The organism is Pedobacter sp. AC464 (assembly GCF_979253075.1).
On sequence record NZ_CEEDBV010000001.1, the window covers coordinates 576,716 to 634,386 of the forward strand.

The following is a 57,671-nucleotide window of genomic DNA, read 5'->3' on the forward strand; positions in this document are numbered from 1 at the left end:
CTACACAAAAGGATGTTGTTAACGCCGTAAGAGCAGAATCTGTAGTGGCGAAGGTTGCAGCTGTTAAGCCCAGCATAAAAATAATAGCAGGCACGGCACCTAAATTATTTAGGGCAATTTCAGGAAAAAGTAAATCTGTTCTCGGTTTACCTGTTATGTGATCCAATGGAATATCGATGCCGTTTTTTGCAGCGAAAATGTATAGCAAAGCGCCAACACTTAAAAAGAAAACGTTTAAAATTACAAACACACCAGTAAAAGTAAACATGTTTTTTTGCGCCTCTTTTATGGTGCCCATGCTTAAATTCTTCTGCATTAAATCCTGGTCTAAACCCGTCATGGCAATGGTTACAAAAATACCACCAATAAACTGCTTGCTGAAATACCATTTGTTCGTTAAGAAATCATCCCAAAAGAATATTTTTGAATAGCTGCTGTCTTTGATGGTTTCAAAAGCCTGCGGAATACTAAAATTTAGACTGCTACAGATAAAATAGATGGTTAAGAAAACCGATAAAACCAGAAAAAACGTTTGCAGCGTATCAGTAATAATGATGGTTTTTAAGCCGCCTTTAAAGGTGTAAGACCAAATTAAAGCCAAAGATATTAATACGGTTAGCCAGAAGGGAATGCCATAATTATCGAAGATAAAACGCTGTAGAACAATTACTACCAAATAAAGCCTGGTTGCCGAGCCAAGTGTGCGACTTAATAGAAATATTGATGCTGCGGTTTTGTAACTGTAATGGCCCAAACGCTGTTCAATATAACTATAAATGGATGTTAGATTCATCCTGTAATACAGAGGCAGCAGCACTGTGCAAATAATTAGAAAACCAACGGCATTACCTAAAACAAATTGAAAATACTGAAACTGGTTTCCTGCCGGGGCACCAACTTCGCCGGGAACGGAAATAAATGTTACACCTGAAAGTGCTGTTCCAATCATTCCAAAGGCCACTAAGTACCATTTCGAATTCCTGTTGGCAACGAAAAAAGAGTTGTTATCAGAAGAGTTTTTTGACGTTACAAATGAGATAATTATCAGTACCAGGAAGTAACCGATTAAAAAGCACAAGAGAATGGTTGGCGACATAGTTTTGTTTTAAGGTGCTAAATGTAAGAAATTACGATTTAAAGTCAAGGGTTTAGAGAATTGTAAAATTGCTCGATAGATAAATAGCCAGTTTAATATATGCTCGGCAACGTAGTTAATTAGTCTTTTCCATTGAGAAATGCAGTCGTTTAGCAATATCATAATATAACAATCAAACAATTTTTCGAATCAAACTTTTAGTATATTTTTGCATATATGAATTTTTCATCCAAACTGCTGGAAGATGCGGTAAACGAATTTTCGAAATTACCGGGTGTTGGGCAGAAAACAGCTTTACGACTGGTTTTACATCTTTTAAATAAGGAACAGGAAGAGGTGAATCAGTTCGGCAATACGTTAATTAAGCTTAAGCAGCAAATAAAAAACTGCAGCATTTGCTATAACATTTCCGATCACACCATTTGTGAAATCTGTACTTCGCACAAGCGAGATAGAGAGACGATTTGTGTGGTTGAAGATACCCGCGATGTTATGGCGATTGAAAATACAGGTCAATATTTTGGTGTTTACCATGTTCTTGGGGGCTTAATCTCGCCTATGGATGGTGTCGGTCCTGCAGATTTATACATCGATGGCTTAGTTCAACGCGTTTCTGCAGGCGATGTTAAAGAAGTGATATTGGCGCTTAGTCCTAATATGGAGGGCGATACCACACTGTTTTACCTTTATAAAAGATTAAAAGAGTTTAACATTCCGATTACAACAATTGCCAGGGGAATTGCTTTTGGTGGCGAACTGGAATACACAGATGAGATAACGCTTGGCCGTTCTATTATTACCCGCGTACCGTACGAAAACGCGATGATGAAATAATAATTTATAGAGCCGGTTTGTTAAATAGCCAGAGCTCGCCTTTGGTGCCAGTCTTTAACCAAAAACCGCTGAAAATTCTGTAAATGGCATCCAATCACATACTCAACACAGCTACCTAGATATTTGCGAATAAAATGAATTTAAAAGATAAAGTTATCATCATTACAGGTGCATCAAGCGGAATTGGAAAAGCCTGCGCCGAAGAATTTGCTAAACGGGGCGCCAATTTGATTTTGGCGGCAAGGCAATATGTTACCCTTTGCGAGATAACAGCCGATTTAGAACGTAGGTACGCGATTCGGGCAGTTGCTGTTCAAGCGGATGTGAGTAAAGAAGCCGATTGCGAATTGATCATAAAACAAACTTTAGTTTCTTTCCAGAAAATTGATATTCTCGTAAACAATGCGGGTTTATCAATGCGGGCACTTTTTAACGATTTAGATTTATCGGTGTTGAAAAATTTGATGGACGTAAACTTCTGGGGAACAGTTTACTGCACAAAATATGCCCTGCCAGAAATTTTGAAAACCAATGGCACTGTCGTTGGAATTTCTTCAATTGCTGGCTTTCGTGGTTTACCTGGACGAACAGGCTACTCGGCCTCTAAATTTGCCATGAATGGCTTTATGGAATCTTTGCGCACCGAATTGCTAAAAACCGGTGTTAACGTTCTGTTGGCTTGTCCGGGTTTTACGGCATCAAACATTCGGGTAACTGCTCTTTCCAAAGACGGTGCTGCGCATGGGGAAACCAGCATGGATGAGGGTAAAATGATGACATCGGAAGAAGTTGCGACAATTATTGCAGACGGTATCGAACAGCGAAAAAGAACGTTGATTATGACCGGACAGGGGAAATTGGCTGTTTGGATGAATAAACTCTTTCCCTCATTTGTTGATAAGAAAGTTTTCGATCTCTTTGCGAAAGAGAAAAACCCATTGATTAAAGGGTAAGTCGTCATTAGGCTCTTACGCTTCTGATTCTTGGTGTTAGGTTTGTTATTGCTCCTGGCACTTCACCTTATTTTTTTCGTAAATGATTTGCCTGGCATATTGGATTTAATGGTTAGTATTTTTAATAAGCCTGAAGTGTTTGTCAATCAAGCTCTAATAAAATCCACTTTGCCAACAATTTCGTTTGTTTACTGTTGAATGGAAAAGCCATTTTAAATATGATAAAATACTTCTTTTTAGTGATGCTCTTGTTTCAAACCATTATATCATCCGCTCAGGTAAAAGCAGCAAAAAACTTAAATTACGCAGGCAACACAGACGAAAAAAACACGCTCAATATTTTCTATAAAAAAGATAGCATAAAAAATAAGCCTGTTTTGATTTTTATTCATGGCGGCTCCTGGAGCAGTGGTAAAAAAGAAACTTATTGGTGGCTGGGTAGAAACTTTGCCAGAAAAGGAATTGTAACAGTTATTCTTAATTATCCGCTGGCGCCTGAGGCACAATTTGAAAGAATGGCCGCCGATTGTGCTTTGGCTGTGAAATGGGTACAACAAAACATATCCGACTACACCGCAAGTCCGGATAAAATTTTTGTAATGGGGCATTCGGCAGGTGCGCATCTGGGCGAATTGATTAATGCAGATCCAAAATATTTTAAGCAAGCCGGTCTCAAAAACCCAATCAAAGGGATGATTTTGAACGACCCTTTCGGACTGGATATTTATCAATATTTAACTGAAGCTGAAAAGGATGACTACTATTACGATTTTCTAAGAACTTTTAGTAAAAAACCTGAGGTTTGGAAACTCGCCTCACCTCTGGATTACGTAAACAACATTAAAAATCCGCATTTGCTTTTTTATGGAAGCAAAACCTATCCTGCCATCAAAATACAAACCCCAAAATTATACGAAAAGCTAAAAGCCAATAACGTAGTTGCAGAAATGAAGGAAGTGAAAGGGAAAAGCCATGTTCCGATGATTACACAAATGATATTCGGTGGAAATGACTTGTATGATGATATTGTTAACTTTGTGCTCCGGGTATCATCAGCCGGAGATAAAAAATAATATTGATTTTTATCATCTATCCTCGCGGCAGACGTTTATGAGAAAAGGAAATTAGCAGTTGTGGTTTAATTAGCGCTTCGCTGGCGTTTTCTGTTCTTCAAACGCCAAAAGGCGAAACGGGAGAGATGCTACAAATCAGGCTATTGCAATTTTTTCGGTGTGTTCAAAAAGACTAAAATCCATTACTGTTTTGCCTGCGTCGTCATTGTAGTGCATAATTTTAAATTTAGCGTTCCACTCGATGTCTTCATCCTGGTAACTCGTTCTGGTATGGATGGTTTGCGCAAAAGTATCGTCGAACGCCCTCAGAATTACAAAAATTTCAACTTCCGCTACTTTCAATTCGTCGAGATTTTTTTCAAACATCGGACTGTCTTCCGTTATCGGATGGACCAGCGTCCAGTTTAAAGAAAGCAAACTAATTTTATTGCGCTCTAGTTGTAACGGATAAAAGCTACGTTTTAGTTTTCCATCAACTGTTTCATTAAAAGTCATAAACATTTGAGCTTCAACATCGATTAGCGAGTTTTTTCTCAAATTGGCGAGGCGACACATCAGTCCTGTCTGGTTTTGATAAGGCGCAACAACCATTTTCTTGGTAAAGGTTACTTTTGAAGTTGGGCGGCTGAAACGGCCATATAGCAAACCTGTTGCCAATGCGAAGGCAAGTAAACCCAGCATACTTTCAAAAGCGGCCAAAATACTGGTTATAAAACCTTGCGGAGAAATGTGCCCGTAGCCCACAGTTGATATCGTTTGTGCGGAGAAAAAGAAGGCATCGAAAAACTGATCTCTTAGCGTAACGCCCTTTGCACCATCCAGATTTTCTATGCCAACAATATTGTATGCAAGCGCAAAAAGCGTATTTACAATGAGGTAAGCAATAAGAATCACAAGAAAAAACCGCGACCAGCTCATGGTAACCAGTCGGGTGTAGGTATCGTCAAATTTAAACCAGGGTAAGCCTGTGCGCTCTACATTTGGTGTCCCGTCCGTATTTAAAACCCGCTGATTTTTGATGACCGGAGCCGAGCCGAAACCCAAATCATCATTAAACTGTACTTTTCTCTTGAAAAAAGCCATATATTTTTACAAAGATTTTGGAATTATAAAAAACTATATCAATATTTGTTCGGTACAAACATGATAATTAAAAACTTAAATAACAATTGGTGGTGGCATAACGAAATTCGTTAGGCAAATTCTGTTGTTATATATTTTAAAATATTTTATTAACGATAAAAAGGATTGCCCAAAAAGCAATCCTTTTTTTATGGCATTTTTTAAGCAACGCTAGAGCGTTGTGAACAATTAACCGCAGATAGTAAGTATGAACCCAGTGAAAAATTTTGTTGCAAAATGTCTGTGTTCATCTGTGGATGAAAAAAATTAAAGATGAAAAGAATATTAAATCATTTATTTGAAAATAAAAGTTTCAGTAGGGAAGAGGCGAAGAATATCCTGATATCGATTACACAAGGCGAGTTCAATTCTTCACAAATTGCGGCGTTTATTACGGCTTATGCCATGCGTAATATTACCGTTGATGAGTTACAGGGTTTCCGTGATGCCATGCTCGATTTAGGTGTTAAAGCAGATTTTTCCGGCTTCGAGTTAATCGATCTTTGTGGTACAGGTGGCGATGGAAAGGATACATTTAACATTTCAACACTTTCATCATTTGTGGTGGCCGGAGCTGGGCATAAAGTTGCGAAACACGGTAATTACGGCGTTTCTTCGGGTTGCGGTTCATCAAATGTAATGGAATATCTGGGTTATAATTTTACAAACAACCAGGACGTTTTAAAACGTAACCTGGATTCGGCAGGCATTTGCTTTTTACATGCACCGCTTTTTAATCCGGCCATGAAAATTGTAGCGCCAATTCGTAAAGATTTAGGTATAAAAACCTTCTTTAATATGTTAGGCCCTATGGTTAATCCATCTCAGCCGAAATACCAGATGGTTGGCGTATTTAGCCTGGAACTAGCTCGCTTGTACAATTATCTGTATCAGGATACCACAAAAAGTTATACCATTGTGCATGCGCTTGAGGGTTACGACGAAATTTCGCTAACCTGCGACGTAAAAACCTTTAATAACAAAGGAGAAAGCATTTTAACCTTAAATGATATGGGCTTTGATAAGGTTTCCCCCATGGATATTAAAGGTGGCGACAGCGTAGAATCATCAGCCAAAATATTTATGGAAGTGTTAAATGGAGAAGCTACAGATGTTCAAACAAATGTTGTTTTGTGCAATTCGGCACTTGCAATTAAAACCATAAAACCGTCAGCGAGCTTTGCAGATTGTTATTACGAAGCCGAAGAATCGTTAAACAGTAAAAAAGCTCTTGAAAGTTTTAAAAAGCTCGTAGCCTGATGGAAGGATTGAAGGTAAAAGTTTGCGGAATGAAGTTCGCGGCAAATATTGCGGCCGTTGCAGCATTACAGCCCGATTATTTAGGCTTTATTTTCTATGAGAAATCGCCAAGATTTATCAGCGATGTTTCGGCAGAATTAATTAAGTATATCCCAGCTGAAATTAAAACAGTCGGCGTTTTTGTTGACGAGGATCTGGAAATTGTTAAGAAAAAAATAAATCTTTACCAGTTGAAAGCTGTTCAGTTACATGGAAGCGAGTCGGCTGATTATTGCCAACTGCTCAAAAACGCTTTTAACAACCTCGAAGTTATTAAGGCTTTTGGTGTTGATGAAGATTTCGATTTTGCCGTTTTGGATGCTTACGAGAGCTGTGTAGATTACTTTTTGTTCGACACAAAAACCAAAGCCCATGGCGGATCCGGAAAAACTTTTGACTGGCGCATTTTGTCTGGCTATGAATTGAATAAGCCATACTTTTTAAGTGGTGGAGTAACGCTAGAGCACGCGGAAGCGCTATTAAAAATTGAAGATAGCCGCTTATACGCTGTAGATATTAACAGTAAATTTGAGGTTGAGCCTGGACTTAAAGAAGCGGAGCGGATTAAGGCGTTTAAAAGTATTTTGACTCAGCAAGGCAGGCCTCTTTTTTTTTGATGTTAGAACCGATGGATTGATAAAAAATATTATGAAATATAAAGTAAACGAAAAAGGATATTACGGAGATTTTGGTGGAGCATACATCCCGGAGATGCTTTATCCAAACGTAGAAGAGTTACGTCAAAATTATTTAAAGATTATTGATGATGCCGGTTTCCAAAAAGAATTTCATCAATTATTAAAAGATTATGTAGGCCGGCCTTCACCGTTGTATTTGGCGAAACGGTTGTCGGAAAGGTATGGCGCAAATATTTTTTTAAAGCGGGAAGACCTAAACCATACAGGTGCACATAAAATTAACAACACAATCGGGCAGATTTTGCTTGCCGAAAAGCTTGGTAAAAAAAGGATCATCGCCGAAACAGGCGCAGGTCAGCACGGTGTTGCAACAGCAACGGTGTGTGCATTACGTAATCTGGAATGTGTAATTTACATGGGCGAAGTCGACATTGAACGCCAGGCACCAAACGTTGCCCGCATGAAAATGTTAGGCGCTAAAGTAGTTCCTGCAAGTTCGGGTAGCAAAACACTGAAAGATGCAACAAACGAAGCGATGCGAGATTGGATAAACAATCCTGTTGATACACACTACATCATTGGTTCTGTGGTTGGGCCGCATCCTTATCCGGATATGGTTGCGATTTTCCAATCCATAATTTCTGAAGAGACTAAAAAGCAGCTTTTAGAGCAAACCGGTAGCGATCAGCCTGATTACGTTTTAGCCTGTGTTGGCGGAGGGAGCAACGCCATGGGCATGTTTTATCATTTTATGGATGATGAAAATGTTAAACTCATAGCCGTTGAAGCTGCGGGTAGGGGCGTTTCAAGCGGGTTTTCTGCAGCGACTACCTACCTCGGCAAGGAAGGCGTTTTACACGGCAGCAGAAGTATTTTAATGCAAACTAACGACGGGCAGGTGGTAGAGCCGCATTCGGTTTCGGCGGGTTTGGATTATCCGGGAATTGGGCCTCAACATGCGCATTTGTTTAAAACCGGTCGAGGACAGTACGTTTCAATAACCGATGAAGAAAGCTTAGATGCAGGCTTGTTACTAACCCAGCTGGAAGGCATTATTCCGGCGATTGAAAGTGCTCATGCTTTAGCTCATCTGGAAAAAATGCAATTCAAAGGTGGCGAAAATGTAGTAGTTTGCCTATCTGGGCGGGGCGATAAGGACTTAGATACGTACATTAAATATTTCAAATTATAATAGCGTCGACATTGCAGGGTGTAAACAATTTTCCGGTGAGCAATTAAGATTCCCTGGGCCTTAACATGGCGAAAAATTAAAATCATGAATAGAATTAAAGAGCTCTTCGAGAAGAAGAAAAATATATTATCAATTTATTACACAGCGGGTTATCCAAATATTAGTGATACCATCCAAATTGCAGAGTTGTTGGAAAAACATGGCGCTGACATGCTCGAAATTGGATTTCCTTACTCAGATCCTGTTGCTGATGGACCAGTTATTCAAGCCAGTAGTAAAAAATCTTTAGACCAGGGCATGACTTTGAAAGTGCTTTTTGAGCAGCTTAAAGACTTGCGCAAGCACGTAACAATCCCGGTGTTGTTGATGGGTTATGTAAACCCGGTTTTGCAATTTGGTGTAGAAAATTTTTGCAAAGCCTGCGCTGAAGTTGGCATTGACGGTTGCATTGTTCCTGATTTACCGATGGTTGAATATGAGCAATTTTATAAAGGTTGTTTTGAAAAACAAAATTTAAGCAACGTTTTCTTAATTACGCCTCAAACGGCTGATGAACGAATCCACAAAATTGATGGTTTGACCAATGGATTTATTTACCTCCTTTCATCGTCGGCAACAACCGGAAAAAATCTCGAAGTTGGAGATACCACAGCACAATACTTCGGGAGAATTAAAGCTATGAACCTTAAAAACCCAACCATGATTGGTTTTGGTATTAGCGACAGGAAAACGTTCGATAAAGCCTGTTCTTATGCTAACGGAGCCATTATTGGTACTGCTTTCGTTAAAGCAATAGAAAATGGCAATTTGGAGGAAAGTGTAAGTAACTTTATGAAGGAATTTAAAGCATAAGAATTAGTAAAATGATTGTGTGGCAAGCTTAGTTTCTTCGTTAGTTTCCTGCAATCTCCTTTCTTTTTAAACCCGACCGAAATGTAAATACTTTTTCCGTTACCATCGTCAAATTTTACTATGCCCTTAGAAATTAAAGACAAACTTGCATTATAGTACAACAGAGGTTGAAAAAGATTGTAATAAAGGGCGGGAGCGCTGTTACAAAAAAGCGACAGACATTGCTTTGCAAGAACAAAAAATCTCCAAAAAAATTAATTATTAAATGGCAGTAGAAATATCTGATGGTTTTAAGTTCCACAGAATACGGCTTTAAAGCATTTTAAACACACATTTTTTAAAGGCCAATTTGATTTTACAATTCGATGATTCTAGATTTCTGAAATGGTTTTACATTTGCTTAACGGTGTTAGATTATTTACACCTAATAATTCCAGTCATGGGAAGTAAAGAAAGAATTCTACGTTTAAAAGAAGAAACCAGAACAAGCATTCTGGATGCCGCCTTGAATATTGTTCAAACAGAGGGTTGGCAGGCTTTGAGTATGCGTAAAATTGCAGACCAGATTGAGTACACTGCGCCAATTATTTACGAATATTTTTCTAACAAAGAAGGAATTTTGCTGGAACTCACCAGAAGAGGTTATCAAATGTTGGGCAAAGACATTCGTGAGGCACGCGACAAGCATGAAAATCCTGAAGATAAAATGGAGGCCATGTGGGTTGCGTATTGGAACTTTGCATTTGCCCACAAAGAGTTTTACCAATTGATGTACGGCGTAGATATGGTGTGTTGCAATGTGAAAAGCACCATGCCTGAGGCTGAAACGGTTAGTTCTATGCTGGGTGATGTTATTGAATCGCTGTTTGAAAAAAAACCAGTTTCTGATAACGATATCTGCATGAAATATTACACTTACTGGTCTATTATCCATGGCTTGATATCCATTAACCTTGTGCGGCCTAACGGCAGAACAACAGACGAATTAAACCAACAAATTTTAAAGGATGCTATAAAAGGCATTACCTTATCTATAAACAGCTAATTTTTTTTACACTGTAATTTAACACTGTTAGATTATTTATACATCATAAATCCACAATAAATTATATTCATATGAATGCTATCCACCGTTTGTTTATTTTACTTAACAGTGTTAAACGATTTAATAATGTTAAGTTAACGTTAATTTTTTTATCATTTTCTATTTTTCTAGCAAGTTGTAAATCGGCTCCAGACCAATCTGCAGCTGCGCCACCGCCACCGGTTTTGCCTGTAAGGACGGTAAATGCAAGTGCTGAAACCACATATATTGAGTATCCTGCATCAATTCAAGGGGCTGTAGATATTGATGTTCGCCCTCAGGTGGGCGGCTACCTGCAAAGTGTTTTGGTAAATGAAGGCGCTTTTGTTTCTGCCGGTCAAACGCTTTTCAAGATAAATGATAACCCATATCGTGAGGCCTTGAACAATGCGAAAGCAAGCTTACATGCTGCCGAAGCTGCGATTTTAAATGCCCAGTTGGAGGTTGATAAGTTAACTCCACTTGTTCAAAACAAGGTAGTTTCCGAGTTTCAGTTAAAAACAGCTAAAACTGCTTATAAGATTGCGCAGGCAAACGCCGAGCAGGCAAAGGCAAGTGTTGCCTCGGCCCAGATTAACCTGGGTTATACCAATGTAAAGGCAACCGTTAGCGGGTATATTGGCCGTATTCCCAAAAAACAGGGAAGTTTAGTTTCGCCAAGTGACCAGCTTGCTTTAACTCAGTTGTCAGACATCCACGAAGTGCATGTTTATTTTGCACTGGCGGAAAACGATTTCAACAGTTTTAACACTAACTACCCTGGCAAAACGCCTGCAGACCGAATTAAACATTTGCCTGCCGTAGAGCTCGTTTTAGCCGATAATTCTGTTTATCCAATAAAAGGAAAAATTGATATGATTGATGGCCAGTTTGATAAAAATACTGGTGCAATTACTTTGAGAGCAAGTTTTCCTAATGCCAGTGGTACTTTACGTTCAGGCAATACCGGCAAACTTCGCTTAGGTTTAAAGCATGATGACGCAATCTTAATTCCACAATCAGCTACTGTAGAAATGCAGGATAAAGTTTTCGTTTTTGCGCTAAATAAAGGCAATAAGGTTAACAAAATGCCCATCACCGTTATTGGTAAAAGTGGCGATAATTATCTGATAAAAGACGGCGTAAAATCTGGCGACCAGATTGTACTCAGCGGTTTAGATCGTTTGCAGGAAGGTCAGGTGATTACCCCTGAAAAGGCTACAGACAAAGCTGCAAGCTTAAAAACTAAAAGCTAAACATTAAAGTAAAAGCTTAAAGTACATTTCAAGAACAAAAATAAAACTTAAAACAATGTTCAAAATATTTATACAAAGGCCAGTACTGGCAACCGTTATCTCCATTTTGTTGGTGATTTTAGGTGTACTCGGCCTTACTAAGTTGCCCTTGCAACAATTCCCTGATATTGCGCCACCCTCGGTTTTAGTTACTGCAGTTTATCCGGGTGCGAATGCCGAAACGGTTTTGCGTTCTGTAGCGCCATCGCTCGAAGAATCGATTAATGGTGTAGAAAACATGACTTACATGAGCTCTACGGCCAGTAATGATGGTTCATTAGCCATTACAGTATTCTTTAAATTAGGTACTAATGCAGATCAGGCAGCTGTAAATGTGCAAAATCGTGTAGCGCAGGCTACCAGTCAGCTCCCGGCAGAGGTAGTGCAGCAGGGCGTAACTACTGCTAAACAGCAGAACAGTTTTATTATGGCTATTGGTTTATACACCGATGACGAGAAAAAATACGACCAGACTTTTGTGGCCAATTACGCACAAATTAATATCATTCCTGAAATTAAACGTATACCAGGTGTAGGCTCGGCTGCAATTTTTGGCGGTGTAAAAGACTATTCGATGCGTGTGTGGTTAAACCCAACACAGATGGCCACTTATCAGGTTACGCCAAACGAAATTATGAAAGCGATCCAGGACAAGAGTTTGGAGGCTGCTCCTGGTAAATTTGGCGAGAAAAGTAAAGAAGTTTTTGAATACGTAATTAAATATAAAGGCAAATTAACCAAACCCGAAGAGTATGAAAATATAGCTATACGTGCCAATGCCGATGGTTCGATTCTACACTTGAAAGATGTGGCAAGAGTTGAACTTGGGGCTTATTCTTATAACAGCATTACCCGTTTAAATGGTAAAAAAGGTATTGTAATTGGAATTATTCAGTTGGCTGGTTCAAACTCCAACGATATCCAGGTTGCGATTAATAAGCTGATGGCTAAACAGGAAAAAACTTTTCCGGCAGGTATTAAGAAGAATATTTTTTACAGCACCAAAGTTTCATTAGATCAATCGATTGAACAGGTGGAGCATACCTTGGTAGAAGCGTTTATTCTGGTTTTCATTGTTGTATTTTTATTCCTGCAGGATTTCCGCTCAACTCTTATTCCGGCCATTGCAGTTCCGGTTGCTATTTTAGGAACCTTCTTTTTTATGCAGTTGTTTGGTTTTTCCATCAACTTATTAACGTTGTTTGCGTTAATTCTGGCCATTGGTATCGTGGTAGATGATGCGATTGTGGTAGTGGAAGCGGTGCATGCCAAAATGGAGCATAAGCATTTGGGCCCGAAAGCGGCCACACACGAGGCGATGCACGAAATCACCGGTGCCATCATTTCCATTACCCTTGTTATGGCGGCGGTATTTTTACCTGTCGGATTTATGGAAGGCTCTACCGGAGTTTTCTATCGCCAGTTTGCTTTTACCATGGCCATAGCGATTGTAATTTCCGCGGTGAACGCACTAACTTTAAGTCCGGCGCTTGCGGCCTTGTTCTTAAAAGACAATCATAAACCGGAGAGCGAAAACCCAGAGGTTAAACCAAATTTTAAACAAAGGTTTTTTAATGGCTTTAACCATAGTTTCAATTCCCTAACTAACCGCTATGTTGGCGGACTGAAATTTTTGGTTCGACATAAATGGTTAAGTATGGGCGGTTTGGCTCTAATTACATTGGCCACAGTTTTTATGGTTAAGACCACACCGGCCGGCTTTATTCCGACAGAAGACCAAGGATTTATCGCCATTGCCGTAAACACGCCGTCAGGAACATCGTTGGATGGAACTCAAAAAGTGATGACAGAGGCTGAAACGCTGTTAAGTAAACTCGATGCCTCAAGGGATGTAACTGCGATTTCGGGTTTCAACCTGCTTACCAATTCTACAAGTCCTTCTTCTGCAGTGGTTTTCGTACTGTTGAAGCCGAATGAGGAACGCGGAGCGGTGAAGAACATTGAGGAAATTATGAATCAGGTTCGTGGGAAATTAAGTGCAATTTCTGGCGGAAGCTTCTTCGTATTTAGCTTTCCAACCGTTCCGGGATTTAGTAACGTGGAAGCGTTGGATATGGTACTTCAAGACAAAACAGGTGGTAAACTGGATAAATTCAGTGGTATTTCTCAGCAGTTTATCGGCGAGTTAATGAAACGCCCGGAAATTGCCGTCGCATTTACCAGTTTTAAGGCCGATTATCCGCAGTTGCAACTGGACATTAATGATGAAAAAGCCGACCAACTGGGCGTAAATGTTAAAGATATTTTGCAGACAATGCAGACCTACTTTGGTAGCGCCCAGGCATCAGATTTTAACCGTTTTGGTAAATATTATCGTGTAGTTGTGCAGGCCGATGTTCAGGATAGGGCAGACCCATCCAGCATTGACAGGGTATTTGTAAAAAGTAACCGCGGCGAAATGGTTCCGATTAATACTTTGGTGAAACTTAGTCGTATTTATGGTTCGGAAACAGCATCTAGGTACAATTTGTTCAATTCGATTTCCATCAATGCCATTCCAAAACCGGGCTTCAGTTCCGGACAGGCGATTAAAGCGATTGAAGAAGTTGCTGAAAAACACTTGCCTGCGGGTTATAGCTACGAATTCTCAGGCCAAACAAGAGAGGAAATTTCTTCGGGTGGGCAATCTACTGTGATATTTCTATTGTGTCTGGTATTTATTTACTTCTTACTATCGGCACAATACGAAAGTTATATTTTACCACTTGCCGTAATTTTATCCATCCCGGCTGGAATATTTGGTGTGTTCGTCGCCATCGGTTTAACAGGAATTCAAAATAATATTTATGTCCAGGTAGCACTGATAATGCTTATTGGTTTGCTCGCAAAAAATGCAATTTTAATTGTGGAGTTTGCGGTACAGCGTAGACGTGCCGGCCAACCACTGGTTTCATCTGCTTTAGAAGCGGCAAAATCACGGTTACGCCCAATTATTATGACTTCCCTTGCCTTCATTGTAGGCTTAATTCCAATGATGGGTGCTACTGGTCCGTCGGCTCAGGGTAACCATTCAATTAGTATCGGCGCAGCCGGAGGAATGATTTCAGGAGTAATTTTAGGTTTGTTCATCATTCCTGTACTCTTCGTGTTATTCCAGGCTGTTCAGGAAAAATTTTCAAAAAAATCACAAGAGGAGGTTCGTTCATATCACGAGGAACCGACTATAAATCACGAATTATATGAAACGGTTTAATATTTTTACCATCCTGCTCCTTGCGTTAATCTGGAGTGGATGTTCGGTTTCTAAAGATCTGGCTTTGCCAGAAAGTTTGGCGCCTAAAATGTTTAGAAACATGGCACCAAAAGATTCTTCAAGCATTGGCGATTTGCCTCTGAAGAATTTCATAAACGACCTTACCGTACAGAATTTAATTGATACGGCTTTGGTTAAGAACTACGATATGCAGATCGCGTTGAAGAACATTGATGCGGCCGAAGTGTTATTTAAACAATCTAAACTGGGTTATTTACCGGAGCTGAAATTGCAGGTTACAGCGAGTTCTAGTCGCCCATCTGATAACAGTTTAAACGGTTTAAGCCTTAATCAGTTTACTGGTTCTACCCATATTGAAGATTATAATGCAAACCTTGGTGTATTTTGGGAGGCTGACATCTGGGGCAAAATCCGCAACCAAAAAGCGGGTGCCTTAGCAAGTTTTTTGCAAACGGAAGAGGCTCGTAAAGCCGTTCAAACCCGTTTGGTTGCAAACGTTGCGCAAGGGTATTATAATCTGCTGATGTTGGATGCACAATTGGAAATCGCGAGGAAAAATTTAAAACTGAACGACAGCACTCTAAGAATTATTAACCTGCAGTTTGATGCTGGTCAGGTAACTTCGCTGGCCATTCAGCAGGCAGAGGCGCAACAGCTAAATGCGGCGCAACTGATTCCCCGCCTGGAGCAAAATGTAGCGTTACAGGAAAATGCCCTAAGCGTTTTAATTGGTACTTTACCGAAATCGATTAACCGTACAAATCGCTTAGATAAAATGGCAATACCTCAGGATTTAAATGCAGGGTTTCCATCAGCATTGCTTAGTCGCAGGCCCGACATTAAATCTGCAGAACTTGCTTTGAATGTTGCGAATGCTAAAGTTGGCGTTGCAACAGCAAGTCTGTACCCATCTCTGGTCATCAGTGCAAGCGGAGGCATTAATTCTTTTAAAGCAAGCAACTGGTTTAGTATGCCGGCCTCGTTATTTGGGTTGGTTTCTGGTGGCATTACACAGCCGATCTTTCAACGAGGTCAGCTTAAATCCAACTTGGAGCTTGCCAAAATTGACAGAGAAAAAACTGTTATTCAGTTTCGCCAATCAGTAATCAATGCAGTAGGCGAAGTTTCTGACGAGTTAACGAAAGTAGAAAAACTGAAAACCCAATACAGCATTGCTGAAAAAAGAGCTCAAACATTACAACAGGCATCAAAAAATGCGAGTTTATTATTTAAAAGCGGCATGGCTAATTATCTTGAAGTAATTACTGCCCAGGGAAATTTGTTGCAAAGCGAGTTGGAACTAACCACGATCAAAACCGAGCAGCTGAACGCGGTTGTTGGCTTGTATAGGTCCTTAGGCGGCGGTTGGAACTAATTCAGCATTCGTTACGAGTTAAATTGTTAAATATTCAAAATACGTAATACCATATAAGGCGTTAGAGGCATTAAACAAATGTGTTTACAGCTGCTGATGTCTTATATGGTTGCTCTAATCTGTGCTTAGCGGCAACTTAAGCAGCCTCACAACATTTTTAAAGAAGCTTATCTGGTGTTATTGGTAACGATCTTATTCGCTTGCCGGTTGCATTAAAAACAGCGTTGGCTACAGCAGCAGCTACACCAACAATACCAACTTCGCCAATACCTTTTACACCCATTTTATTCGGGATAATATCTTGCTCGTTAACAAACATTGCATCCAGGTTACCGATATCGAGATTGCTTGGCACGTGATAGTCTGCAAAAGATCGCGTTGCAAAATTGCCAAATCTAGGGTCGATTACGGATTCTTCCGTTAAAGCCATTCCAATTCCCCACACGTTGCCACCAATTATCTGGGACCTTGCTGTTTTAGGATTCAAAATTTTGCCTGCGCCTGTAACGGCCAGAAACCGGGTTACTTTAACCATTCCAGTTATACCGTTTACCCTAACCTCAGCAAAGTTTGCATTGAAACTATGAGACGAAAATTTTTCGGCGTCGGCTGGTGCTTTTGAATTTGAACGCGTTTCGAATTCAGCGGTATTTTCTGAAATCATCAATTGTGCCGCTGTTGGGCGGACAAAAAATTGCTTTCCGGATTTGGCCAGCAATTCATCTGTTATTTTGGTACAGGCATCATTAACGGCGTTGGCAAAACTCGACGCACCAACAGAACCAACAGAGCCTGCTGCGGGAGGTAAATCCGAGTCGCCAAGTTTAACGCTAATCTGCTCCACATGTAGGCCCAAACCATCTGCGGCGGTTTGCGCCAGTATTGTATGTGTTCCTGTGCCTAAATCAGAAGCAGCAATTTCAACGGTCGCATATACTTTTCTGTCTTTTAACTTAAGTTTGATTATCGCCGAACTTTCTCTTTGCCTTGCAGGGTAGGTACCGCAGGCAACACCATAACCAATAAAATCATCGCCAATTTTGTTGGTTCCCGGCGCTGGTTTCCTCAGATTCCATCCAAACGCTTTGGCACCTTCCTGCAAACACTTAACGGTTGTTCTAGATGACCAGGGCTTTCCGTTTGAAGGGTCTTTTTCTGGTTCATTTTTTATCCGTAACGCTATCGGATCCATGTTAAGTTTATAAGCCAGTTCGTCCATCGCTGATTCCAGCGCAAAGCTCCCAGTCGATTTTCCCGGGCCGCGGGTGTAGGTTGGTAAGATTAAATTCATCGGAACAACCCGATAACTTATCAGACTATTTGGAACAGCATACATTATCTTGGTGCAATCGCCGCAAGGCTCAATATACTCGCTGTCTACAGCCGTGTGTGAAATGATCTCATGGGCCAAGGTTAGCAATTTACCTTCTTTTGTTGCACCAATGCTCAGCTTTTGAATGTTACGTTGCCTCAAGCCCACCGAATTAAACATCTGCTGCCTGGTAAGTGCTAATTTAACAGGTCTGCCAACCATTTTTGCGGCCACAGCGGCTAACACCAGGTTTGCCCACTGTCCGCCTTTTGAACCAAAGCCGCCACCAATAAAAGGTGAAACAATTCGAACTTGTTCCGATTTTAAATTCAGGGTTGCGGCTGCTGCGCTCTGAGCGCCGTTTATAATTTGTGAACCATTGTAAAGCGTTAACTTTTCACCTTCCCAAACTGCCATTGTGGAATGGGGCTCCATAGGATGGTGATGTTCTATTGGAGTTTCATAGGTTTCTTCTACTTTAACTTCTGCAGTATCGATGGCCGATTTTCCGGCACCGCGAACGAAATCAGCCAACTCTTTCCCTTTGGGCATCTCCGGCGTTTGTGCCAGTTTTTCGAAATCAATTTTTTCGGATTTCTTGGTGTATTCCACTTTAACTAAATGTGCTGCAGCGGTTGCCTGTTCAAAAGTTTCGGCTACAACCATACCAATGTGCTGGCCATGAAAAGTAATTTGAGGGCTTTGCAGCAAAGCGCCGCCCCTTAAACCACCTTCGGGGTTTAGTTTCGGTGCATTCTCATGCGTAATCACTTTTAAAACGCCAGGATAACGTTCAGCTTCACTGGTATCGATTTTTTTAATTTCCCCGGCGGCGATGGTACTTTTAAACAATACCGCGTAGGCCATGTTTTTCGCAGGATAATCGGTAGCGTAGTTTGCTTTACCGGTAATTTTCAAAATCCCGTCAATGCGATCGATACCTTTACCGATAGATTTTTTGCTGTCTTCCATGCTAAATTTTTATCTAACCTTTAAGCGCCATTTCTAGCGCATTAATCAGCGTTCTTTTGCCCATTTCTATTTTAAACTTGTTGTGCGAAAGTGCCTTTGCTCCGGCCATTTCTATTTCTGCGGCCTCGGTAAAGTTTGCTGTCGTCGCCACTTTGCCCTTAAGAAATTCTTCTGCTTTCAGTGCTCTCCATGGCTTATGTGCAACGCCGCCCATCGCAATACCAGCAGATTGTATAATGTTCCCGCTCAGGTGTAGGCCCGCGGCAACTGAAATCAAGGCAAACGCGTACGAATTTCTATCCCGAACTTTAACGTACGCAGAATGCGCCGCAAAATTGTTCTTTGCTATCTCGATGGATGTGATTAGTTCACCATGCGTTAAACTATTATCTCTCTCCGGATGATTGCCCGGGAGCAAATGAAAGTCGCTGAATGCTATAATACGTTCTGCTTTGCTGTTTTGAACTTTAACAGTTGCATTTAAAGCAGCAAGTGCAACGGCCATATCAGAAGGATAAACGGCGACGCAATGTTCAGACCAGCCGAAAATTGCATGCATTCGATTGAACCCTTCAAGTGCTGCGCAACCGCTTCCGGGCACCCTTTTATTGCAGGGCATGGAAATATCGTAAAAATAACTACAACGTGTACGCTGAAGTAGATTGCCACCATTTGTTGCCATGTTTCTTATCTGAGCGGAGGCTCCGGCCAATATTGACTTACTTAACATTGGCAAGTTTGAACGCACCAATGGGTGATTTGCAGTATCGGTGTTTTTAGCAAGGGCTCCTAAAGAATACCCGCCTGTTGTTGCCTTAATTTCTTTTAGCTTGAGGTTTCCAATGTCGATAAGCTCATTAGGAAGCGCAACATGCTCCTTCATTAAATCAAGAAGGTTTGTTCCACCTCCCAAATATGCGGCTTCGGCATTTTTACTGAGCATGGTAAACGCTTGCTGCTGACTAGTAGCCGAAATAAACTTGAATGGTTTCATAGTTGCTTATTATTAATCCGTAAAAAGCCAGGTTTGAGGAACGTCTTTACCGGTTTGGGCTTCTTTAATTGCCGCAACAATGTTGGGGTATGCACCACAGCGACAAATATTTCCCGACATACGCTCTGAGATTTCTTCATCGGATAACATAAGAGGTTTTGCTTCAGCACTTATGTTTTTAGTTACAAAACTCGCATGGCCTTCCTTTGCTTCTTTCATCAACGCTACAGCAGAACAGATTTGTCCAGGTGTACAGAAGCCACACTGAAAGCCGTCGTGTTTAAGAAATGTAGTTTGCATGGGATGGAGCTCGTTACCTTTTGCCAGCCCTTCTATCGTGAGAACTGATTTACCCTGACAGGTAGCCGCTAAGGTGAGGCACGATAGAACGCGTTCACCATTTACGATAACAGTGCAAGCGCCACACTGGCCATGGTCGCAACCTTTTTTTGTTCCTGTTAAGCCAATTCTTTCGCGAAGCGTATCCAAAAGGGTCATTCTTGAATCAACCAACACACTTCTAGTACCTGAATTCACTTTAAACGTTACATTAACGCCATTTTCGATGGCTTCGGGTAGGAGATCAGGAATTTCATCTGGCGCCACCGGGCGAGCAAATAATTGTGTTGCGCCAAGTGTGTAACTAGCCAGTAAACCGGCGGTAGCTAAACCCATAAGCTTAACGAAATGACGTCGGTTAAAACCAGATTGGATGACTTCTTCCAGCTCTTCTGGCATTAAATCGCCGAATAGCTTTAATTCATCAGGGGTAAGTTGCGTTTTGTTTTGTTTCATGCGCCTGGCTTTTTGGAAATTTAAGCAGTTGGTATAGCGATTCTTCGATACACAAGATTGTAAACAGCTATGCTTGATTATGGTTTTTAGCTTCTTGTAAAAATCTTGTGCAACAATTGACTGGCACAGAACTTTTTAGCCCTAATATGATTCCTGCAGTTCGTTCACCAATAGAAACTCACCAAAGAACCGGCGTTTTAATAATGTTTGACAAACTCATTTTATTCTAAAAAGATGTGGGAATCGGAGTAAATAATATTCAACATCGCCTTATTTTCCGGCTTTAAGAATTATCTTTTTACATGGTTTTTTAATCAAAAATTCATATTTTTCCACCATCCTATTGTTATGCCCCATGATTACGTTAACCTAAATTTAAAACCATGGGAAAATTTGTAATCAAAAAAAGAACAAACGGCGAGTTCCAATTTAATCTTCATGCCGGTAACGGACAGCCAATTCTAGCAAGCGAGGGCTATGCATCAAAAGCTGGATGTGAAAGCGGTATTGATTCGGTAAGAGTTAATTCGCAGGATGACACGAAGTTCGATCGTAAAACAGCGGTTAGTGGTAAAGCCTATTTCAATCTTAAAGCGGGCAATGGACAAATAATTGGAACCAGCGAAATGTATGAAACATCAGCAGGCTGTGAAAATGGAATCAAATCGGTGGCAACAAACGCACCAGATGCGCCAGTTGAAGATACCACAATATAACCTAATTAAAAGACACACCTAATGATTAAAGGCGCCCCGTTTGGGGGCGCTTTTTTTTCGATTTTTTTAAATTTCAATTATGCTTACAATGGGTTACCATTGCCTGTATTGTTGAAGCTAGCCTAAAACTGCCGACTAATCCTCGAAGCTTACTAGGACCAAAAGGGGAGGTACCTGGCATGTTTCCATGGTCCATTCAGGTAATACCATAAGTCTAATCCTTGAATTACAATCTTAAATGGTTCAAACGAAGAAGCAATTTCCTGAAGCAACTGCTTTGCATCTTCCGGTTTAACCTTATTTTGAATGGTAATATGTGGCCTGTAGCCTTGCTGATCTTGTAAGGAAAGCTGTGCTTGAAATTTATGCTTTAGTGAAGAACGAATTTGTAACAGTTCTGGCGAGGAAAGAAAATAGGCGACACCACGGCCGATACTTTTTATTTCACTAATGGTTGCTTCGAAAGGCTTTTCGAGCACTTGCTCCAAAATTTCGTAGGTTTCAGGGGCATCAGGCAATTTATGGAATAATGTCAGGTGTGCATTCAAAAGATTGATTTCCTTAGGAAAATGCTGTTGACGCATCTTATCAAAAAACACCTGATTTTCAGAATCTATTCTTGCTGTTAATATTAAGGAACTCATTTCAGTTAGCTTGATAAGTTATGTTTTTTGTTAGGGAAATAAGGAGATTTACGCTATTAATTTAATGTACTCAAAATATTTGATTTTGATTTACTAAAGCAAATCACCAAGTAATTATGTTTTAGAATTAATGATTATTATCTAAAGTTTCTCGCCTCTGGTATGGCTTTTTCTGATGCATCTTCCCTTACAAGCGTCCGTTTATTTTGCGCAGCAGGAAATGGTGCTCTTTCATCAGACCTTGAAAGGGTGAGTAAAGGCAGTTCTTCTTTTTCACCTTTGGTTAAGGAACGAAGCATTTTAGTAAGGTCGAAACAGCGTTGAACGATAATATGTACTACCTCACCCTCGCGTTGCAGTTTTCCTTCTACCATGAGGAGCCTGGCGCCAAGTATTTCTTTTCGGTATTTTTCGAACAGATGTTGAAAAACCACAAGATTGGCTACCCCGGTTTCATCTTCTATGGTGATGAAACATACGCCTCCTGCAGTCCCAGGGCGTTGCCTTACCAGCACCAATCCGGCAACTTTTATCAGTCGTCCATCCCAGCTTTCAGCGGTTTCCTTTGTTGATAGAATTTTTAAAAGCTGCAGTTTTTCGCGTACAAAACTTACGGGATGTGCCTTTAAGGATAGTGATGTAGTTGCATAATCCTGTACAACATGTTCAGAAACACTCATCAACGGTAATTCTATCTGTGTTTCTTTTTCAGTTTCTGAAGGTTGACCTTGAAAAAGGGCTATCGGTTTATCTGCAAGCGCAGAAACTTCCCACAAAGCCTGACGGCGGTCGAGGCCAATAGAACGAAAGGCATCTGCATCAGCCAAGCGCTCCAATGTAGCTTGCGAAATGCCTTTGTCCATAAGTTCAGGGATGGTTCGGTAGTGCTGACTTCGGTTTTGGCTAAGCTTTTGCATTTCCTCTTCACGGATGCCTTTAATCTGGCGAAAACCTAAACGAATTTTGTGGTATTTATCGTTTTTGCCTTCCAGTAAGTTATCCCATTCTGAAAAATTAATATCTACAGGCAATACTTCGACGCCATGGTTTTTGGCATCAATTACAATTTGCGCCGGCTGATAAAAACCCATTGGCATACTGTTTAACAAAGCTGTGGCAAATACATCAGGATAATAACATTTAAGCCAGCAGGAAACATAAACCAGAAGTGCGAAACTTGCAGCATGGCTTTCAGGGAAACCATAACTGCCAAAGCCTTCCAGCTGGCGGAATATCCTTTTCGCAAATTCCTCTGTGTAGCCTTTTGCCAGCATGCCATCGATAAGTTTCCGCTCAAATTGATTAACAAGTCCTTTGAATTTGAAAGTTGCCATACTCCGGCGTAATTCGTCGGCTTCTGTAGGCGTAAAGCCTGCAGCAACAATGGCTATTTTCATTGCCTGTTCCTGAAAAAGAGGAACACCTAAAGTACGTTTCAGTATTTCTTCCAGTTCTTCTGATGGGTATTCTACATTTTCCTCGTTATTTCTACGACGTAAGTAAGGATGCACCATGTCGCCCTGAATTGGTCCAGGGCGGACGATTGCCACCTCAATTACCAAATCATAAAAACATTTAGGCTTAAGGCGGGGCAACATAGATTGCTGCGCACGACTTTCGATTTGAAAAACACCAATTGTATCTGCATGACTAATCATTTCATACACTTTTGGATCGTCTTTTTCATTGATTTTTGCCAGACTAAGGTCGAGGTTATAATGCTGTTTAGCCAAGGTGAAAGCTTTACTGATGCAGGTTAGCATACCCAACGCCAGCACATCGATTTTCAAAAAACCGAGTGCATCAATATCGTGTTTATTCCACTCAATATTGGTACGGTCGGCCATTCGGGCATTAAGAATGGGGCAAAGATCCGTAAGTTTTCCCTGGGTAATTACAAAACCTCCAGTGTGCTGACCTAATTGTCTGGGAAAGCCCATCATTTGGCCGGTTAACTGCAATACTTTTTTAAGGTGGGGGTCTTTAGGATTTAAACCTGCTTCTATTATGCGCTCTGGCTCGAACCATTCATCGGTAAATTCCCAAATGGCAGAGGAAAGCTTATTTACTGTATCAACAGATAAACCCATTGCCTTACCAACATCTCTAATGGCACCTTTTTGGTGCTGCTGCGTTACAGTAGCCACAATAGCAGCCCGGTCTCTTCCATATTTTTGATAGATGTATTGAATTACTTCCTCACGCCGTTCATGTTCAAAATCAACGTCAATATCAGGAGGTTCATTCCGTGCAGAAGAAATGAAGCGTTCGAAAAGCAGATCGAATTTAGTTGGATTTACAGAAGTGATGCCAAGGCAATAACAAACTGTAGAATTGGCAGCAGAACCCCGACCCTGGCAAAGAATACCCTTCGAGCGTGCGAATTTTACAATATCATAAACAGTGAGGAAATAAGAAGCATAATTCATTTCTTCCATAAATGCGAGTTCGTAACGGATATTATGCGCTATTTTATCAGGGATATTTTCGCCAAACATTTCGCTGGCACCAAGCCAGGTAAGGTGAATCAATTCTTGAAGTGGTGTCCGCCCTTCAGTGGTGATTTCTTCTGGATATACATAATTGAGACTATCAAGCGAAAAGGTGCAAGCTTGAGCAATGTTGTTTGAGTTTTCAATCGCATGGGGATATTGCAGGAACAACCGCTGCATTTCTTCCACCGGCTTCAGGTGTCGTTCGGCATTTTGATGAAGCAAAAATCCTGCAGTGTGTATGGTGCATTTTTCTCGAACACAGATTAAAATGTCTTGCAGTTCCCTTCTTTCATGGTTATGGTAATGTACATCATTAGTGGCCGCAAGCGGAATTTGCAACGTTTTCGAGAGTTGCGCAAGGCGAAATATTCTTTTTTGGTCATCTCCCAGATAACTTTTTGAAACCGCAAGGTAAAGCTTATCACCCAACTCTTTTCGGTATTCTGCCAGTTGCATTTTAAAATTATCTTCAAAATCGAAAAGGGTATTTAGCTTATCCGGCGGGATGGCAATAAATATGATGTCTTTAGCATGATCATAAACATCGGCTTTGTTAATATGGCATTTTCCCTTTTCCGCCCTGCTGTTACCAAGGCTGAGCAATGCAGATAGACGTCCGTATGCTTTAATATTTTTAGGATAGGCAAGCAATGAAGGCCCATCCAATAGGTCGAGCCGGCAGGCTGGGATAAAATCTATACCAGCTTTTTTTGCTGCAACATGCGCCCGTACAATCCCTGCAAGCGTATTTCTGTCGGTTACTGCTATTTTTTTATAACCATAAAAAGCTGCCTGTTCAACCAATTCTTCCGGATGCGAGGCGCCCCGTAAGAAACTGAAATTGCTTGTTACCTGTAGTTCACTGTATTGCATAATTTTTAAGCAAAAAAGCCATGAATAAACCAACCAGAAGGTTTCTCGTCATTGTAATGGCCAGAACGGAACAGCCAATAGCGTTTCCCCGATTCATCTTCAACGGTGTAATAATCACGATGCTGACCTTCATCCAGCCACCATTCGCGTTCTATTCTTTCAGGTCCATCGGCTTTTTTTATTTTATGGGTTTGTTCTTTATAACGAAATAGCATTGGTGGGTAATCCGGAATTGGAGCAGTCACTTCAATTGCTTCAGGCTTGTTTAGCAGCTGAACCGGCCGTGGTCTGTCGTTCATCCATCCAATTTCAAGTTTCTCACTAAAAGAATTCACAGCTTTTATAGATCGCTCTGGCCAATATCTGGCCTGTGGCAGGTAGCGATGAATAACAGAATTTCCTAATTTGCCTGCGAGCCGGTCTAATAATTCTGCCAAACACATTTCATTTAAGCCGCCTTCTTTTTGCCATAAAATTTCCTGCACAGGATTAAGTTCTTCTACTTTTGTGGCTTCCATAATGAATAGTTCTATACCCAAAGCAGGGGCAATGGAAGCAATGTTAAGTTCGAAAAGTTTAAATAAATGGCTCGGGTTGCTGTTAGGCATATTAGTGCCGATATTTACGCTAATAATTTTTCCATCAACACGGTAACATTTTAAAGAGGCAGCCCTTAAGCCCATACCATCATTGCTTAATTGTTTACAAAGTAATTCGAGCAAGTTTTTAATGGCAATTTCAATCCCTGTTGCAGTTCTAATGGGTTCTATACTCGGCAAGCGCTGCTCATAAGGTTGTGGTACCTGGATAGGCTTTATGTGTTCTTCTTCATCACCTAAAGCTCTGGCAATCTGCTGCAACATATTTTCGCCAAAACGCCTGCGCAACACAGACCGTGGCATGGAAATAAAGCTGTTTATGGTGTTTAAACCTAACTTATTTAATTTCTGTAAGGTTATATTTTCTAACTGTAGTGCCGCGGGTGGTAAGGGTAATAAAGCTTCGTGTTGTTTTTTGCTTTTTACAATAGGGCTAATGTTTCCGTAATGTGCTACGGCACGTGCAGCACCGATTGTGTCGGCAATTGCACCACGAACATCGTAACCAAGATTGCGCAGCCGGTTAATAATTTCTTTATAATATCCTGCTTCACCACCCCATAAATGTGTGCAACCGCTAATATCAAATATCAATCCGCAAGGCAAATCTACAGCTACAATTGGTGTGTAACGAATACACCATTTACCCAGGGCTTTTAAAAGCCGCTCATTTTGTTTAGGGATTTCCTGAAAAACTTCTAAATCCGGTAGGATAGCCATAGCATCTGCTAGCGGCATTCCGATGAAAATGCCTTGCTTTTGTGCATTATTATTACATGCGGAGACCACTACGCGATTCGCTACAGTCGATTTAAAAACAAAGGATTTATCCTTAAGCTCAGGTTTGCGTAAAGTCATCCGGTTTGCCAGTAAATACCTGAACCATATCGTCATATATCTTTTTTCCATGCTAAACTGCTTTAGAAAAGTTTATAGTCTCAACAACTGGTTGTGTACTTAAAATCTTGAAATTATCTGCAAACCATTGAACAGTCCATTTTCCGGGTTTTCCATTTTTTACTTTCAACAGTTCTACACTCCAGGTTGGAAAACCCAAGCCCGGAAGTTCATCTTCAGCAGCTGTGGGCAATGGCGATACTTTCCAGCGTGCCGCACAAGGGCTTGCTGTCATTCTTTCCTCATTCTTTCTGAGGATAAAACCAGTTACCTTACTTTGCTCTACAGCAAGTTGCAGCCTGCGAGATTGCGTGAAACTCAGGTCGCTTATTTCGGCAATTACCGCTGCAAGGCCATTACATTTTAGGGCTTCCTCCGTTGCCCAAAGTACATCCGTTTCTTTATTTACATCAATGAAGATAATCCTGTCTGGCTCGATGCCAAAACTTTTTAATGCCGGGGGAAATAAATTTCGATTGGTAGAAACCCATATCATCGGACTACCTTTTGCAGAAAGTGTTTTTAATAATCCGCTTATAAAGCCGGCACTGGCAGCATGATCTTCATTAGCCATGCAAAGAAATTCATGTATTGCGCCAGTCGGGAATACCGAATTTGGAAACGAATCCTCAATCTTTTGCAAACCAAAATTAATACCGCCCGATTTACCTGCTACGCTAAAGCCCTGCATGCGGAAAATTTCTTTCCGAAGATGTTCAATCAGGTGTTTTTTAGTAGGCATCATATGCTATCATTATTATAAACCACAAAATGGTTTTCTTTTAAGGAAATAACAAATATAATGCTAAAAATATTAGTAATTCAAAAAAAGTTTTGCACTTTTGTTTTATGGAACAGTTAAGTTTTTTTGCCGAAAGCGGACAAACGAAAGGCTTGCCAAATGATGTACTTGAGTACCATGAAGGATTTATTGATGCCTTAGGAAGCGATATGTTATTATCTCATTTACTGGAGGATACGCCATGGAAACAAAAGATTTTGCGTTATTATGATAAGGAAGTTATAACGCCAAGATTAAGTGCATGGTACGGTGATGGCGAAGAAATTGATTATGCAGCCTTGGGTAAATCGAATCCTGTAAACTGGACTCCGGCACTTCTAAAACTAAAAAAATTAGTTGAAGCGGTTGCAGGTATTTCATTTAATAGTGTCCTCTTAAATTATTATCGTGATGGGCAAGATTCCGTAACCTGGCATAGCGATAATGAAACAGTAATGGGTTCCCACCCTGTTATTGCCTCTTTATCTTTTGGACAGGTACGGTCTTTCGATATCCGGTTGAAATCAAATCATCAGGAGAAATACTCAATTAGACTTGGTCATGGTTCATTATTAATTATGAAGGGCGACCTTCAACAGAAATGGGATCATCGTATTGCTAAATCAAAAAAAAACATGAAGCCGAGAATTAACCTCACTTTCAGGCACATCATTAAACCCTTTACCAATGATTAAGTTTCAATACATATATGAAGATTCGGGCACAGATTTGGGTTTAAGTGCCTGTATTTTATTGCAGGAGAATTCAGAAAGTCCGTTTTTAATTTTGGATGGTGATGAAATTTTGGGCCAATTAGATTTAGAAACGGGTTGCTGGCATAGTGATAATGTAATAATGGAAGAAGAATTCATCAAATCAGTAAGTCGTTTTATTAAAGCACAGCAGTTTTTGAAACTTCCTAAAAAAATTAGAGACAGGTGGCCTGATGAAGTTCAGGAAGTTATTGTTACGTCTGAATCTGCTTATCTGTTGGTTACCAAACCTGGAATCAACTTCGTTTCTTTTGAAAAAATTTTTAGAAATTTTATTGAGGAATTAGTCAAGGATGAGTGGGAGGTAGTTTTTGAGGTTTTCTCTGCTAATTTTGATGATGACTTCGTTGTAAAAGTTAGAAAATCGAATCGCTAAAACTGGATCTTTAAAAACAACCGAAATCGAAAAATAAATTTTATTGTTAAGGTAAATTATTGAAAAAGCCGCAAACCAGAAGTAAATCTCCTGGTTTGCGGCTCATTATTTTTATTTGCCAAGCCTGGAAAACCAGTTGACAAAGCATTCTAAGTTATCAGGCTATTTTTTCTTACCGATATTAACACGAAGGTTTATTTCGAAATCGCCATCGGTATACCCACTTATTGCAGAAGTAGCCGTGTTGTAATAAGCCATAAAATACAAAGTAGATTTGTAATTCATGCCGAAACCTACAGTTGCATTCTGAGTGTTGTGGTACATTGCCATCACAGATAACTTATCATTTGCGAAGTTTGCGTTGATTCCTGCATCCCACAAATTCTTATAGTTTTTAATTCCTCTAAAAATTCCCTTAGGCTCCAGGCTTATAGCATTAATACCTTCTCCAAAACTAAACTTATAGCCTACCGCAGAATAAAAGGTAGGCTTATCTGCATAGTTCAAGTCATCATTTCTAAAAACGGAACGCATGGTCGGAATGGCAGCTTCAATATTTAAGCCTGGCGAAGTGTAAGATACACCGAAATCGCCATCGAAATAATAACCTCTGTCGTTAAAGCGGGCTATCGCTGGGTCATTTAGGTCGCTGTTTTTAATGCTGCTTAAATCGAGCTTGTCCTGACTAGCGCCAAAAGAGATACCAAAATTTAACTTTTGGTCATCAGCATTCAAAGGTAGGTGATATGCGAAAGTTCCAACCATTTTTGTCCGCTGCAAACCTCCCGATTTTTCATTGTATATGTTAGCTCCCCAGCCAACTTTGCCTGCCTGCTCATCTAATGTTACACTTTGAGTAAGTGGTGCACCGGGAATATTCGACCATTGCTTGCGGAAACTTCCATTGATATTTAAACCCTCGTTTATACCTGCCATTGATGGATTAACCAAATAGCGGTTTTGAAAGTACTGTGCGTTTAAAGGTAGAATCTGTGCTTTTGAAACGCTAAAAAATAGCATACTTGCTGCAAATAGAAACGTTACGCGACTTATTTGCTTTATATAAAATGTAATTGCTCTCATGTCTGTAATTAGTCTCTGATGATGTTAATAAATCCTTTGAAAGTGCCAATGTTGTTTCCTAAATCGATGATGTAATAATAAGTTCCTTCGGCGAGCGGACTGCCATTTACAGTTCCATCCCAATCATTGGCGTATGTTCTTTTGGTGTACAGTATGCGTCCGGCTTTGTCAAAGATTCTCAAAGTATTGTTTGGATAATAATCGATGTTTTTGATAATGAACTTATCATTATAACCATCGCCATTTGGCGTAACCACTGTGCTTGCTTCTAATTTATAATCATCGACAACATTAATGAAGATACTTTGCTCAGCTGTGCAACCACTGGCGTTGGTTACCGAAACCCGATAATTTCCGCTCTGTTTTGGGCGGATGGTTGCGGCTGCAGCATTTTGTCCGCTGGTAATGTCTGCACCTGTCCAGTTGTATTGTGTACCGCCGGTCGCCGTTAAAATAATTGCTTCGCCTTTAGAAATGCTGATCCCTTTATTGCTGCTTATGATAATTACAGGCAGCTGATTTACAGTAACCGTTGCATTCCCGGTTTGGGTTTGCGTTCCGTAAGCATCAGCTACGCTTACCAGTGCATATACAAAAGTTCCGGTAGCGCCAGTTGGTGCAGTCACAGTGGCCGAAGCGGTATTCGTACTAACGGTCTGGTTACTACTGCCGTTTAGGGTGTACGTAAATGTGTATGGCGCAGTGCCACCTGAACCCGTAAACGTAATTACCGGCGGGCTGCTAAAATTACAAACTGAAGTTGTACCACCAATGGTTGCCACCGGTAGCGGACGAACCAGAATGGTCGCTGAACCTGTTTGGGGCTGACCGCAGTTTACATCAGCTACGCTGACTAAATTATATACAAAGGTTCCAACAGATGTTGTTGGCGCTGTAATTATTGCGGTATTACCTGTTGAAACTATTGTTCTGTTTGTTCCACCGTTAATATTGTAGGTGAAAGTGTATGGTGCAGTTCCATTTGCCCCGGTAAAGGTTAAGGTTTGGGCTGTGCTATTTTGTGGCGTCGCTGTTGAACCAGCAATCGTTGCAGTAGCCAAAGGCCTGATATTTACAATAGCTGTGCCTGTTTGGTTTTGCGATGCGTTTACGTCAGCCACGCTTAACAAATTGTAATTGAAAATTCCAGCTACATTTGCCGGTGCGGTTAAAGTAACGCTTGTGTTTGTGCCGGAGGTTGTTAAAGTCTGACTCGTTCCTCCATTGATGTTATAAGTGAAAACATATGGTCCGGTTCCGTTTCCACCCGTAAATGTAATGGTAGGTGCATTGCCATTGATGCAAACAGCAGTTGTGCCGCTAATATTTGCAACAGGAATTGGATTAACTTTCACCGTTGTAGTTACATTTTGTGTTTGTGTGCTGTTAGCGTCGCTTATACTGGTAACCGTATACACAAATGTGCCAACTGTTGCTGTTGATGCAGTTACGGTTGCCGTATTTGTAGATGAAGTTATGGTTTGGTTTCCACCGCCATTAATATTGTAGGTAAATGTAAAAGGTGCATTGCCGGCTGCGGCAGTGAAGGTAATTACCGGCGCCGTTGCATTTAAAGCCACAGAAACATTGCTGCTTAAAGTTGCTGCAGGTTTCGCGTAAATTAGCAAATTAGCTGGCTTGTAATTTATTGCGTAATTGCTTGAAAGTGCTAATGACCCTTGAGTGATGGCATAATTTCCAGCGGTTTCGCCCGGGTTTCTGCTCAATGTACCTGTAAATACATCGGCGCCTATAAGCGCAGGGCTAGCGCTGTATGTAAAAGCCGGATCTACGGTAGATTCCACTTTTGTTTTTGCATCAGCAGTTACGGTGATCGGTTTAGGCACTATTGTTAAAACCTGTTGTTTCGCCACTGCCTGATTGAAAAATGTATCACCTGTCTGGTTAGCGGAGATAGTAACTGTTCCAGCTTTAACAATATGGATATCATTGTTATTTACTGTTGCAATATTGGTATCGCTACTGGTGTAAGTTATGTTTATCGCTGTATTGTCACTGCTTGCACCTGCAGGGAAATCAGGGTCGCCATAGGTTACTGTTTTGGTTGCAGCGAAGGTTATGTTTTGGTCCTTTTTAACGGTTGCGTCATCACGGGAGTACCAGATTGGTGAGGTGATAATTCTACTTCCATCTGCCTCTAAAATATCGGCATAATAATACCCTGTTGATAAATTCGCTAAAGCATTATCGGTATAGCTTAAACTTGTTGATGTACTTGTAGTTAATTCTACCGGATTTACGCTACTTCCGGGTGTTCCATAAAGAATCTTAATACTGGTTACCGGACTTGTGGTAACAGAAGTAACTTCAATTAATGGTGCACCAGCAGTTTTAAATACACTTCCAACAGGTTGTTTATTTATGGTGAAAACTATTTTTGCAGCCGAATCCTGCGAAGCATAAAAGCGCATTTTTTTAATTGCATCCAATAAATCATTTTCGGTAAGGGCAGGAGCGAGCACCACTAAACGGGCTCTTGTATGCCGGCCAAAGGTTAAGTTGTGGTTGTCATGGTCAATACTTGCGCCAAGGTGATAGCCTTTGGCCAGCATGCGGTTGTAATAATTCAGATAGCTCATAGAGCTGGCCGGGTCTGAATAGGTAATGTTGGTTGAAAATGCCGGTCCACTTTCCAGGGCTGTTCCAACGATTGCGCTGTCGGCACTTAAATCATATGTGGCAGAAATGTTGTTATAATCTGTTGTGTTTGGATGCGCCAATGTTGCCACAGCATTAAGGCCATGTCTGTTGATAATTCTGAATAACCCGGTTGCACCCGTATACACACTTTTTGGGACATAAATTTGATTTTCACCCGGTTCCCATCCAATCAATGAATCTATACCGTAAACAATTACGTGTCCGCCACCGCTTATAACGCCCCACTCCATGCCGTGCATGGCAACAAAAGTAGATGTGGTTGCCCGCTTTGCAGCATCAATTCCCGGTTGCCAACTCGCCAGCGACATACCCGCCTGGGTGTGGTTATGTTCAGAAATTCCAAGGAAATCCAAATTCATGGAGTTTTTGGCAAAGGCATAGTCATCTTCCGGTTTCTTGGTTAAATCATCCTTATTTCCGTCAGAATAACTGCTATGGCTGTGCAAGTTTCCATAATAAAAATTTAATTTATTAACATCTAAGATGCCCGTTTTCAGGTTTCCTAAAAGCGGCTGCGTAGTTAAATATAGCGGTCCGCCACTGCAGGCGCTGTTAATTGAAAATATAAAAAAGTAGTAATTGGTGTTTTGTGTTAAACCGTTTCTAATGAAGGTATTACCCGTTCCTCTTTTGACTACAATACCGCCACCCAGCGGTTCGCCAACTGTGTATGTAATTTGGTTTACCGGTGCAGCAGTTAAGGTATTGCTGGTACTCATCACTACCAAATATTCATCAGTATTGCTGGCAGGTGTAAATGCCCCCTGTATAAAGTTATAATTTGAAGAGGTTATGGTGAAGTTTGTTGGCTGTGAAACTGGTGCGGTACATGGCAATAAGGCTTTTGTTGCCTGCTTTCCGGTTAAAATGCCGGTGTTTAAATATTTCGGACCACCCGTACAAGAAATGTTATTTAGCGGAATGATGAAATAATTATAGCTTGTATTATCCGTTAAGGCGTTATCAGTAAAAGTATTGGTTACAATTCTGTTTGCAACGATGCCGCCTCCGAAAGCAGAACCAACATTGTAAACAGTTCCATCAACAGGTAGGGCACTTAAAGTTGCATTTAAACTTCTGATAATTAAGTATTCATTTGCATCCGCCGATTTGGTAAAAGCTGCGGTAATGCTATTGGTGGTAACAGTTGTAAAAGTTAATGCTGTTGCAGGGGAAGACGGTGCGGCGCAAACAGGCAGATTTGGTGGAAAATGAACACCTAATCGGTTTACATCGTCATCATCAATTGCATTTTGAACGATTGCCAGGGCAGTTCTGGTCCAGTCGTTATCCACATAAGCCGGACTAGGTGCTGTAACATTTAAGCTTCTTACATAAGAAACATCTTTAGCATTAACGCCTTGTCCGAACGCATCAATTATGTTATTGTTAGCATCTAGCAAGGCAATGCCGTCATTACCATTAAAGTTAATAACGGTGTTGCTGTTTTGAATAGCACTTGCCGGACTTAAATACGGTACATCGGTGTTGCTATTGCCGGTGTTTCCTAAAATCACAGAACCACGTGCCGGTATAGTGAAATTTAAATTTACGACTTGTGATGGCGCTCCGGTAATGTTTATTGTTCCGGCATCGCCTGAAATGTTGTAAAGTGCTAACTTTAACTGAGGCGACGCTGTATTGATTGCCGTATTGCTTAGGTTGGTCAGCTCAATCCATTTATTGGTTGATGTTCCCTCATAGTATTGGCTTATAATTATTGGTGCACTTACCAGGGGCGGATTGCTTGTTGATGCATCAACCGATGAAACTGTGGTTTGCAGATTTAGAGCTGCATCTTCTGAAACGACGTAAATCCGGTATGTTGTGTTTACCGTTAAGCCACTTATCGTAGTTGTAGCATCAGCATTTGCATTATTTGGAAAGGAAGCCGCTTTAAGTGCGGGCGAACCGTTCGCGTCTAAACCAGCTTTAACCTGCACCGGACTCGGCGCAGCAGCACCTGATGTAAGTAAAACGTAATAACTTGTTCCGTTTTCGTTAATGTTATTTGTTAAATCAAGGGTATTAAGCGTTGCATTTGTAACCTTGGGATAAGTGTCTGTTGTAGCGGGAGGCGTTACATCACCAGCAACCCCGGTTCCTGTTAATGCAACATTTACTGCAGTTGTACCGGTACTCGAAATTACCACATTACTTGTAGCAGATCCAGTGACTGTAGGACGAAATCTTACATAAACTGTGGGCGTGGTTGATATCTCTGAAAGCGTGTAAGAGATTGAATTGCTGAAATTTGTATTGTCTTTTGATACTGTGAAAGGCAACGTTGTGGTAATGTTTGCGTTAGCAGTTAAATTTGTGCCAGCTAACGTAAAACTTTGACTGGCAGAATTTGTAGCTATTGTTTGATTTCCGAAAGCTAAATTAGTTGGGGTAGCTACCAATGTTGGTGTAGCAGTGCCGGAACCAGCGGTAAACGTTAAATTGAAATTGTCTACTCCTGTAGATGGTCTGTTTCCTGAACCTGTTGTTGTAGTTAAGTTTACAATCCTAATCCATACATTGTTTGCATTATTATCCAGGGCGCTGCCAAAATCAACCCTAATCTGGTTGTTTGTAAATTGAGTATTTCCGGTAATTAGTGTTCCTGTAGTTGTTGGTGCAGTGAATGTAGTTGGCGTAGCCCCTATGCCATAATCAACACGCCATGTGGCTACCCTAGGTGAAGATGCATCCAGAGACTGAAGGTTGAAGCTTAATTTAAAATTCGTCTTTCCTGTGGTATTAGCAAGCTGAAAGACAAAAGCGCCATTGCCATCACCAACTGCAGCAGTTTGCCTCAAGCCCAATGCTCGATCTGCAGCTGCAGCTTGCGCAGTAGCTATTGCCGTAGAACCTGCGGTTGCCGAAGCAAAATTTTTAAATGCACCGGTGGCGTTGTTCCAGGCCGTGGCCGTAGTTGTAAACGCAGCAATAGTGCCTAAGTTAGTTGCATTGGCACCTGTTCTAACAGTAAATCCATTTGGAAGACCTGTTCCAATTCCATCAAAGTTTTCTGTATAAGGTGAGGTTGTTAAGCTTACCTGAGAAAACAAATGTGTGGAAATAAGAAATACCAATGAGAGTAGTATTATTTTTTTCATATGATTTTATAGGGATATAAAATGAATTATTAGCGAAATGCTGAATAACCGGAAACGGAATCGTTTCAGTTAAGATCGGTTATAACGAAACTTTAAATGTAAAGTTTTACCATTCAGATTGTTAAGGATGAAAACTGGATAATTAACCCATCAGGCGAAGGTAAACTCCATTTAAGAGCTTAAATTAAAACGAGATAGGTTGGTAACATTTGACTGGCAAATGGTTGAGCTGGCAAACAGCTTTATGGAAGTAGTTTTTTCGTCATAGGGGATGTTTAGGATGCGAAAATAGGTTTCGAATATTAATTCAATGTTGAGGGGATGTTAAATTAGTTTGTGGTTTGCATAAACGGTAGTTAGCCGTTCATCACATAAATTTATCGATTATAAAGAACATTGTTTCCAATGTTGATAAAAATAGTATAGCGATAGTATTTGATTAAAGAAAATCCTCGATGTTTCCTTTTCCTTCCCGAATAATTTCAAATTCACCTGTGGTACAATCAATAACTGTAGAAGCTTCGTTGTCGCCATACCCGCCATCAATTACAAGGTCTACCAAATCTTCATATTTCTCATGTATTAGTTCTGGGTCTGTAGAATATTCAATCAATTCATCATCATCTTTAATCGATGTAGAAAGAATTGGATTGCCTAATTCTTTAACAATACACCTGGCAATGTTATTATCTGGTACACGGATACCCACAGTTTTTTTGTTGGAGCTTAACAGCTTTGGAACATTGTTATTCGCGTTAAAAATAAAGGTGAAAGGACCTGGCAAAGCTTTCTTTAATATCCTGAAAGTGGTATTGTCTATAGGCTTAATAAAATCAGAAATGTGGCTTAAATCGTGGCAAATGAAAGAAAAATTTGCTTTTTCAGGCTTTATACCTCGTATTCTGGCGATCTTTTCAATCGCTTTTGGATTGGTAATATCGCAACCTAAACCATATACCGTATCTGTTGGATAAATAATTATTCCTCCTTTTCGTAGCACATCAACAACTTGCTCAATAGCTCTTTCGTTGGGATTTTCTGGGTATATTTTGATAAGCATGGTTCAAAAATAACAATTAATGGTGTGAGTTGTTTAAGAACGGTAATAAAGATTCTAAATATCTAGAATAGTTGTACATCGCTTTATTATATTTAATTTTGATGTTTATTGAAAGTTAAATAAGAAATAGATCCGTAACGCCGATTTCTTCCAACTGAAAAATGACTCAATAATCATCTGCAATGCAGATACATACGTAAATTGACAAAACATGAGAAAAGCTTTTGTAGCAATTGCTGCCTTTTTAATTGCCTTAACCATTATGTTGGGCTTGTATCATCCGTTTCTGTGGTGGACATTCCTTTTCACCGGGCCGTTTGTACTTCTTGGTATTTACGATTTGTATCAACCGAAACATAGTATTGTTCGTAATTACCCGGTTTTCGGTCGCCTAAGGTATTTTATGGAAGAGTTGCGACCGAAGGTTTATCAATATTTCGTGGAAAGCGACACGAACGGAACACCTTACAACCGACTTAACCGTTCTTTAATTTATCAAAGGGCAAAAAAGGATAATGATACAATCCCATTCGGAACACAGCTAAACGTTTATGAGAACGGTTACGAGTGGTTGAGCCATAGTATTGCAGCAATATCACACCACGAACTGAACAGTGATCCAAGGGTTTTAGTCGGCGGACCAGCGTGCAAACAACCATATTCGGCAAGCATTTACAATATCTCGGCCATGAGTTTCGGCTCTCTAAGTCAGAATGCAATTTTAGCTTTAAACGGCGGAGCCAAGATGGGAAATTTTGCGCACAATACCGGAGAAGGTGGCATCAGCGATTATCATCGCCAGCCGGGCGGCGATTTAATCTGGCAGATTGGAACAGGCTACTTTGGTTGCAGAAACAATGATGGCACGTTTAATTACGATGCCTATGCCGAGCGGGCTAAAACAGCGCAGGTTAAAATGATAGAAATTAAGTTGTCGCAGGGAGCAAAACCAGGACATGGCGGCATGTTGCCAGCAAAAAAGGTTACGGCTGAAGTTGCGAGAATTCGTTTGGTGCCAGAAGGAAAAGACGTACTGTCGCCACCGGCACACTCTGCATTTAATTCGCCCATCGGTTTATTAGAATTTGTGAAAAAGCTCAGGGATTTATCAGACGGGAAACCTGTTGGGTTTAAATTGTGCATCGGCAGGAAAAGTGAGTTTTATGCAATTTGCAAAGCGATGGTTGAGACTGGCATTTACCCCGACTTTATTACCGTTGATGGTGGCGAGGGTGGAACAGGGGCTGCGCCTCAGGAATTTTCGAACTCTGTCGGTATGCCTTTACGTGAGGGTGTTGCTTTTGTGTATGACGTGCTGAACGGTTTCGATTTAAAGAAACACATAAAAATTATCGCATCGGGCAAGGTGGCTACCGGCTTCGACCTGGTTAAAAACATTGCTTTGGGCGCAGATATGTGCAATGCGGCCCGCGGGATGATGTTCGCTTTGGGTTGTATACAGGCGCTCGAATGTAACAGCAATACCTGCCCCACAGGTGTAGCCACGCAAGATCAGAGTTTAATGAAAGGTTTGGTGGTTGAAGACAAGACTGTTCGTGTAAAGAATTTTCATAACCTAACAGTAGCAAGCGCTGTTGAGTTACTGGGGGCTGCGGGTTTAAGGGAGCCAAGTCAACTCAGCAGGGCATACATTAACAGGCGGGTGAGTCCGAGTGTGATGCAATCCTACCTGGAGAGTTTTCCTTACATACCGGCAGGTAGTTTGTTGCAAACTCCTTATCCAACCCGTTTCGAGTTAGGAATGGCTTTAAGTAGTTCGCAAAGCTTTGCGCCAACAGATTATAAAGTATCGGCAGTAGATTATTCGCATGCGAATCCATATAGCGATACCATGCACGAGGAGGGAAGGTAGATTATTCAGCCTCCTACGAAACTTCAATAGGCCGGTTCCACGAACCACAACACTTCTTATTATCGATACAAAAAAAACCGTTTGAATAGTTCAAACGGTTTTTTTATTATTTTGTCTCTTTTCTTTTAGCTGTTACTACTAACTAAAACTCGGCGTTTTTTGGGAAACGGGGAAAAGCAATTACGTCGCGGATGTTTGTCATTCCCGTCACAAATAAAACGAGGCGTTCGAAACCTAAACCAAAACCGGCATGTGGTGCCGAACCGAAACGGCGGGTATCGAGGTACCACCACAGCTCGTCCTGAGGTATATTCATATCTTCCATACGTTTTGTCAAGCGGTCTAAACGCTCCTCACGCTGTGAACCACCAATCATTTCGCCAATTCCGGGGAATAAAATATCCATTGCCGCAACAGTTTGTCTGCCTTCTGCATCAGGTTCATTCTGGCGCATGTAAAACGACTTAATATCTGCAGGATAATCTGTTAAGATAACCGGTTTTTTAAAATGTTTTTCTACCAGGTATCTCTCGTGTTCACTTTGCAAATCAGCACCCCACTCATCAATTAAATACTTAAATTGTTTTTTCTGATTTGGTTTTGAAGACTTTAAAATTCTAATTGCCTCTGTATAGGTTAAGCGTTCAAACTCATTTGCCAAACAGAAATCGAGTTTTTCCAATAAACTAAATTCGCTGCGCTCATTTTGAGGTTTTTGCTTATCTTCTTCGGCCAAACGGGTATTTAAAAACTCGAGCTCATCCTTGCAATTGTCTAAAGCATATTTAATAACATACTTCATCATATCTTCCGCAAGTTGCATGTTATCCTCCAAATCTGCAAAAGCAACTTCAGGTTCAATCATCCAGAATTCTGCCAAATGGCGAGTTGTGTTCGAGTTTTCGGCTCTAAAGGTTGGGCCAAACGTATAAATCTGCCCGAACGCCATTGCCGCCAATTCACCTTCCAGCTGACCTGAAACCGTCAAGTTGGTAGCACGGGCAAAGAAATCCTGCGAGAAATCTACTTTACCTTCATCCGTACGGGGCGTATTGTCGAAATCTAAAGTTGTTACCTTAAACATCTCACCTGCGCCTTCTGCATCACTAGCGGTAATCACCGGCGTATGCATGTAAACAAATCCGCGTTCGTTGTAAAACTGATGAATAGCGAAAGCCAATGCATGGCGAACCTTAAAAACTGCGTTAAAAGTATTCGTTCTGAAACGTAGGTGTGCGATTTCACGTAAAAACTCCAAGCTGTGCTGTTTAGGCTGAAGAGGGAATTTTTCCGGGTCGCTATCGCCTAAAATTTCAACTGATGTGGCTTTAATTTCTACTGTCTGACCTTTTCCCAACGATTCTACTAATTTTCCTGTTGCGGAAATGGCAGCGCCAGTGGTTATTCTTTTTAACAGCTCATCAGGTAAATTATTAAAATCAATAACTACCTGGATATTGCCCATGCAACTTCCATCATTTAATGCGATAAACTGATTATTACGGAAAGTTCTAACCCATCCCATAACCGTTACTTCTGCGCCAAATGCAGTCGATTTTAATAAATCTTTAATTTGCTGTCTCTTAATCATATCGTATTTGTAAAAGGCGCAAATTTATGAAAAAAATTGAGTTAGATTATTTGAATTGGTTAAATGTTTAAATTGTTAATTCTAATTGACCACCACGCTGCTTTTTTACTGAACAAGTCCTGGCGTCTCTATCAACAAAAAACCTAATGGAACATTTATTTTTGCATCGACTTATCTCTCGCTGCCTTAAACTCCGAACCTGGTTTCCAACCCGGGAAACTTGTTTCGTTGCTCAATTTGTAACCAGCGCTAAATAATATGTTGGCAATTTGTGCAAAGCCACCCACATTCATATCGGTTGTGTAGTTGTCTGATGGTTGATGATAGTCTTTTTCATTGTAAGCTAACCTTTTCTTTTTACCCCAGTCTGCACCATGTTCCTTACTATCGAAACCATTTACAATATCTATTGCCGGCACGCCAACTTTGGCAAAATTAAAATGGTCTGAGCGATAATAGCTACCTGCGCTAGGTCTTGTATCACCAATGGCTTTGAGGTTGTTGGTATTCAGAATTTCAGTTATATAATCTTCTACCTCATTTTGTCCTTTGCCTTTTATGGAGATGTCTTTTGTTTCGCCATAAAATCCAAGCGCATCCATATTTAAATCGGCAACCGTTTTAATGAGTGGGAATAGCGGGTTCAAAGCATAATATTCAGAACCTAACAATCCCTGCTCTTCTGCAGTTACTGCGAGAAAAACGATTGTTCTTTCGGGTTTTACCTTTACATTTTTAAATGCTTTGGCTACAGCAAGCATCGCCGCAATTCCACTTGCATTATCAACCGCTCCGTTGTAAACCGAATCGCCATTAATAGCTTTGCCAATACCCAAGTGGTCCCAATGTGCGGTGTAAATAACAGTTTCATCGGGGCGTTTGCTGCCTGTAATTTTGCCGATTACATTTTGCGATGTAGAATATTTGTATTTGTTCGTTAGCCCAACAGTAACAGATTGGTTCAGATTTACCGCTTTGAAATCTTTCTTTCTTGCATATGCTCTAATGTCGCCAGTGATACCGGCATTTGCCAATAGCTTAGTGGCGGCTTCTTCTGTCATCCAACCTTCCAGTTTGCACCTCGATTTATATTTATCTGCCGCCTGCAAATATAATCTCGAGCCTGTGTTACTACTTGTAATTACCTGCCAGCCGTAACTCGCAGGTTCTGTTTGATGGATAATGATGATGCCGGCTGCGCCCTGTCTTGCCGCTTCTTCAAATTTATAAGTCCAGCGGCCGTAGTAAGTCATGGTATCCCCACGGAAAACTGTTTTGTCGTTCGCCTGAAAACCAGGGTCGCTGATGAGCACTACTACGGTTTTGCCTCTGACATCCAGATTTTTATAGTCGTTCCATTTAAATTCTGGTGCAACGATTCCGTAACCGGCAAAAACCAGTGGAGAGTTCTTAAGCTGTATCGTGTCTTGTGCCCGTCGCGTAAAAGCTACAAAGTCTTTAACTGCCTTAAAGGTTAAGTTTCCTTTTGTGCCGCTAATTTCCATATTTTCTGATGGGGTAGAGGTAACTTCTACCATTGGTACTTTTTGAATGTAGCTTTCTCCATTTCCAGGTTCTACGCCAAGTTTTTTTAATTCTGATGAGATGTAATTAACGGTTTTCGTTTCTCCTTCGGTAAACGGCTTTCGTCCCTGAAGAGAATCGTTAGCCAGCACGGAAATATGCGATTTTATGGTTTCCGAATCAATCGGGCCTAAGTTTTCCGATTGTTTATTTTCTTTACAGTTGGATAATGCAGCAATGCTTAAAACTGCCAGAAATCCTATTTTAGCTTTATTCATGTTATTGTTCATTGGTTCAATAGTTCATTGGTTCATTAGTCATTAGTTTAATGGTTCACCATTACATGATTTCGATTATTGCCGATACGTTATTGATTATTGCTCTTTCCTCATTTATAATTCTCCCATCGGTAATGCAAAAAGTCACCGGATGAATATAAGCAAAATGCACTTATTCATCTGATGACTTTTTTAATTGTTAATAAACTGCAGGATATTTTTTAATCGTAATCGTGTATTATTCCTAAAGCCTTAAATCTTGGTTATTGCTGTTGCTGCTGCTGCATCGCCTCCATATATTGTTGGTAGCTATTTTGTTTTCTGGCCGATGTTACCGTTGCAGATGGCTTGGAGTAATTAACTTCTTTCGGTTGAAAGTAATTTTCATTTTCATTAAAATCTTCATCATTGTAACCAACAGAAACATTCACTTCCATAATATGCTCAAAGCCACCTTTGTAAACGCCTTTAACGGGCGAGCAATCTGTAAAGTTCCGGCCAACTGCAAGCCGGACATGGTTTTCGTTAGCAATGCAGTTGTTCGTCGGGTCTAAGCCAAGCCAACCATATTCAGGCAAAAAAGCTTCGGCCCAGGCGTGTGTTGCACCTTCGCCACGCATACCATCACGGTTGGGGCAAATGTATCCACTCACGTAACGTGCCGGGATGCCTGTTAAGCGTAGCATTGCCGTTAAAACGTGCGCAAAATCCTGGCAAACACCCGCCTTAAGTTTCATTATTTCTTCTATCGTGGTATCAACGGCCGTTATGCCCTTTATGTATTCGAAGGTACTAAATACATGTGCGCAATATTTAATCGCCGTTTGGTAGGGTGTATCTTCCTCAGTTTTTATCGATAAGGCGGTTTCTTTTAACTGGTTTATGCCATCAAAACTTTCCTGACGTAAATAATCGATATACGGAACTTCATGTTTAATGCCCTCCAGGCTATTCCATTGTTCGCTGCTAAACATATTATCCTGCGGAAGCGGCTTTGCAAAAGTTTCTACACTAACTTTCGAAAAGATTTTAAGCTGATTATGCGCTTCATTCTGCGTAAAGGTGCCAACCTCATTTCCATAGTAATCTATAAAAATTTCAATTTCCGGACTGCCTGAAATATTCAGGTCGTGTTGCACAACTTTTTGAAATTCATCCTTTATCGGAAACAAAATAATTTGGTTTGCACTATCCCTAACAGGTAATTCGTACTTGTAATTGGTAATGTGTTTAATTTTAAAAACTGGCATAGATGCTTTTAGTTTATTCTAATTTGTATCTGGACTAATCGGAACGATCAGTTTTATGAATTTGCGAGATAAAATTCATTTAACGAGTTTCCGATGCCGAACAGTTCGGCACGTATCTGTGTTAAATAATCATGTAATTCGGTTTCGCCCATGGTATTTACCGAGCTGTAAGTTATCATACTCCTTAAGCGGCCAATTTTAAATGAAAGGTTATTGTAATGCTCAATGTTGTTTTCACTCTTAAGTCTGCCAAAATATCTTTCTATGTTGTGCATCGAATAGAGCGCCGAGCGAGGAAAGTCGTTGTTTAGCATCACCAATTCGATGATGTTTTTAGCATCAAAACCCTGCCGGTAGGTTTTTAAGTACAATTCATAACCTCCGAGCGATAAAAGAAGGTGCTTCCAATAAGCGATATCGGTAAGTAAATCCGGATTGGTGCTAATCGAACTAAATTTGATGTCTAATATATCTATCGACTGAATGCTGCGTTCCAGGTGTTTGCCAATTTTCATAAAGCTGCGGCTTTCTCCGCGTTCCATTGTACTGTCTGCTGTACCGTGGTATAACATAACCTGCTTTATTAAAATATCCAGCGCCGTAATCGGGTCGTCTTTTTGTACATACCAAAGCAGTTTTTCGTCTTTTACGGTGTGGTAATATTCATTTAAGCATTGCCATAAATCTTTCGGAATGTGTTCCTGAACACTTCTTGCATTTTCTCGGGCAAGCGTAATAATGTTTAAAATTGAATTTGGATTCTCCCGATTTAATAAAAGGTATTCTATTACTGCACGACTATCATGCTGGATGTTCAACAATTCATTTTCATCATCCGAAGAGAAAATTCTGATAACCGGTTTCCAGGTAAATTCCTGAATCGTATCTTGTGATGAGGCGTAATTTATCTTCAGCATGCGCAACATACCATCGCTGCGCTCTACATATCTGCTTAACCAATATAAGCTCGATGCTACTCTACTTAACATATTCCTGTTCTTAAGATGTTAAAACCCATGTATCTTTACTACCACCACCTTGCGAACTGTTAACTACAAGTGAACCTTCTTTTAAAGCGACTCTCGTTAACCCGCCTGGCACTATGGAAATTCCCTCTGGCCCGTTTAGGGCGAAAGGGCGTAAGTCTATCCTTCTGGGTGAAAGCTTCCCGTTGATAAAGCATGGGGCAGAGGAAAGGCTGATGGTTGGCTGAGCAATAAAGTTTCTTGGATCTTTTAAAATCTCCAGCTTATATTCTTCTATTTCCTGTTCGCCGGCGTCGTGGCCCATCAGCATCCCGTAACCGCCGCTGCCGTTAGTTTTTTTAATAACCATCTTGTTTATGTTCGCAAAAACATATTCAAGTTCATCACGGTTACTGAGTTGGTAGGTAGGTACATTTTTTAGGATAGGCTCTTCGTTCAGGTAATATTTTATCATATCGGGAACATAGGTATAAACCGCTTTATCATCAGCAACCCCGTTTCCAACAGCATTTACAATGGCCACATTTCCCTTTCTGTAAGCAGCCATCAATCCTGCAACACCCAGTACGCTGTTCGGGTTAAAAACCAGCGGGTCTAAATAATCATCGTCAACACGGCGGTAAATCACATCGATTTGTTGCAGGCCTGTTGTTGTTTTCATGAAAACCTTTTGATTTTTGACAACTAAGTCGCGGCCTTCTACCAGTTCTACACCCATTAGCCTTGCTAAGGTGGTATGTTCGTAATATGCAGAGTTGTACATGCCAGGGCTCAACATTACGATGGTTGGGTTAGAAACCGCTCTTGGTGAAAGCGCCATAAGGTTCTTATATAAAATGGCCGGATACTCTGTAACGCTCCTTACGCCGCACTGTGGAATTAAATCCGGAAATAGCCTTTTGGTAATTTCGCGATTTTCGAGCATGTAACTCACGCCAGATGGCGTGCGCAGGTTATCTTCAAGGACATAAAACGTTCCATCGTGGTCGCGGATGAGGTCGATGCCTGCAATATGTATGTATATGTCGTGTAAAACGTTTACGTTATGCATTTCCCGCAAAAAATGCGGACAAGAATAAATTACATTGGTCGGAACAATTTTATCTTTTAAAATAAACTGATTGCTATAAACATCTTTAAGAAACAAATTTAGCGCCTTCAGGCGTTGTTTGATTCCTTTTTCGATAAACAACCATTCGTTTGAGGTAATGATACGCGGGATGATATCGAAAGGAAAAATTTTCTCTATTCCTTCACCACTATCATAAACCGTAAAGGTAATGCCCTGGCTCATGAAAAGTTTTTTTGCAAGTTCTTCCTTCTTATTCAGGTTGTCCAGAGATTCTCTGGAAAAATTATTAATGAAATTTGCATAGTGATTTCGAAAATTATCACTATTTAAAAACATTTCATCGTAAGTATTCGGGTGATTTAAGTAATTTTTTATAAAATTTTCTATCATTAGACTTAAATATTTGTTTAAAGTATGATTTTGAACGTATAAAACTTTATTATTTTAACTAAAAATTAAATTATTACGATATTTTTTGTTGAATTAACCTTTTTTACTGGTGAATTTATATTCTATGATTGTTTTAATTGAAAAATTATTCATTTTTTTTAAATTATTATTGTAAATATCAAATAAGTTTGTACATTTGTAATGCTCGTTAATTATTATTATATATTTGGTTTAAAAAAAGCGCTGGTAACGGCGCTTTTTTTATAAGACTTTTAAACACAACATTAATATCAACATAAACCAAACAAACTAAACCAAAAGCTTCCCTAACAGGAAGCTTTTTTTATTTAAAATGGAATGAAATTATAACTGTGGGATGTTTTGTCTGACTAGAACTAACTTTAATCCATCATAGGATGAAGATTAATTTAATGCTTAAGCATTTCTTGAAAGCCGAAGTCGCGATGCACTAACTTTCGGAATAGATTAAACAAAAAAAGCTACCTTAATTTTAATCAAGGTAGCTTTTTAAATATATATATTGCTAAATTATTGTTCTGAATAGGAGATTTTATTAACATGTTTGTCAATTTCCCATCTTCCTGTGCCTTCTTCACCAATTACTTCAAATAACTCTAGTGCCCGGCGAGCCTTGTATTCTTCTTCACGTTGCTCTTTCAAGAACCAATTTAAAAATTCCATGGTAACAAAATCCTGTTCTTTCTGGCACCTTGCGTAAATGTTTTTAAAGCTTTGAGTAATTGCAATTTCTGCTTCCAGTGCATCCTCAAAAACTTCTCTAAAACCGGCAAATTCAGTTTTGATGCCCATAACTTCTGGCGATATTGCGTTTCCGCCCATATCAAGAACATACTTAAACAACTTTAACTGATGTACTCTTTCTTCTTCAGATTGTTTTGCAAAATAATCTGCTGAAAAATCGAAACCATTTTGGTCGCACCAGGATGACATTGATAAATATAATGATGAAGAGTGAGCCTCTTTCTTAATCTGCTGATTTAAAAGTGTTTCAATATCCTGTGATATCAAACTTTTTATACGCATTAAATCTTTCATAATTTCTTTTGCTTAACTAATGATACAAATGTAACACCTTATTAAGCATATTGTGTGGAATATTTACAATATGAAATTAGTCTAAATTGCTCTGAAGCAAGTTTTTGTAATGAGTTTAAATAAAAGAAGGGGAGTGCTAAACTCGTGTAACCAAAAAATCTGAGAAGTTACTAAACCACCAATCTGTTCAAACAATCGTTAACCATGTGGTTAAGTTTAAACATCGTAAAGGTACCTTGAAGCAAATCTTTTAAAGCGATAATTTCTAGCGCACTTAGTAAATAGATGTGGTCGCAGCCATTAAAAGTTACCAGTTCAAAATCTGCTCTTTTGGTATTTAAAAGCAAGGCGTCGATATCAATGCCTTCAACAACTTTTTTTAGCTTTTGTAAAGAGATACAATTATAACGGGCAAACTTTCCGCCGAAATCTACGTAAAAGCAATTAAGCTTATCAGATTGGTAAATAGAACCCTGAGTATTTGAGAATACGTTAATCAGTTCGTTAATATCTACACATGCTTTGTCCATCGACTGCAAAAATTGCTATTATTTAGATTAAATACAAATAAAAGTGTAAATAATTTATTTAAGGCGCTTTACGCTACCGCCGGGAGATTTGGTACACCATATGATAAAACAATTCGCCAAGGAATTCTTTCTTTTTTTGAACTTTGAATTCTTTCTTTTGATAGAGTTTTAGCGCCTTTTCGTTCCCAACTTCAACTAAAAGGCCTGCTTTATCAATTCCAAGTTCCGAAGCCCATTTAATTCCGCCATCAATTAGCTGTTTGCCAATGCCCTTTCCCTGCGCCGCCGGAGCGACACTAATCGTGTCCAGATAAAATTCCCCCGGTTCAGTTTCCGCTTCTGTCGGCAGACTCTGATCATCGCCATCAGCTTGAAGATAAGCAACAAAATTCTTCCTTAACTCGCCAAGCCTCCCGCCGTCATAAGCATTTAACGAGCCTAAAATTTCACCGTTTTCTTCAAAAACCAGAATGTTCTCATAACTATACTGGTTATTACGCCCGGCTATAACTTTTTCGAAAAGTGCCAGTGTTTCTTTGCTATTGCTGGTACGGCTAAATTTATTCGCCAGTTTTCCCATCGCCTGAATAATCAGCGGCGCAATGGCTTTAGCGTCTTCCGGAGTTGCTCTGCGTAGCATTAAATTGCGCTTAACCTAAATGTTTCCGCAACGCGTATGCCTTTCTCGGTCCGTTGCAAAGTGCAACATTCATTCATTGGGTCGTGTTCTAGGTACAAAATGTAATTCTTATCTACTGCTTCTTCCAGAAAAGCCTCTTTTTCGGTCAATGTTGTTAACGGAAACATATCATAAGCCATAACATAGGGGAGTGGTAAATGACCTACGGATGGGAGCAAATCAGCCATGTAAACAATGGTTTTGCCTTTATAATTTATTTTGGGCAGCATCATCGCGTCTGTATGCCCATAAGCAAAGCTGATGTTAATGTTTTCCTGCCACTCGATGTTCTCTTTTTCTTCAATGAATTTTAGCTGTCCGCTTTCTTCAATTGGTAATATATTTTCTTTTAAAAATGATGCCTTTTCCCGGGCATTTGGTTCTACTGCCCATTTCCAGTGCTTTTTATTACTCCAGTATGTTGCATTTTTAAAAGCGGGAATGAGTTGTTCGCCATCTCTGACTACTGCGCCACCAACATGATCGAAATGCAAATGGGTGAGAAATACATCGGTTATATCGGAGGTGCTGAAACCCAGGTTCGACAGCGATTTAGCGATTGTATCATCGCCATGCAAATAATAATGACTGAAAAATTTCTCGTTCTGTTTGTTGCCAATTCCCGTATCTACCAAAGTAAGTTTGTTTCCATCCTCAATTAAAAGGCACCGCATGGCCCAGGTACAAAGGTTATTGGCATCAGCCGGATTAGTTTTTTGCCAAATCGCTTTTGGAACAACGCCAAACATTGCACCGCCGTCAAGTTTAAAGAAGCCTGTATTTATGGTGTGAAGTTTCATTTATTAATATTTAGTATCTGTTTTTGAGTAGCCTTATTGCGTATTGAATATTACCCAGCAGAGGTGTTAAGTTAGTTAGAATTATACGTTGAAATCGGATAAAAATAAGAAAACCCTTTAGAATTAACTAAAGGGTTTTGTAAATGATGGCGTGTCTATTTTAGGTCCTCATTTCAACTTTGGCCTAATGATAAACCCTTTATCTTATAAATGTATCACTTCACCATAAGCATCGGCCGCGGCCTCCATAATGGCTTCGCTCATTGTTGGGTGCGGGTGAACAGATTTAATCATTTCATGTCCGGTTGTTTCTAACTTGCGTGCTACTACAATTTCAGCGATCATTTCTGTAACATTTGTTCCGATCATGTGCGCACCTAATAATTCGCCGTATTTAGCATCGAAAATTAGCTTAACAAAACCATCTTTTGCACCGGCAGCACTCGCTTTTCCCGATGCAGAGAACGGAAACTTACCAATTTTTAATTCGTATCCAGCTGCTTTTGCTGCTTTTTCAGTGTAACCTACAGAAGCAATTTCTGGTGTGCAATAAGTACAGCCCGGAATGTTGTTATAATCTAACGGTTCAACATGCTGACCGGCAATTTTTTCTACGCAGATAATGCCTTCGGCAGACGCTACGTGTGCCAGTGCTTGTCCGCCCACTACATCACCAATTGCATAATATCCTTTTACCGATGTATTGTAAAATTCATCTGTAACAATTTTACCTTTTTCAGTTTTGATGCCAGTTTCTTCCAAACCGATGTTTTCGATGTTTGCTACAATGCCTGCAGCAGAAAGCACGATATCAGCCTCGATAGTTTGCATACCTGAAGCAGTTTTGATAGATACTTTGCAGCCAGCGCCACTTGTATCAACGGCCTCAACCGATGCTGAAGTCAGAACGTCGATGCCAACTTTCTTTAAGCTGCGCAACAATTGTTTCGAAACATCTTCATCTTCTACCGGAACAACATTTTCCATAAATTCTACAATAGTTACCTTAGTTCCCATTGTAGCGTAGAAGTATGCAAATTCGACACCAATGGCGCCTGAGCCGACAACAACCATACTTTTTGGTAATTCTGGCAATACCATTGCCTGGCGGTAGCCAATTATTTTTTTACCATCTTGCTTCAAATTAGGCAGCTCCCTTGAGCGGGCGCCAGTTGCAATAATGATGTTTTTTGCAGTTAATTCTTTTTGAGAACCATCAGCACCCTTAACCTCCAGCTTGTTGCCCGGCTTTAATTTGCCGATGCCCATTATTACGTCAATTTTATTTTTCTTCATTAAAAACTGAACGCCTTTACTCATGCCATCGGCAACGCCACGGCTACGTTTTACAACAGCAGCAAAATCGGCTGTTGCGCCTGCAGTTGTAATTCCGTAATCAGCTGCATGATTAATATATTCGAAAACCTGAGCACTCTTTAAAAGTGCTTTAGTAGGGATACAACCCCAGTTTAAACAAATACCACCTAATGATTCACGCTCTACAATTGCAACTTTAAGTCCTAATTGTGAAGCTCTGATTGCAGCTACATAGCCACCTGGGCCGCTGCCTAAAACAATAACGTCGTAGTTCATATCTATATTAAAGAGATTTCTTTTATTATTTCTTTCTGTAATCTCCGGGGAGGAGAAGGCTCTGTTATCAGATTTCCCTCGCATCGATATTGTATCTCTGCATTACTTTTTAAAACTTGCGTTTTTATAATCCCCAAAACTAAAAAAAAAATGTTAATTGGGTTGGTGATTATTAAGATACAATGTAAAAATGCCAAAAATTACAATCAGCGCAGATTTTAAATATTATGAAGTCTGTTAGGAATGGTAATTAGTAAAGTATTTTATTATTGATTAAGCCCTAAGATGATGTGAGATAACCCAAAATCAGACGATTTTGCGCTGTAAATTTTTGAATTTTTAAATTCCTGCGTTTTTATATGAATTATTTACAGGCGAAATGAGCGTTTTTTGCTGAAAATTTATAGAAACGATCAAGCTGTTGATAAACTGAAAGTTAAGGCCATTAAATTGGATGTTAATTGTTGAAAAGTTTTGCTCGATTTAATAATTATTTAACATTGGATGTTAAAATGTGTTAAAAATTAATAAGTACATTTGCGCCATAAAATCTTTCCCGATTTATTATTCAAACAAAAAAACAAATTTAAAAATCAAAGTATGAAGAAATCTTTACTTTTAAGATTAGTACTTGTTATTGTGGCTGTTGTAGGCCTTACCTTTAGTGTTAATGCGCAGGTTACTACATCGTCTATGACAGGAACCATTAAGGATGACAAAGGAACGCTTCCTGGTGCGAGCATTAAAGCAACGCACACACCTACCGGAACAGTTTACACCGTATCTACGAACAACGATGGTCGTTTTACAATTGGTGCAATGCGGGTTGGTGGTCCTTACACCATTGAAGTGAGTTTTGTTGGTTTTAAACCGTCAAAATTAACTGATGTTTATTTAAAAATAGGTGAGCCTTATGTTGTTAACGTTACTTTAATAGACAACAGCTCAACTTTATCAGAAGTAAAAATTGTTGGTCAAAGTGCTAACAGTATTTTAAATTCAAACAAAAACGGAACTTCTACCGTAATTGCCAGACAACAAATTCAATCACTACCAACCATTACACGTAGTGTAAACGATTTAACCCGTTTAACTCCGCAAGCTAATGGTCAATCTATCGGTGGTGGTAATTACCGTTCGAATAACTTTACAGTGGATGGCGCTAACTTTAACAACCAATTTGGTATTGGCCAGAACATCCCTGCCGGCGGTTCTCCAATTTCAATTGATGCGTTAGAGCAAATCTCAATCAATGTTACTCCGTACGATGTTCGTCAAACAGGTTTTACTGGTGGTTCTGTTAGTGCGGTAACACGTTCTGGTACTAACACTTTTCAGGGTAACGCATTTTATACTATGCGTGGTGAAGAAAATCAAGGTAGAAGAATTGGCGAAACTTATAGAATTCCTGCGAGTGCAATTCAAAAATTAGATGAAAAAAATTACGGCTTCAGTTTAGGTGGTCCAATCATCAAAGATAAATTGTTCTTTTTTGTTAATTACGAGAAGAAACACACCATTCAGCCAGGAACTACTAGAATTGCTTCAACTCCGGGCTTAACTTATGGTGCACCAGGTTCGCCAAATACTGTTGTTCAAGCACCTGCATCTCTTTTAAACGAAATCTCTTCGTATTTATTAAACAATTATGGATACGCTACTGGTCCGTACCAGGGCTATTCAAATGTTAGCGATAACGAGAAAATGTTTGCTCGTTTAGACTGGAATATTTCTAAAAACCACCGTTTCAGCGTTCGTTACAACCAGGTAGAAAGTCAAAGCCCTTCATCGGCAAGTACTTCTGTAACTAACTCTGGGGTAACCGGTACTTTAGCTTACAACAATTCAAGATCTGGAACAGCTAATAACGCTGGTTTGCCTTTCTTCAATTCTAACTATTACCAGGCCGCTAACTTATACTCTGCAGTAGCCGAGTTAAACTCGAATTTTGGCAGTAAGGTTACTAACGTAGCCCGTGTTACTTATTCACACCAGAATGACCCAAGAAATTCTGATAGTGCACCATTTCCGTTAGTTGATATATTAGATGGTACACAGACTGCAACTTCTGCAAATGCTGGTAACGTACTAACTACTTTCGGTTATGAGCCATTCACTTATGGTAACCTGAGAGATGTTAAAGGTTACACTTATAGTGATGATTTAAGTTTAGCATTAGGTAAACACAACATTACTTTAGGCTTGCAGGCAGAGTTAAGTACAACAACCAATGGATTCCAACGTTTCGGAACCGGTTTTTACACTTTCAGATCATGGGATGATTTCAAAAATAATGCAAAACCACTTCAATATTCAGTAACTTATCCTTTAACTGCTGATGGTTCTCAAGCTTTTCCAAGTTTTAAGTTTGCTCAGTATTCAGCATATTTACAGGATGAGTTTACTGTAACTGATCGTTTGAAGTTAACTGCGGGTATCCGTTTCGAACAAGCAACGTATCCTAACTCACCGGGTATTTTAACACATCCACTAGTAGCTGCACAAACATTTGCAGAAGGTAGAAAAGTGGATACCGGCGTATTGCCAGAGAATAGAATTTCTTATTCTCCAAGGTTTGGTTTTAACTGGGATGTAAACGGAGATCGTTCGTTACAAGTTCGCGGTGGATCGGGTATTTTTACTGGTCGCGTGCCATTTGTATGGATCGTTTCACAATCTAGTGATGCTGGTTTATTACAGTATTTACAAACTTATTCTAGCGCTAACGGCGGAACTGTTCCATCATTTAATCCAAGCATTGCGCCTAACTTACTTACTGCAACTAAACCAGCTGCAGGTACTAGTATCCCGGGAACAATTAGTGTAATGTCTCCTGATTTAAAGTTTCCTCAAACATGGAAATCAAGTTTAGCATTTGATGTTAAATTGCCATTCGGTATCGTGGGAACGTTAGAAGGTATTTACGGTAAAGATTTGAATGTAGCTGTTGCCAGAAACATCAACTTAGTTGACCCAACTGTAACTAATATCGCGGGTTTCCCGGATAACAGACCTTTATATCCAAATTCAGTTGCCGGAAGACAAGTAGTTGACATCAACTCTGCTGGATTACCAGTAGCAAATGCAACTTCTACTTTAAACGTTACTGAAATGACTAATGCAAAGGGTGGTTATAACTGGCAAGCAACTGCACAGTTAACAAAACAATTCTCAAACGGTATTGCTGCAATGATTGCTTACACCCGTTCTGACCAACGTAACTATGGTGATGGAGCAGGAGATCAATTAGGTAACTTATGGTCAATCCCAGCTACGTCTACAAATCCAAATACACCAACCTTAAGTTATTCTCAAAACTTAAACCCTGATCGTATCATTGCAAACATTTCTTATAGAAAAGAATATTTGAAAAACCTTTCAACCTCTATTTCATTATTTTATGAAGGTTCTCAGCAAGGTAGATATTCTTACGTTTATGGAGCTGATTATAACAGAGACGGTGTTAACGGAAACGATTTAATTTATATTCCAAGAGACGCTTCGGAAATGAATTTTGTCGCTGTTCCTACAAACTTGGTAACTTCTACCAACGCTGCTGGTGTGGTTACAACAAGAGCATATCCAAGATCGTATACAGCTGCTGAACAAGCTTCTATTTTTGACGCTTACATTTCTCAAGATCCTTATTTAAGTAAACACAGAGGTGAGTATGCAGAGCGTAATGCAGCAAAATCTCCTTGGAGAAATCAATTCGATTTAAGAATTACACAACAGGTGTTTAAAAACTTCGGTAAAACCAAAAATAGTTTTGAGTTCACTGCTGATATTTTCAACGTAGGTAACTTGCTAAACCGTAAATGGGGTAACGTAAACTTCGTGAATAACGCTTCAATTTTGGTACCTCAAAATCCAGCGCAAATCAACGGAACAACAAAACCAACATTTATTTTGGGTGCAGCACAAGGTGACATTGTAAGAGATACTTTCGGTACTTCGCAAACAATTTCATCAACTTACTACATGCAGTTTGGTGTTCGTTATAACTTTAATTAATTCTGAAGTCTTAGAATAATAAAGAGTCCCGATGTAAATCGGGACTTTTTTTATGCCTCAAATTTTCTTAAAACCTTTTCTGTTCTTAACGATTATATAATTAGACAATCTTTTTTAATAACTAAATTCTAATTCGATGAGCAGTTCAAAGCAAACTCATGACCATGCTGAAATAAAAGCATGGGCGGAAAAACATGGTGGCGTACCGTCCGTTGTGGCAGATACGGAAAAAGGCGGCGGTGGTGTTTTAAGAATCCACTTCCCTAAACACAGTGATAGTAAATCTGATTTAAAAGAAACGGATTGGGATACCTTTTTTGAAACGTTTGATAAGAATAAGCTGGATTTCCTATACCAGGATAAAAAGGCAGATGGCGAAGAAAGCACTTTTCACAAATTTGTAGAAAGGGCATAAAAAAATCCTTACAGATTAACTCTGTAAGGATTTTTTTATTTTAACTGATAACTAGTTATATATGAAAGTTCCTTTTTCGCTCTCTATTGTAACTTGTTTTTTGTCGCTCTTTTCTACATGGCCAATAATTTGCGCATCAATATTGAAGCTTTTTGAAATCTCAATTATATTTTGGGCAATTTCCTGTGGCACGTACAGCTCCATTCTATGGCCCATATTAAATACCTTGTACATTTCTTGCCAATCTGTTCCGGATTCTTCCTGTATCAACGCAAATAAGGGTGGCACAGGAAATAAATTATCTTTTATAACGTGGACATCATCGTTAACAAAATGCAACACTTTAGTTTGTGCACCTCCACTACAATGTACAAGTCCATCAATTTGATTGCGATGAGCCTCAAGTATTTTTTTAATAACCGGGGCATAAGTGCGGGTAGGCGATAAGACCAATTTGCCAGCTGTAATTTTGCCGAAACCATCAACTTCTATCTCATCAGTAAGGCTTTTATTTCCAGAAAAAACTAAATCGAGAGGAACAGCCGGGTCGAAACTCTCCGGGAAAGTGTTCGCCACGTTTTTATTAAAAACATCGTGACGGGCAGATGTGAGTCCGTTAGAGCCCATGCCACCGTTGTATTCCGTTTCGTAAGTTGCCTGTCCATATGAGGCCAGGCCTACTATAACATTCCCTGGTTTGATGTTATCGTTACTAATAACGTCTGAGCGTTTCATACGGCATGTAACCGTCGAATCAACGATTATGGTTCTTACAAGGTCGCCAACATCTGCAGTTTCTCCACCCGTAGAAAAAATTGAAATTCCTTGTTCGCGTAAGTCGGTTAAAATTTCCTCGGTGCCGTTAATTACTGCGCCAATTACTTCGCCAGGAATAAGATTTTTATTACGACCGATGGTTGATGACAGCAGTATATTGTCTGTTGCACCAACGCAGATTAAATCGTCAATGTTCATGATGATAGCATCTTGTGCGATGCCTTTCCAAACTGAAATATCGTTAGTTTCTTTCCAGTAAACATAAGCTAAAGACGATTTTGTACCTGCGCCATCGGCGTGCATGATGTTACAATATGCTTCATCACCGCCCAGAATGTCAGGAATTATTTTGCAGAATGCTTTTGGAAAAATTCCTTTGTCGATGTTTTGGATGGCATTGTGCACATCTTCCTTTGAGGCAGAAACGCCACGTTGATTGTACCTGTTATCACTCATGTTGGCGCAAAGATAGTGAATAGAGGTAAAAGGTAGAAGGTAAAAGGTAAAAGGTTTTCGCAGGAAGAAAAAAACTATTTAGAAAGCTAAAAGATATGCGACAACTGAGCTCGTTAGTAATCCGGGCTAGTTCACATTTCAGAGCGCCAAACAAATCCAAGAGGTAGAATCCTTAAATCATGATAAAAAAAAGGGCGTAAAGTGTAAACTTTACGCCCTGTACTTAACCCTTAAGGGTTAAATGTTATTTTAAAAATAATAACTCTCTGAATTTTGGTAAAGGCCAAACGCTATCATCAACGATTTGCTCTAATTTATCGGCATGGTAACGGATAACTTCGAAATACGTTTTAACTTTCTCATCATAAGCGATAGCTTTCTCACGAGTGTCTTCAATTTTGTTGGTCACTTTACGTTCTTCCAACATCGCGTCGATATTTGACTTAACAATTTCAAGGTGTTCAGAAACTTTCTTAACAATGTCTAAAGAAACTTTATTCTCAATGCCAATTTCTTTTAGGCCTTTAACATTTGCAATTAACGAATTCTGATAAGCGATTGCGGCAGGAATAATTGCAGTATTTGCAACTTCGCCCATTACACGAGCCTCAATCTGAAGTTTTTTGTAGAAGTTTTCCAGCATAATTTCATGGCGGGCATGAATTTCACGTTTGCTGTAGATACCTGTTGTGTTAAATAAATCTGCAGATTTTTCTGTTAAGTAAGCATCTAAAGCTTTAGGCGTAGTTTTAATGTTTGATAAACCGCGTGCTGCTGCCTCATCTTCCCACTCCTGACTATAACCGTTGCCTTCGAAACGAATTGATTTAGATTCTTTAATGTATTTTTTGATTACAGTTAGTAAAGCGATGTCTTTTTTATCACCTTTTTTAATCAGTTTATCTACTTCTACCTTAAATTTAACTAACTGCTCGGCCATAATTGCGTTCAGGATAGTCATTGGTGCAGATGAGTTAGCTGAAGAACCTACAGCCCTTAACTCAAATTTATTACCTGTAAAGGCGAAAGGAGAAGTACGGTTACGGTCGGTATTATCTAATAAAATTTGAGGAATTTTAGGAATACCTAACCACAATGCATTGTCTTCTTTAATTTTTTTGCTGATGCGTGAGTGCTCAATTTCGTCTAATACATCATTTAACTGAGAGCCTAAGAAAATTGAAATGATTGCTGGCGGCGCCTCGTTAGCACCTAAACGATGATCATTGCTTACTGATGCAATACTGGCACGCAATAAGTCTGCATGTTCGCTAACCGCTTTAATGGTGTTAACAAAGAAAGCAAGGAACATTAAGTTATTTTTTGGTGTTTTGCCCGGCGCTAATAAATTTTTACCAGTATCAGTAATTAACGACCAGTTATTGTGTTTTCCAGAACCGTTTATGCCTGCGTAAGGTTTCTCGTGTAGCAATACACGGAAATGATGACGACGTGCAACTTTTTCCATCAAATCCATCAATAATTGATTGTGATCGATTGCCAGGTTGATTTCTTCGTAAATAGGCGCACACTCGAATTGAGAAGGAGCAACCTCGTTGTGACGGGTTTTTAATGGAATACCTAATTTTAAAGCTTCATTCTCAAAATCTACCATGTAAGTGAAAACACGTTCAGGAATAGAACCGAAATAATGATCTTCTAATTGCTGGCCTTTGGCAGACATATGTCCGAATAAGGTACGTCCAGTTAACAATAAATCCGGACGAGCATTAAATAAGGATTCATCAACCAGAAAATATTCCTGCTCGATACCTAATGAAGCGTTTACTTTAGTGATGCTTTTATCAAAATATTGACAAACATCAACAGCAGCTTTATCAAGCGCAGCCAATGCTTTTAACAATGGTGCTTTATAATCCAGGGCTTCTCCTGTATATGATACGAAAACTGTAGGGATACAAAGTGTTTTACCTGCTTTGCTTTCCATTATAAATGCAGGCGAAGAAGGATCCCAGGCGGTGTAACCACGAGCTTCGAAGGTATTACGAATGCCACCATTAGGGAAACTAGAAGCATCTGGCTCTTGTTGAACCAATGCGCTGCCTGCAAATTTTTCGATTGCACCGTCGCCGCTAGGCTCAAAAAATGAATCGTGCTTTTCTGCAGTTGTTCCTGTTAAAGGCTGGAACCAGTGTGTATAATGCGTTGCGCCTGCGCTCATT

Annotated in this window: 41 protein-coding genes (2 of these 41 running past the window's edge); 17 read left to right on the forward strand and 24 right to left on the reverse strand. The window is 39.9% G+C overall.

The features are described from left to right. On the reverse strand, positions 1 to 1,096 hold the 5' portion of the coding sequence (locus tag AC0IWT_RS02475; protein WP_471795840.1) for a sodium:solute symporter. Its footprint begins 413 nt before the window's first position; only the first 1,096 of its 1,509 coding nucleotides appear in the window; it begins with the start codon at positions 1,094 to 1,096; the stop codon falls past the left edge of the window. Positions 1,097 to 1,312: 216 nt separating this feature from the next. On the opposite strand from AC0IWT_RS02475, the gene recR reads away from it, so the two are divergent. The 3 genes from recR (at position 1,313) to AC0IWT_RS02490 (ending at position 3,956) form a co-directional block, all read left to right on the forward strand. After that, complete coding sequence (gene recR, locus AC0IWT_RS02480; protein ID WP_056870534.1) at positions 1,313 to 1,930, forward strand: recombination mediator RecR; 618 nt, start codon at positions 1,313 to 1,315, stop codon at positions 1,928 to 1,930. A gap of 134 nt (positions 1,931 to 2,064) precedes the next feature. Further along, the gene (locus AC0IWT_RS02485; RefSeq protein WP_471795841.1) at positions 2,065 to 2,883 is read left to right on the forward strand and encodes an SDR family oxidoreductase; all 819 of its coding nucleotides are present in this window, start codon (positions 2,065 to 2,067) and stop codon (positions 2,881 to 2,883) included. A gap of 218 nt (positions 2,884 to 3,101) precedes the next feature. Then, positions 3,102 to 3,956 (forward strand): alpha/beta hydrolase, encoded by an 855-nt coding sequence (locus tag AC0IWT_RS02490; protein WP_471795842.1) that lies wholly within the window; start codon positions 3,102 to 3,104, stop codon positions 3,954 to 3,956. Between the two features lie 135 nt (positions 3,957 to 4,091). On the opposite strand, the gene AC0IWT_RS02495 is transcribed toward AC0IWT_RS02490, so the two are convergent. Then, positions 4,092 to 5,039 carry an ion channel gene (locus AC0IWT_RS02495; protein ID WP_056870532.1) on the reverse strand — a complete coding sequence of 316 codons (948 nt, stop codon included), beginning with the start codon at positions 5,037 to 5,039 and terminating at the stop codon, positions 4,092 to 4,094. Between the two features lie 312 nt (positions 5,040 to 5,351). Here AC0IWT_RS02495 and trpD point away from each other — a divergent pair, with 312 nt between their 5' ends. The 8 genes from trpD to AC0IWT_RS02535 all read left to right on the forward strand — a co-directional run bounded on the left by trpD (position 5,352) and on the right by AC0IWT_RS02535 (position 16,027). Continuing rightward, positions 5,352 to 6,338 (forward strand): anthranilate phosphoribosyltransferase, encoded by a 987-nt coding sequence (trpD, locus tag AC0IWT_RS02500; RefSeq protein ID WP_471795843.1) that lies wholly within the window; start codon positions 5,352 to 5,354, stop codon positions 6,336 to 6,338. After that, complete coding sequence (locus AC0IWT_RS02505; protein ID WP_471795844.1) at positions 6,338 to 6,994, forward strand: phosphoribosylanthranilate isomerase; 657 nt, start codon at positions 6,338 to 6,340, stop codon at positions 6,992 to 6,994. The genes trpD and AC0IWT_RS02505 overlap by 1 nt, the downstream gene beginning before the upstream one ends. Positions 6,995 to 7,025: 31 nt before the next feature. Continuing rightward, positions 7,026 to 8,207, forward strand: a complete 1,182-nt coding sequence (gene trpB, locus AC0IWT_RS02510) for a tryptophan synthase subunit beta (protein ID WP_471795845.1) — start codon at positions 7,026 to 7,028, stop codon at positions 8,205 to 8,207. Between the two features lie 84 nt (positions 8,208 to 8,291). Beyond that, the gene (gene trpA / locus AC0IWT_RS02515) at positions 8,292 to 9,059 is read left to right on the forward strand and encodes a tryptophan synthase subunit alpha (protein ID WP_471795846.1); all 768 of its coding nucleotides are present in this window, start codon (positions 8,292 to 8,294) and stop codon (positions 9,057 to 9,059) included. Between the two features lie 439 nt (positions 9,060 to 9,498). Next, positions 9,499 to 10,104, forward strand: coding sequence for a TetR/AcrR family transcriptional regulator (locus AC0IWT_RS02520; RefSeq protein ID WP_056870528.1), 606 nt, complete (start codon positions 9,499 to 9,501; stop codon positions 10,102 to 10,104). Between the two features lie 71 nt (positions 10,105 to 10,175). Continuing rightward, entirely contained in the window at positions 10,176 to 11,378 is a 1,203-nt protein-coding gene (locus AC0IWT_RS02525) for an efflux RND transporter periplasmic adaptor subunit (protein ID WP_471795847.1), read from the forward strand. A 55-nt stretch (positions 11,379 to 11,433) separates the two neighbouring features. After that, positions 11,434 to 14,631 carry an efflux RND transporter permease subunit gene (locus tag AC0IWT_RS02530; protein ID WP_471795848.1) on the forward strand — a complete coding sequence of 1,066 codons (3,198 nt, stop codon included), beginning with the start codon at positions 11,434 to 11,436 and terminating at the stop codon, positions 14,629 to 14,631. Continuing rightward, positions 14,618 to 16,027 (forward strand): efflux transporter outer membrane subunit, encoded by a 1,410-nt coding sequence (locus AC0IWT_RS02535; RefSeq protein ID WP_471795849.1) that lies wholly within the window; start codon positions 14,618 to 14,620, stop codon positions 16,025 to 16,027. The genes AC0IWT_RS02530 and AC0IWT_RS02535 overlap by 14 nt, the downstream gene beginning before the upstream one ends. 157 nt (positions 16,028 to 16,184) lie before the next feature. Here the strand turns inward: AC0IWT_RS02535 and AC0IWT_RS02540 are convergent, their stop codons facing one another. The 3 genes from AC0IWT_RS02540 to AC0IWT_RS02550 are packed head-to-tail and all read right to left on the reverse strand — an operon-like array spanning position 16,185 to position 20,100. Further along, positions 16,185 to 18,311, reverse strand: coding sequence for a xanthine dehydrogenase family protein molybdopterin-binding subunit (locus AC0IWT_RS02540; protein ID WP_471795850.1), 2,127 nt, complete (start codon positions 18,309 to 18,311; stop codon positions 16,185 to 16,187). A gap of 13 nt (positions 18,312 to 18,324) precedes the next feature. Next, complete coding sequence (locus tag AC0IWT_RS02545; RefSeq protein WP_471795851.1) at positions 18,325 to 19,305, reverse strand: FAD binding domain-containing protein; 981 nt, start codon at positions 19,303 to 19,305, stop codon at positions 18,325 to 18,327. A gap of 12 nt (positions 19,306 to 19,317) precedes the next feature. Next, entirely contained in the window at positions 19,318 to 20,100 is a 783-nt protein-coding gene (locus AC0IWT_RS02550) for a 2Fe-2S iron-sulfur cluster-binding protein (protein WP_471795852.1), read from the reverse strand. A 383-nt stretch (positions 20,101 to 20,483) separates the two neighbouring features. Between AC0IWT_RS02550 and AC0IWT_RS02555 the strand changes: the two genes are divergently transcribed. Continuing rightward, positions 20,484 to 20,816: a YegP family protein gene (locus AC0IWT_RS02555; protein ID WP_471795853.1), complete on the forward strand. Its 333-nt coding sequence runs from the start codon at positions 20,484 to 20,486 to the stop codon at positions 20,814 to 20,816. 152 nt (positions 20,817 to 20,968) lie between these two features. On the opposite strand, the gene AC0IWT_RS02560 is transcribed toward AC0IWT_RS02555, so the two are convergent. From AC0IWT_RS02560 to AC0IWT_RS02575, 4 genes are all read right to left on the reverse strand, one after another. Beyond that, positions 20,969 to 21,460, reverse strand: a complete 492-nt coding sequence (locus tag AC0IWT_RS02560; RefSeq protein ID WP_471795854.1) for a 2'-5' RNA ligase family protein — start codon at positions 21,458 to 21,460, stop codon at positions 20,969 to 20,971. A 137-nt stretch (positions 21,461 to 21,597) separates the two neighbouring features. Further along, positions 21,598 to 24,828 carry an error-prone DNA polymerase gene (locus AC0IWT_RS02565; protein ID WP_471795855.1) on the reverse strand — a complete coding sequence of 1,077 codons (3,231 nt, stop codon included), beginning with the start codon at positions 24,826 to 24,828 and terminating at the stop codon, positions 21,598 to 21,600. Positions 24,829 to 24,833: 5 nt separating this feature from the next. Next, positions 24,834 to 26,336 (reverse strand): Y-family DNA polymerase, encoded by a 1,503-nt coding sequence (locus AC0IWT_RS02570; RefSeq protein WP_471795856.1) that lies wholly within the window; start codon positions 26,334 to 26,336, stop codon positions 24,834 to 24,836. Position 26,337: 1 nt separating this feature from the next. Continuing rightward, positions 26,338 to 27,069 carry an ImuA family protein gene (locus AC0IWT_RS02575; protein WP_471795857.1) on the reverse strand — a complete coding sequence of 244 codons (732 nt, stop codon included), beginning with the start codon at positions 27,067 to 27,069 and terminating at the stop codon, positions 26,338 to 26,340. Between the two features lie 104 nt (positions 27,070 to 27,173). Here AC0IWT_RS02575 and AC0IWT_RS02580 point away from each other — a divergent pair, with 104 nt between their 5' ends. Both AC0IWT_RS02580 and AC0IWT_RS02585 read left to right on the forward strand, forming a co-directional pair. Then, a complete protein-coding gene (locus AC0IWT_RS02580; RefSeq protein WP_471795858.1) occupies positions 27,174 to 27,800 on the forward strand; it encodes an alpha-ketoglutarate-dependent dioxygenase AlkB family protein in 627 nt (208 codons plus the stop codon). Continuing rightward, entirely contained in the window at positions 27,793 to 28,254 is a 462-nt protein-coding gene (locus tag AC0IWT_RS02585; protein ID WP_471795859.1) for a hypothetical protein, read from the forward strand. Before AC0IWT_RS02580 ends, AC0IWT_RS02585 begins: the two co-directional genes overlap by 8 nt. A gap of 162 nt (positions 28,255 to 28,416) precedes the next feature. On the opposite strand, the gene AC0IWT_RS02590 is transcribed toward AC0IWT_RS02585, so the two are convergent. From AC0IWT_RS02590 to AC0IWT_RS02600, 3 genes are all read right to left on the reverse strand, one after another. After that, a complete protein-coding gene (locus tag AC0IWT_RS02590) occupies positions 28,417 to 29,337 on the reverse strand; it encodes a PorP/SprF family type IX secretion system membrane protein (RefSeq protein WP_471795860.1) in 921 nt (306 codons plus the stop codon). Positions 29,338 to 29,345: 8 nt separating this feature from the next. Then, positions 29,346 to 35,123 carry a CehA/McbA family metallohydrolase gene (locus AC0IWT_RS02595; protein WP_471795861.1) on the reverse strand — a complete coding sequence of 1,926 codons (5,778 nt, stop codon included), beginning with the start codon at positions 35,121 to 35,123 and terminating at the stop codon, positions 29,346 to 29,348. Positions 35,124 to 35,562: 439 nt separating this feature from the next. Further along, the gene (locus AC0IWT_RS02600) at positions 35,563 to 36,183 is read right to left on the reverse strand and encodes an L-threonylcarbamoyladenylate synthase (RefSeq protein ID WP_056870513.1); all 621 of its coding nucleotides are present in this window, start codon (positions 36,181 to 36,183) and stop codon (positions 35,563 to 35,565) included. A gap of 211 nt (positions 36,184 to 36,394) precedes the next feature. On the opposite strand from AC0IWT_RS02600, the gene AC0IWT_RS02605 reads away from it, so the two are divergent. Further along, entirely contained in the window at positions 36,395 to 38,056 is a 1,662-nt protein-coding gene (locus AC0IWT_RS02605) for an FMN-binding glutamate synthase family protein (protein ID WP_471795862.1), read from the forward strand. A 142-nt stretch (positions 38,057 to 38,198) separates the two neighbouring features. On the opposite strand, the gene asnS is transcribed toward AC0IWT_RS02605, so the two are convergent. The 10 genes from asnS to lpdA all read right to left on the reverse strand — a co-directional run bounded on the left by asnS (position 38,199) and on the right by lpdA (position 49,826). Next, the gene (gene asnS, locus AC0IWT_RS02610) at positions 38,199 to 39,647 is read right to left on the reverse strand and encodes an asparagine--tRNA ligase (RefSeq protein WP_471795863.1); all 1,449 of its coding nucleotides are present in this window, start codon (positions 39,645 to 39,647) and stop codon (positions 38,199 to 38,201) included. A gap of 155 nt (positions 39,648 to 39,802) precedes the next feature. After that, positions 39,803 to 41,449, reverse strand: coding sequence for a M28 family metallopeptidase (locus AC0IWT_RS02615; RefSeq protein ID WP_471795864.1), 1,647 nt, complete (start codon positions 41,447 to 41,449; stop codon positions 39,803 to 39,805). Between the two features lie 263 nt (positions 41,450 to 41,712). Beyond that, entirely contained in the window at positions 41,713 to 42,699 is a 987-nt protein-coding gene (locus AC0IWT_RS02620) for a transglutaminase family protein (RefSeq protein WP_471795865.1), read from the reverse strand. A gap of 53 nt (positions 42,700 to 42,752) precedes the next feature. Further along, a complete protein-coding gene (locus AC0IWT_RS02625) occupies positions 42,753 to 43,688 on the reverse strand; it encodes an alpha-E domain-containing protein (protein ID WP_471795866.1) in 936 nt (311 codons plus the stop codon). A 10-nt stretch (positions 43,689 to 43,698) separates the two neighbouring features. Next, positions 43,699 to 45,147 (reverse strand): circularly permuted type 2 ATP-grasp protein, encoded by a 1,449-nt coding sequence (locus tag AC0IWT_RS02630; protein ID WP_471795867.1) that lies wholly within the window; start codon positions 45,145 to 45,147, stop codon positions 43,699 to 43,701. Positions 45,148 to 45,696: 549 nt separating this feature from the next. Continuing rightward, the gene (locus AC0IWT_RS02635; RefSeq protein WP_056872097.1) at positions 45,697 to 46,224 is read right to left on the reverse strand and encodes a ferritin; all 528 of its coding nucleotides are present in this window, start codon (positions 46,222 to 46,224) and stop codon (positions 45,697 to 45,699) included. Between the two features lie 170 nt (positions 46,225 to 46,394). After that, positions 46,395 to 46,754: a hypothetical protein gene (locus tag AC0IWT_RS02640; protein WP_056872098.1), complete on the reverse strand. Its 360-nt coding sequence runs from the start codon at positions 46,752 to 46,754 to the stop codon at positions 46,395 to 46,397. A 73-nt stretch (positions 46,755 to 46,827) separates the two neighbouring features. Next, complete coding sequence (locus AC0IWT_RS02645) at positions 46,828 to 47,394, reverse strand: GNAT family N-acetyltransferase (protein WP_471795868.1); 567 nt, start codon at positions 47,392 to 47,394, stop codon at positions 46,828 to 46,830. Next, positions 47,394 to 48,233 (reverse strand): MBL fold metallo-hydrolase, encoded by an 840-nt coding sequence (locus AC0IWT_RS02650; protein ID WP_471795869.1) that lies wholly within the window; start codon positions 48,231 to 48,233, stop codon positions 47,394 to 47,396. Before AC0IWT_RS02650 ends, AC0IWT_RS02645 begins: the two co-directional genes overlap by 1 nt. Positions 48,234 to 48,437: 204 nt before the next feature. Next, on the reverse strand, positions 48,438 to 49,826 hold the full coding sequence (gene lpdA / locus AC0IWT_RS02655) for a dihydrolipoyl dehydrogenase (protein ID WP_471795870.1): 1,389 nt from the start codon (positions 49,824 to 49,826) through the stop codon (positions 48,438 to 48,440). A 600-nt stretch (positions 49,827 to 50,426) separates the two neighbouring features. Here lpdA and AC0IWT_RS02660 point away from each other — a divergent pair. Continuing rightward, positions 50,427 to 53,840, forward strand: a complete 3,414-nt coding sequence (locus AC0IWT_RS02660; RefSeq protein ID WP_471795871.1) for a TonB-dependent receptor — start codon at positions 50,427 to 50,429, stop codon at positions 53,838 to 53,840. Between the two features lie 136 nt (positions 53,841 to 53,976). Continuing rightward, the gene (locus AC0IWT_RS02665; RefSeq protein ID WP_471795872.1) at positions 53,977 to 54,255 is read left to right on the forward strand and encodes a hypothetical protein; all 279 of its coding nucleotides are present in this window, start codon (positions 53,977 to 53,979) and stop codon (positions 54,253 to 54,255) included. A 51-nt stretch (positions 54,256 to 54,306) separates the two neighbouring features. Here the strand turns inward: AC0IWT_RS02665 and AC0IWT_RS02670 are convergent, their stop codons facing one another. Then, positions 54,307 to 55,488, reverse strand: coding sequence for an AIR synthase-related protein (locus AC0IWT_RS02670; protein WP_471795873.1), 1,182 nt, complete (start codon positions 55,486 to 55,488; stop codon positions 54,307 to 54,309). A 244-nt stretch (positions 55,489 to 55,732) separates the two neighbouring features. Further along, on the reverse strand, positions 55,733 to 57,671 hold the 3' portion of the coding sequence (locus AC0IWT_RS02675) for a glutamine synthetase III family protein (RefSeq protein WP_471795874.1). 236 nt of this gene lie beyond the right edge of the window; the window shows 1,939 of its 2,175 coding nt (coding positions 237-2,175); its start codon lies beyond the right edge, outside the window — the gene reads right to left on this strand; it ends in the stop codon at positions 55,733 to 55,735.

Bases quoted from the DNA above. Each gene is read 5' to 3' on its own strand.
- AC0IWT_RS02620 (WP_471795865.1), bottom strand. From the start codon at position 42,699: ATGCCAGTTTTTAAAATTAAACACATTACCAATTACAAGTACGAATTA.
- AC0IWT_RS02580 (WP_471795858.1), top strand. From the start codon at position 27,174: ATGGAACAGTTAAGTTTTTTTGCCGAAAGCGGACAAACGAAAGGCTTG.
- AC0IWT_RS02560 (WP_471795854.1), bottom strand. From the start codon at position 21,460: ATGAGTTCCTTAATATTAACAGCAAGAATAGATTCTGAAAATCAGGTG.
- AC0IWT_RS02495 (WP_056870532.1), bottom strand. From the start codon at position 5,039: ATGGCTTTTTTCAAGAGAAAAGTACAGTTTAATGATGATTTGGGTTTC.
- AC0IWT_RS02550 (WP_471795852.1), bottom strand. From the start codon at position 20,100: ATGAAACAAAACAAAACGCAACTTACCCCTGATGAATTAAAGCTATTC.
- AC0IWT_RS02590 (WP_471795860.1), bottom strand. From the start codon at position 29,337: ATGAGAGCAATTACATTTTATATAAAGCAAATAAGTCGCGTAACGTTT.
- asnS (WP_471795863.1), bottom strand. From the start codon at position 39,647: ATGATTAAGAGACAGCAAATTAAAGATTTATTAAAATCGACTGCATTT.
- AC0IWT_RS02635 (WP_056872097.1), bottom strand. From the start codon at position 46,224: ATGAAAGATTTAATGCGTATAAAAAGTTTGATATCACAGGATATTGAA.
- AC0IWT_RS02665 (WP_471795872.1), top strand. From the start codon at position 53,977: ATGAGCAGTTCAAAGCAAACTCATGACCATGCTGAAATAAAAGCATGG.
- AC0IWT_RS02530 (WP_471795848.1), top strand. From the start codon at position 11,434: ATGTTCAAAATATTTATACAAAGGCCAGTACTGGCAACCGTTATCTCC.
- AC0IWT_RS02565 (WP_471795855.1), bottom strand. From the start codon at position 24,828: ATGCAATACAGTGAACTACAGGTAACAAGCAATTTCAGTTTCTTACGG.
- AC0IWT_RS02615 (WP_471795864.1), bottom strand. From the start codon at position 41,449: ATGAATAAAGCTAAAATAGGATTTCTGGCAGTTTTAAGCATTGCTGCA.
- lpdA (WP_471795870.1), bottom strand. From the start codon at position 49,826: ATGAACTACGACGTTATTGTTTTAGGCAGCGGCCCAGGTGGCTATGTA.
- recR (WP_056870534.1), top strand. From the start codon at position 1,313: ATGAATTTTTCATCCAAACTGCTGGAAGATGCGGTAAACGAATTTTCG.
- AC0IWT_RS02485 (WP_471795841.1), top strand. From the start codon at position 2,065: ATGAATTTAAAAGATAAAGTTATCATCATTACAGGTGCATCAAGCGGA.
- AC0IWT_RS02490 (WP_471795842.1), top strand. From the start codon at position 3,102: ATGATAAAATACTTCTTTTTAGTGATGCTCTTGTTTCAAACCATTATA.
- AC0IWT_RS02570 (WP_471795856.1), bottom strand. From the start codon at position 26,336: ATGGAAAAAAGATATATGACGATATGGTTCAGGTATTTACTGGCAAAC.
- AC0IWT_RS02575 (WP_471795857.1), bottom strand. From the start codon at position 27,069: ATGATGCCTACTAAAAAACACCTGATTGAACATCTTCGGAAAGAAATT.
- AC0IWT_RS02660 (WP_471795871.1), top strand. From the start codon at position 50,427: ATGAAGAAATCTTTACTTTTAAGATTAGTACTTGTTATTGTGGCTGTT.
- AC0IWT_RS02650 (WP_471795869.1), bottom strand. From the start codon at position 48,233: ATGAAACTTCACACCATAAATACAGGCTTCTTTAAACTTGACGGCGGT.
- AC0IWT_RS02535 (WP_471795849.1), top strand. From the start codon at position 14,618: ATGAAACGGTTTAATATTTTTACCATCCTGCTCCTTGCGTTAATCTGG.
- AC0IWT_RS02585 (WP_471795859.1), top strand. From the start codon at position 27,793: ATGATTAAGTTTCAATACATATATGAAGATTCGGGCACAGATTTGGGT.
- AC0IWT_RS02640 (WP_056872098.1), bottom strand. From the start codon at position 46,754: ATGGACAAAGCATGTGTAGATATTAACGAACTGATTAACGTATTCTCA.
- trpA (WP_471795846.1), top strand. From the start codon at position 8,292: ATGAATAGAATTAAAGAGCTCTTCGAGAAGAAGAAAAATATATTATCA.
- AC0IWT_RS02545 (WP_471795851.1), bottom strand. From the start codon at position 19,305: ATGAAACCATTCAAGTTTATTTCGGCTACTAGTCAGCAGCAAGCGTTT.
- AC0IWT_RS02505 (WP_471795844.1), top strand. From the start codon at position 6,338: ATGGAAGGATTGAAGGTAAAAGTTTGCGGAATGAAGTTCGCGGCAAAT.
- AC0IWT_RS02525 (WP_471795847.1), top strand. From the start codon at position 10,176: ATGAATGCTATCCACCGTTTGTTTATTTTACTTAACAGTGTTAAACGA.
- AC0IWT_RS02625 (WP_471795866.1), bottom strand. From the start codon at position 43,688: ATGTTAAGTAGAGTAGCATCGAGCTTATATTGGTTAAGCAGATATGTA.
- AC0IWT_RS02520 (WP_056870528.1), top strand. From the start codon at position 9,499: ATGGGAAGTAAAGAAAGAATTCTACGTTTAAAAGAAGAAACCAGAACA.
- AC0IWT_RS02600 (WP_056870513.1), bottom strand. From the start codon at position 36,183: ATGCTTATCAAAATATACCCAGAAAATCCCAACGAAAGAGCTATTGAG.
- AC0IWT_RS02630 (WP_471795867.1), bottom strand. From the start codon at position 45,147: ATGATAGAAAATTTTATAAAAAATTACTTAAATCACCCGAATACTTAC.
- AC0IWT_RS02645 (WP_471795868.1), bottom strand. From the start codon at position 47,394: ATGCTACGCAGAGCAACTCCGGAAGACGCTAAAGCCATTGCGCCGCTG.
- AC0IWT_RS02595 (WP_471795861.1), bottom strand. From the start codon at position 35,123: ATGAAAAAAATAATACTACTCTCATTGGTATTTCTTATTTCCACACAT.
- AC0IWT_RS02540 (WP_471795850.1), bottom strand. From the start codon at position 18,311: ATGGAAGACAGCAAAAAATCTATCGGTAAAGGTATCGATCGCATTGAC.
- trpB (WP_471795845.1), top strand. From the start codon at position 7,026: ATGAAATATAAAGTAAACGAAAAAGGATATTACGGAGATTTTGGTGGA.
- trpD (WP_471795843.1), top strand. From the start codon at position 5,352: ATGAAAAGAATATTAAATCATTTATTTGAAAATAAAAGTTTCAGTAGG.
- AC0IWT_RS02605 (WP_471795862.1), top strand. From the start codon at position 36,395: ATGAGAAAAGCTTTTGTAGCAATTGCTGCCTTTTTAATTGCCTTAACC.
- AC0IWT_RS02555 (WP_471795853.1), top strand. From the start codon at position 20,484: ATGGGAAAATTTGTAATCAAAAAAAGAACAAACGGCGAGTTCCAATTT.
- AC0IWT_RS02670 (WP_471795873.1), bottom strand. From the start codon at position 55,488: ATGAGTGATAACAGGTACAATCAACGTGGCGTTTCTGCCTCAAAGGAA.